This is a genomic window from Citrobacter sp. MGH106 (genome assembly GCF_001037495.1).
GTDB lineage: Bacteria > Pseudomonadota > Gammaproteobacteria > Enterobacterales > Enterobacteriaceae > Citrobacter > Citrobacter murliniae.
This window is the reverse complement of the sequence record NZ_KQ089822.1, coordinates 2,929,609-2,987,279: the sequence shown is the minus strand read 5'-3', so window position 1 is coordinate 2,987,279 and position 57,671 is coordinate 2,929,609. Positions and strand designations below refer to the sequence as shown.

The window sequence follows — 57,671 nt, the reverse complement described above, 5'->3', positions numbered from 1 at the left end:
TTGCGGCGTTCAACTGCGGGTGGTTGTAACCGTGGATTGCTGACCACCAGGATGACATGCCGTCAATCAGTCTCTCACCGCTGGATAAAATCAGTTCGCAACCTTCGGCACGCGCTACCGGATACACCGGTAACGGGGAGGTCATGGAGGTGTAAGGGTGCCAAATATGGCGTTGGTCAAAGGCAATATCGTCAGTTGTCATAATCGACTTGTAAACCAAATTAAAAAGATTTAGGTTTACAAGTCTACACCAAACTAACAACGAAACGTACACCAATATGGCTCACTCTTCTCGCTGGACAATGTCGCAAGTCACCGAATTATTTGAAAAACCCCTGCTGGATCTGCTGTTCGAGGCGCAACAGATCCACCGTCAGCATTTTGACCCGCGGCAGGTACAGGTGAGTACACTGCTGTCGATTAAAACCGGTGCCTGCCCGGAAGACTGTAAATACTGCCCACAAAGTTCCCGCTATAAAACCGGTCTGGAAACAGAACGATTGATGGAAGTTGAGCAGGTACTGGACTCTGCGCGTAAAGCCAAGCAAGGGGGTTCAACACGTTTCTGCATGGGGGCGGCATGGAAGAATCCGCACGAGCGCGATATGCCTTATCTGGAGCAGATGGTACAGGGCGTGAAAGAACTGGGACTGGAAGCCTGTATGACGCTGGGAACGCTGGATGAAACGCAGGCCCAACGTCTTGCCCGTGCGGGGCTGGATTACTACAACCACAACCTCGACACTTCGCCAGAATTCTACGGCAATATCATCACGACTCGCTCCTATCAGGAACGTCTTGATACGCTGGATAAAGTGCGTGAGGCCGGGATCAAAGTCTGCTCAGGCGGTATCGTCGGGTTAGGTGAAACGGTCACCGATCGTGCCGGGTTGTTGCTGCAACTGGCGAATCTTCCCACGCCGCCGGAAAGCGTGCCCATCAACATGCTGGTGAAGGTAAAAGGTACTCCACTGGCGGATAACGACGATGTGGATGCATTTGATTTTATCCGCACTATCGCTGTAGCGCGGATCATGATGCCGACCTCGTACGTGCGTCTTTCCGCTGGCCGCGAGCAGATGAATGAGCAAACTCAGGCGATGTGTTTTATGGCCGGGGCCAACTCTATTTTCTACGGCTGCAAACTGTTGACCACGCCGAACCCGAACGAAGATAAAGATCTGCTGCTGTTCCGCAAGCTGGGGCTTAACCCGCAGCAAACGGCGATACTGGCGGGCGATAACGAACAGCAACAGCGTCTGGAGCAGGCTCTGCGTACGCCGGACACTGATGATTACTACAATGCGGCGACAGTATGACCTGGCAGCAAAAAATAGACGATGCGCTGGCGGTGCGTCGTTCTGCCGATGCCCTGCGCCGCCGTTATGCGGTGACGCAGGGGGCAGGACGCTGGCTACAGGCCGATGGTCGCCAGTATCTGAATTTCTCCAGTAATGATTATCTCGGTTTAAGCCACCATCCGCAGATTGTGTGCGCGTGGCAGCAGGGAGCAGAACGCTTTGGCGTTGGCAGCGGTGGCTCAGGTCACGTAAGCGGCTATTCCATCGCGCATCAGGCACTGGAAGAGGAGCTGGCGCAGTGGCTGGGCTATTCACGTGCGCTGTTATTTATCTCCGGTTTTGCCGCCAATCAGGCGGTCATTACCGCACTGATGGAAAAAAACGATCGTATCGTCGCCGATCGCCTCAGTCATGCTTCACTGTTGGAGGCCGCAAGCCTGAGCCCGGCAGTGTTGCGCCGTTTTAGCCATAACGATCCGCAGCATCTGGCCCGCCTGCTGGCTACCCCCTGTCCGGGGCAGCAACTGGTGGTGACTGAAGGTGTGTTCAGCATGGATGGTGACAGTGCACCACTGGCGGAAATCCACGCGGCGGCGCAACAGCATAATGGCTGGCTGTTGGTGGATGATGCGCACGGCATTGGCGTGACCGGTGAAGAAGGGCGCGGTTCGTGCTGGCGGCATCAGGTTAAGCCTGAGCTGTTGGTGGTGACGTTCGGGAAAGGGTTTGGCGTCGGCGGTGCGGCAATCCTCTGCTCTGACAGTGTAGCCGATTATCTGCTGCAGTTTGCCCGTCACTTGATCTACAGCACCAGTATGCCTCCGGCTCAAGCTCAGGCGTTGCGTGCTGCGCTGGCAGTGATCCGCAGTCGTGAAGGTGATGAGCGGAGAGCAAAGCTGGCGATGCTAATTCAACGTTTTCGGGCAGGTGTGGATACCCCAGATTTAAAACTGGTGAATTCAGACAGCGCCATTCAGCCGCTGATCGTTGGTGATAACCATAAAGCCTTACGGCTGGCCGATGCCCTGCGCCAGCAGGGATGTTGGGTGACAGCAATCCGTCCTCCCACCGTACCCGCCGGTACAGCCAGACTGCGACTGACGCTGACGCAGGCACATGAAATCCAGGATATCGATCGTTTGCTGGAGGTATTGCATGACGCTGGTTAATAAGCAAGCCATTGCGGCTGCGTTCGGACGTGCTGCTACCTATTATGAACAACACGCCGGGTTACAGCGCCAGAGCGCTGATGCGTTACTGGCGCTACTGGCGGGTCGTGAATATGCACATGTACTGGACGCCGGTTGTGGACCCGGACGCATGAGTCTTTACTGGCGGGAGCGGGGGTGTGATGTCACCGCCCTGGATCTTTCGCCTCAGATGCTGGCGGAGGCGCAACGACAAAATGTTGCCCATCACTATCTGATGGCGGATATCGAAGCCATTCCGCAGGATACAGCGACCTTCGACCTGGCCTGGAGCAACCTGGCCGTGCAGTGGTGTGGTGATTTACGCAGCGCGTTAAGCGAGCTTTACCGGGTTGTACGCCCTGGCGGGACGGTGGCTTTTAGTACGCTGGTACACGGCTCCATGCCGGAGTTGCGTCAGGCATGGCAGGCTGTAGATAACCGGGCGCATGCCAATAATTTTTTGTCTGTGGAGCAACTTAAAAATGCCCTGCATGGTTGGGATGCTGGCTACCACACCCATGCCGTGACGTTATGGTTTGACGACGCGCTGAGCGCGATGCGTTCGCTCAAAGGTATCGGAGCAACGCATTTGCATGAAGGTCGTGAACAGCGTGTGCTGACCCGCTCACAGCTACACCAGTTACAGTTAGCCTGGCCCTGTCAGCAGGGGAGATACCCGCTGACGTATCATCTTTTTTTGGGAGTGATTCAACGTGACTAAAACGTATTTTGTCACCGGGACGGACACCGAGGTAGGTAAAACCGTCGCCAGCTGCGCACTGTTACAGGCAGCCGCAGAGAGGGGGTACCGGGCAGTCGGGTATAAGCCAGTGGCTTCGGGGAGTGAAATGACCGCTGATGGCCTGCGTAACAGTGATGCTCTGGCGCTGCAGCGCAACAGTACGCTGGAGATAGAATATGTGGATATTAATCCGTATACCTTCGCTGAACCCACTTCGCCACATATTATCAGCGCTGACGAAGGAAGACCGATTTTGGCCCCGGTGATGTCTGCCGGTTTACGTGCGCTTGAAGAGCAGGCTGACTGGGTGCTGGTGGAAGGGGCTGGTGGATGGTTTACACCGCTTTCGCCGACGCTGAGTTTTGCTGACTGGGTTCAAACGGAGCAATTGCCGGTCATTCTGGTCGTTGGCGTGAAGCTTGGTTGTATCAACCACGCCATCCTGACCGCGCAGGCGGTGCTGCAGGCTGGCCTGACGCTTGCCGGATGGGTCGCTAATGACGTGATGCCGCCGGGTAAACGTCACGCTGAATATATAGCGATGCTGACGCGTTCTCTCCCGGCACCGTTGCTGGGAGAGATCCCATGGCTGGCGGAAGATCCGCTGCGGGTATCGACAGGGCAATATATCGATCTTAGCGTTTTATCTCTGGCGTCCCCCAGTCGTTGAGAAGCGGATCGTTGAGTTGTGTCATCGCTCCCTGTGCGACATTGCGCCCGCGATGCAACAGGCAATAGCAGTCGGCGACCCGGCGAATGAATGGCAAGCTTTGCTCCGCAAGCATAATCGCGATGCCCAGCTCCTGGCTCAGCCGCACGATCAAATTTCCCAGCTTGTGGATATACGCCTGACCCGTCCCCCGCGTCGGTTCATCGAGGATCAGTAGACGTGGGCGCGTGACCAGAGCGCTGGCGAGTGCCAGCTGGTACTGATTGTCATCTGACAATATCGCCCCTTTGCTGCGACGCAGAACGTACAACTGTGGGAAGAGGCGGTAAATATCGCTGCTGCTCATTGCCTCGCTTTCGCCAACCGCCTTACGCGCAATATGCAGATTCTCTTCTACCGTCAACTGCGAAAAAATACGCCGCTCTTGTGAAACGTAGCCAATACCCAGCGCGATGCGACTGGCCGCGGGGATTGGACGCAGATCGCGCGGTGGCGCACCGGCCTGATGCCAGAACATGGTGCCACTTTCGATAGGTAAATTACCGGTGATGCAATTCACCAGTGTGGTTTTTCCCATACCTGGCAGTCCCAGCACGCCAGTACACTTACCGGGCATCAAGTCGAGATCCACATCCCATAGCGTGTGCTGATTACCGTAATAGTGATTCACTGCGCGAAGACTTAGCATAGATTTTCTCCATCATGATGTTATCCGCCCCACGAGCAGGGAGTGGGAAGAAAAGTGCAAATCTCTTGCCAGAAGAGGAGCCAGGGAGATAAACAGCGTGATAAGCGATTTGCGTACATTAAATGACAAAGCACAGAGATGATTTCCGGCACCAGGGTGCACATTGCCAGTGCTTGTGAGCGTCATGGTGGTGCAGATAGCAAAATGATGAAAATGCGAGCAAGATCTCGGCTGCTGCAGGTCGCTTCGTTAGCTGATAAATATCAAAAATTAGCGATAATTTTTTTTTATTACCCCAGAAAAGACCATAGATGTGTTTTCGCCAGGCGGCAGTCAGTACGGGCTGGAGGCAGTTATCCACTATTCCTGTGGATAACCTTGTGCATTAGAGTTAGAAAACACAATGTAAGCGAGAGAAGACGCGGCTTGCGACTAAATTGGTGCGAAAGACGTCTCGAGAGAATAGTCATTTAAATACAAATTGTTAGATAAAATCAATGGCTGTCGCAGAAGTGTCATGCGTTGCCACAAAACTTTCATCCGGTAGCTTGACAAATGTTAAAAAAGTCATTGGTCTGGGGATAACACATTTTTACTGGTGTTTTATCTCGTCAGCGCCAAAATTTTCGTCCACAGTGACGGGCTTTCTGATGGCGTAACAGATATATTCTGGCGCGTTACTGTTTTTTCATCCAGTATATTTTACTGGCAAAATGTACGACTGCGAGTAAAATTACACACCTGCCCGCCCATTGCTTCAGGTAGCTGCTCATGAGTAAACCGTTCAAACTGAATTCCGCTTTTAAACCCTCTGGCGATCAGCCTGAGGCGATTCGTCGCCTGGAAGAAGGGCTGGAGGATGGGCTTGCGCATCAAACGCTGCTGGGCGTAACGGGGTCGGGAAAAACATTCACCATTGCCAACGTGATAGCTGACTTACAGCGTCCCACAATGGTGCTGGCGCCTAACAAGACGCTGGCAGCCCAGCTATATGGTGAGATGAAAGAGTTCTTTCCGGATAATGCGGTTGAGTATTTTGTCTCCTACTACGACTATTATCAGCCGGAAGCGTATGTGCCGAGTTCTGATACGTTTATCGAGAAAGATGCGTCGGTAAACGAGCATATTGAGCAGATGCGACTGTCGGCGACCAAGGCGCTGCTGGAGCGTCGGGATGTGGTGGTCGTGGCCTCGGTTTCCGCGATCTATGGTTTGGGTGACCCGGACTTGTATCTGAAAATGATGCTGCACCTGACGGTGGGGATGATTATCGATCAGCGGGCCATTCTGCGCCGTCTGGCGGAGTTGCAATATACCCGTAACGATCAGGCATTCCAGCGCGGTACTTTCCGTGTGCGCGGTGAAGTGATCGACATCTTCCCGGCTGAGTCTGACGATATTGCGCTGCGCGTGGAGCTGTTTGATGAAGAAGTTGAGCGTCTGTCACTGTTTGACCCGCTGACCGGGCAGGTTGAATCAACCATCCCGCGCTACACCATCTATCCTAAAACACACTACGTGACGCCTCGCGAACGCATTGTGCAGGCCATGGAAGACATTAAAGTCGAGCTGGCCGAAAGACGTAAAAACCTGCTGGCGAACAACAAACTACTGGAAGAACAGCGCTTAAGCCAGCGTACGCAGTTCGATCTGGAAATGATGAACGAACTGGGATACTGCTCTGGCATTGAAAACTATTCCCGTTATTTGTCCGGGCGAGGGCCAGGCGAGCCGCCGCCGACGTTGTTTGATTACCTGCCAGCCGACGGTCTGTTGGTAGTGGATGAGTCCCACGTCACCATTCCGCAAATTGGCGGGATGTATCGCGGCGACCGGGCGCGAAAAGAGACGCTGGTCGAGTACGGGTTCCGTCTGCCGTCTGCGCTGGATAACCGCCCGCTGAAGTTTGAAGAGTTTGAAGCACTGGCGCCGCAAACCATCTATGTGTCTGCGACACCAGGTAATTATGAACTGGAGAAATCCGGTGATGAAGTGGTCGATCAGGTCGTACGACCAACCGGTCTGTTGGATCCGGTTATTGAGGTGCGTCCGGTAGCGACGCAGGTCGACGATCTGCTCTCTGAAATTCGTATCCGCGCGGCGATTAATGAGCGCGTACTGGTCACGACGCTGACCAAACGGATGGCGGAAGATCTCACGGAATACCTCGAAGAGCACGGCGAGCGAGTGCGCTATCTGCACTCGGACATCGACACCGTGGAGCGGATGGAAATCATCCGTGACCTGCGCCTGGGCGAGTTTGACGTGTTAGTCGGCATCAACCTGTTACGTGAGGGCCTGGACATGCCTGAGGTCTCTCTGGTGGCGATTCTGGACGCAGATAAAGAAGGGTTCCTGCGTTCTGAGCGATCGCTTATCCAGACCATTGGTCGTGCGGCACGTAACATCAACGGAAAAGCGATCCTCTACGGCGATAAAATTACCGCCTCGATGGCGAAGGCGATTAGTGAAACCGAACGTCGTCGCGAGAAGCAGCAGCAGTACAACGAAGAGCACGGTATTACTCCTCAGGGACTGAACAAGAAAGTGGTCGATATTCTGGCGTTGGGTCAGAATATTGCCAAAACAAAAGCCAAAGGCAGAGGGAAGTCTCGCGCCGGGGCGAAGTCTGAAGTGGTTGAGCTGGATATGACGCCGAAGGCGCTGCAGCAGAAAATCCATGAGCTGGAAGGGCTGATGATGCAGCATGCGCAGAACCTGGAGTTCGAAGAGGCAGCACAGATCCGTGACCAGTTGCATCAGCTTCGCGAGCTGTTTATTGCGGCGTCTTAACGCGTTGCCGGATGGCGGGGTAAACCCCTTATCCGGCCTACAAACGTCAAGGTCGGTGTAGGCCTGATAAGCGTCATCAGGCAAATTAGCTCAGCCTAAAGCCTGTACCACTTTTTCCAGCGCGGTGTGCAATAGCTGGCGGTCGTGGCGATAAGGAATATCGCTGGCTTCCAGCACGTCCTGAATCACAATGCGGTCAGTAACGGCTGAAACATCCACCTTCGGCCCCACAATTACCGCATCAATGACCTTCTTCCCGACGTACTGTTCGATGATTGCCAGCTTATCTCTGAGCGTCAGGCTGGCGGCTGGCAGGCTTAATTCACGCCCCAGATTGCCAATATAAACCATCGGTGCCGGAGTGCGACGCAATGCCTGCGCCAGTTCATCGAGCAGCAGGATCGGCATCAGGCTGGTGTAAAAGCTGCCCGGTCCTATCAGAATCAAATCCGCTTCCGCGATAGCTTCAATCGCTTCCCGCGTGGCCGGGACCTTTGGCGAAAGCATCAACTCCTGAGGGGGAATAGTGAGCTGATCAATATTCACTTCGCCATAGACCTCATGTCCCTGATCGTCGATAGCCATAAGATCCACCGGCAGCTCTGACATCGGAATTAAATGCGCATCCACTTTCAGTAGACTGCGAATTAAATTGATGGCTTCCAGAGGCCGCACGCTCAGGTGATCCAGCGCCTTTAACATCAGATTTCCGAGGTTATGCCCGGAAAGCTCGCCATTACCGCCAAAACGGTACTCAAACATGGCGGATGCGACGCTTGGCTGGGTAATTAACTGGTTCAGGCAGTTACGCATGTCTCCCCAGGCAATACCCCCTTCGGAGCGCCGAATGCGGCCTGTGGAACCGCCATTATCGGTGGTGGTAACAATGCCCGTCAGGCGTGAGCCTAAAGGGGAAAGTGAAGAGAGAACGCGTCCTAATCCATGCCCTCCGCCGAGAGCGACAACGCGATCCAGATCTGCCAGCGTGCGAGTACGCATATATTTTCCTGATATCAATTTATCAGCGTACAGTAGCGTAAATTGCGTGTTTTCAGCAATTAGCCAGCGGGTTTCAGAGAAAAAATTTTCTGTGATCTACCTCTTTCTGACGAGGCTCACCTTACGACAAGATGATGTATATCAATGCAAAAGTGTGGTTTTTACTTATTCTGTAGCGAAAATGCACGATCATGTCGTTATATACATGTTTATACAGCGAAAGTGTACATGGCAAAACTACCATTTACACGCTAGTATCGGCATAACCACAATAAACACTCTAGCCACTGCACCTGGGTCAAATGATACGGTGCTTTGGCCGTGACAATGCTTATATGAGATTGTCACCAGGGCGCAGGAAGAAATGACTTCGCCTCCCGTATTTGGAAAGGTGTACATGGGCTCTCAACTTACTGATGCTTTCGCTCGTAAGTTTTACTACTTACGTTTGTCGATTACCGATGTGTGTAACTTTCGTTGCACCTACTGTCTGCCGGATGGCTATAAGCCCGGCGGCGTTACCAATAACGGCTTTCTGACCGTTGATGAAATTCGTCGTGTCACACGTGCGTTCGCCAGCCTGGGAACGGAAAAAGTGCGTCTGACGGGAGGCGAACCGTCCTTGCGTCGCGACTTTACCGACATCATCGCCGCCGTGCGTGAAAATGACGCTATCCGTCAGATTGCGGTAACCACCAACGGGTACCGTCTGGCGCGGGATGCCGCTACCTGGCGCGAAGCGGGACTCACGGCGCTGAACGTCAGCGTCGACAGCCTTGATGCTCGCCAGTTTCACGCCATTACCGGACAGGACAAATTTCAGCAGGTAATGGCTGGTATTGATGCCGCATTTGATGCCGGTTTTGAAAAAGTGAAAGTGAACACCGTGCTGATGCGCGACGTGAACCATCATCAACTGGACACCTTCCTTGCCTGGATCCAGCCGCGTCCAATTCAGTTGCGCTTTATTGAACTGATGGAAACCGGCGAAGGCAGTTCTCTCTTTCGTAAACACCATATCTCCGGGCAGGTTCTGCGCGATGAACTGCTGCGTCGCGGCTGGATCCACCAGCTACGTCAACGCAGCGACGGTCCGGCGCAGGTTTTCTGTCATCCTGATTATGCCGGCGAGATCGGCCTGATCATGCCTTATGAAAAAGACTTCTGCGCCACCTGTAACCGTCTGCGCGTTTCATCAGTCGGCAAACTTCATTTGTGTTTATTTGGTGAAGGCGGCGTTAGCCTGCGTGATTTGCTGGAGGATGATGCGCAGCAGCAAGCGCTGGAAGAGCGTATCTCTGCCGCTCTGCTAGAGAAAAAGCAAACCCACTTCCTGCATCAGAACAATACCGGCATAACCCAGAACCTCTCATATATCGGTGGATAATCTACAAAAAGGAGATTAAAGATGAGTCAGGTAAGCGCTGAATTTATCCCGACACGCATTGCTATTCTTACTGTTTCCAGCCGTCGTGGTGAAGAAGACGACACTTCAGGTCATTATTTGCGTGACTCTGCACTGGAAGCAGGTCATCAGATTGTTGATAAGGCAATTGTCAAAGAGAACCGTTACGCTATTCGCGCCCAGGTGTCTGCCTGGATTGCCAGCGACGACGTGCAGGTAGTGCTCATTACTGGTGGCACGGGGTTGACTGAAGGAGACCAGGCGCCGGAAGCGCTGCAGCCGTTGTTTGACAGAGAAGTCGAAGGTTTTGGCGAAGTGTTCCGTATGCTCTCTTTTGAAGAGATTGGTACTGCGACGCTGCAATCCCGTGCGATTGCCGGGGTCGCCAATAAAACGCTGATTTTCGCTATGCCGGGTTCGACTAAAGCGTGTCGTACCGCCTGGGAAAACATTATTGCGCCGCAGCTTGATGCCCGTACACGTCCGTGTAATTTCCACCCACATTTGAAGAAATAAGTATGTCGCAACTGACTCATATTAACGCCGCTGGCGAAGCGCACATGGTGGATGTCTCCGCCAAAGCGGAAACCGTACGTGAAGCGCGTGCTGAAGCATTCGTCACCATGCGCAGCGAAACTCTGGCAATGATTATCGACGGTAGCCACCATAAAGGCGACGTTTTCGCTACGGCCCGAATTGCCGGTATCCAGGCGGCCAAACGCACCTGGGATCTTATCCCGTTGTGTCACCCACTGATGCTCAGCAAGGTTGAAGTTAATCTGCGCGCCGAGCCGGAGCACAACCGTGTGCGCATTGAGTCGCTGTGTCGTCTGACCGGTAAAACCGGTGTCGAAATGGAAGCTTTAACGGCGGCATCGGTGGCTGCGTTGACCATCTACGACATGTGCAAAGCGGTACAAAAGGATATGGTGATTGGTCCGGTGCGGCTGTTGGCGAAAAGCGGCGGCAAGTCGGGAGATTTTAAGGTGGATGCGCATGATTAAAGTTCTTTTCTTTGCCCAGGTACGTGAACTGGTGGACACGGATGCGTTAGACGTCACAGCAGAATTTCCTACGGTAGAGGCGCTGCGCCAGCATCTGGCCGCCAAAAGCGATCGTTGGGCGCTGGCTCTCGAAGACGGCAAACTGCTGGCTGCGGTTAACCAGACGCTGGTCAGCTTTGATTATCCCGTTAAAGCGGGAGATGAAGTCGCCTTCTTCCCGCCGGTAACCGGAGGCTGAGATGGCTGAAACGCGAATTGTTGTTGGACATGCTCCGTTTAGCGTCGGGGAAGAGTATCCCTGGCTGGCAGAGCGCGACGAAGATGGCGCGGTGGTCACTTTCACCGGTAAAGTCCGGAACCACAACCTCGGCGACAGCGTAAAGGCGTTAACGCTGGAACACTATCCTGGCATGACCGAGAAAGCGCTGGCAGAAATCGTTGAAGAGGCGCGCGAACGCTGGCCGTTAGGTCGCGTAACGGTTATACATCGCATCGGCGAACTGTGGCCTGGGGATGAAATCGTCTTCGTCGGCGTAACCAGCGCACATCGCAGCAGCGCGTTTGATGCCGGCCAGTTCATTATGGATTATCTGAAGACTCGCGCGCCGTTCTGGAAGCGTGAAGCAACGCCGGAAGGCGAACGTTGGGTGGACGCCCGTGACAGCGATAAACAAGCAGCAAAACGCTGGTAGAGTACAATTGTTGTAGGCTCATACTGATTCAGGAGATTGTCATGGACCGATTCCCACGATCCGATTCTATTGTACAGGCCCGTTCCGGTCTGCAAACGTATATGGCGCAGGTGTACGGCTGGATGACCTGTGGGTTGTTACTGACGGCCTTTATTGCGTGGTATGCGGCGAATACGCCAGCGGTAATGATGTTTGTCTTCTCAAGCAAAATTACCTTCTTTGGGCTGATTATTGCCCAGCTTGCGCTGGTGTTTGTTCTTTCGGGCATGGTGCAAAAGCTCAGTGCCGGAATGGCGACCACGCTGTTCATGCTCTACTCGGCATTAACCGGCCTAACGCTGTCGAGTATCTTTATCGTTTATACCTACTCGTCTATCGCCAGCACCTTTGTGGTTACCGGCGGAATGTTCGGCATCATGAGTCTGTATGGTTACACCACCAAACGCGATCTCAGTGGTTTCGGCAATATGTTGTTTATGGCGTTGATCGGCATAGTGCTGGCTTCGTTGGTTAACTTCTGGCTGAAGAGTGAAGCGCTGATGTGGGCGGTGACCTACATTGGAGTGATCGTGTTTGTCGGCCTGACTGCCTATGACACGCAAAAGCTGAAAAATATCGGCGAGCAGATCGACTTGCGTGACAGCTCTAACCTGCGTAAATACGCGATTCTCGGGGCGTTAACGCTGTATCTGGACTTCATCAACCTGTTCCTGATGCTGCTGCGTATTTTCGGCAATCGTCGTTAAATATCTGTTGCCGGATGGCGGTGTTAACAATGCTATCCGGCAATAAATCTCACGGCTATTTTGCCATCGCCTTCTCGTTCTTTACCCGCAGCTTTTTCGCCCGACTCTCCAGTACCAGATAACACACCAGCGCCAGCAGCAACGGAATAAAATAGTAGAGCACCCGGTACGCGAGCAGGGCGGCGATGATCAAGCCTTGCGAGGTCTCTTCTCCTGCCAGCAAGGCGATAAATACGGCTTCAAGTACACCGATCCCCGCAGGAATGTGCACGATCACCCCGGCAATACTGCTCACCAGTAGCACCCCGAGTACAAAGAAATAATCCACGCCCTGGCCTAACAGCAGCCAGATAATTGCCCCCATGACCATCCAGTTGGTACTGGATATTGCCATCTGAACAAGGGCGAATTTCCATGATGGAAGTACCAGTTTTTGACCTTTAATCGTGATGTGGCGATGTTTGGCAAATGCGCAAAACCACAGATACACGACAATAATCAGCAGCAGCGACACGCCCAGAATGCGTAGCGTAAGCTCATCGATATACCAATGCGCGGGTAACTGAACGACGCCGAAGGTAAAAATAAAACCGCCCAGCAGGATGTAGCCCAGCCAGTTGGTGGTAATACTGAGCGAGAAAATGCGCGTGATAGTACTTCCCGGCAATCCAAGGCGCGAGTAGAGCCGATAGCGCATCCCAATACCACCGACCCAGGTACTTAATGTCAGGTTGAAGGCGTAACAGATAAACGATACCAGCATTACCTGGCGTTTTGACAGTTTATGCCCGCAATAATACCGTCCGAGCAGGTCATAAAAGCCATAGAACAAATAGCTGACGATCACGAGTCCAATCGCGCTGAGCAGGGCGAGCCGATTGTAATCACGGATAACCGTCCATACCTCTTCCCAGTTCACCTTGCTGGCATAAATAACCAGTAACACGATGACTGCTATAAAAAATAGCCAGGTGAGGATTTTTTTCGCTAACCGCCAACGCGGATGAGATTTTGCCATCAGGGTTTCCCTCCGGCATCTTCTGCCTGAATGCGATCCTGTGTTTCCATAGTGGGCTGGGCAGGCGGCTCAACCTGGGCAAGGCGCGGAGTGTGTGCGGGTAACCAGCCGACCAGCGCCGGAAAATGGCGCAAAAAGTGGAATGCCATCACGCTCTTGGTCAGATTCCACCAGGTGCGTTTTGGAAGCATGGATTCATCAACGCGTTTGCAGTCTTGCGCAATAATAGGGTCCAGATTGTCACGCAGGGTCTGGTTAAAGGCGCGGTCATGAATAATGATATTTGCTTCCAGGTTGAGCGACAGGCTGAGTGGGTCGAGATTGCTGGAGCCAACCGTTGCCCAGTGATCGTCCATCAGTGCCACTTTGCCATGAAGAGGTTTGCGTCGGTATTCATAAACGTGGACGCCGCCCTTCACCAGATAGTTGTACAGCAGGCGAGCACCAACCTTTACAATCGGCATATCCGGCTCCCCCTGGACGATAAGCTTCACCCGTACCCCGCGTCGTGCAGCTTTGCGCAGCGCATGCAGCAGTCGATAACCTGGGAAGAAATAGGCATTGGCAATGATCACTTCCCGTCTGGCCTGAGTCAGCATTTTCAGATAATGACGTTCAATATCATCGCGATGTTCTTCGTTATCGCGCCAGACAAACAGCGCCTGCGCTTCGCCAGGTTGACGATTCTCAATCGCCCGATGATGGCGCCGCCACCAGCGGCGTACGGCGCTTTGTCCTGGCAGGTTTTCCAGTACAAATGTCAGGATATCGACCACGATAGGACCCTCAACCCGCACGGCATAATCCTGCTTGGCTTCAGGGCCATAATCAGACATATGTTCGGCGGAATAATTAATTCCGCCGACGAAGGCGACGCGATCGTCAATCACGACTATTTTGCGATGCATCCTCCGAAACAGGTTAGTGCGCATGCCCAGCAGGCGAGGGCGCGGATCGTAATAACGAAAAACAATTCCGGCGGCGGTCAATTCGTCGACAAAACGATCGCTGAGATCTGGTGAACCGTAGCCGTCCAGTAGCACTTCTGCTTTGATCCCGCGTTGAGCGGCTCTCAGCAGCGCAGCATGCAGCCGTATTCCGACTTCATCTTCAAACCAGATAAAGGTCTCAAGGATTATCTTTTGTTGTGCCTGCTCAATAGCTTCAAAGACGGCGGGATAGTATTGGTCGCCATTTTCCAGTAGCTGAATTTGATTGCCTTCACGCCAGCCATTTTTCATAAATGAATCTCCGCGCTGAGGGGGGCATGGTCAGACAAATGTCGCCAGTTGTGGAGAGCCAGCGCAGTTGGCGTACTGGCGTTGGCATTTTTTACGTAGATCCTGTCGAGGCGTAGTAGCGGCAGATGCACCGGAAAGGTTCGCGCCGGGCGTCCGTGGGCCCGGGTAAAAATCTCTTCAAGACCGGCCTGGGCTTTCAACGGATGATTAGCCTTTTGCCGCCAGTCGTTGAAATCCCCGGCGACGACGACAGGTTCGTCATCGGGCAGGGCATTTACCCAATCGGCCAGCATTGACAACTGTGCCTGGCGATGAGCTTCACGTAACCCAAGATGTACGCACATCACATGGATAGGGCGAGGTAACATTGGCGGCACGATGCGACAGTAAAGCACGCCGCGTTTTTCACTTCCCCCGACTGAAACATCGCGATTTTCATCATGTTCGATGGGATAACGTGACAATACCGCATTGCCGTGATGCCCTTGTGGATAAACGGCATTACGCCCGTAGGCAAAGTCGCTCCACATCGTATCAGCCAGAAATTCGTAGTGTGTGGTATCCGGCCAGTTCTCCACATGCAGCGGGTGAATGTCGTGCGCTCCCATCACTTCCTGCAGACACACAATATCCGCACCGACCGTCCTGACGGCATCACGTAGCTCAGGCAAAATAAAGCGTCTGTTAAAGGCGGTAAAACCTTTATGCGTATTAATAGTGAGCACATTGAATGAAAATTGATCGGTTGGTTCGGTCATGGGTCTCCTGTCGGCGTCATTTTTCTTTTAAATAGTGTAGTCGGCGTCACAAAAGGATGCGGTGTTACGGAATTTTCCGTAAAGTCCGGTACTCTGAATAATTAGTTAAAAATCCTTCAGGAGAAAAGCCATGAGGTGGCAACAACGTGTTCGTGTCGCAACGGGTCTTAGTTGCTGGCAGATTGTGTTGCATTTACTGGTAGTGGCGTTGCTGGTAATGGGCTGGATGAGTGGCACGCTGGTGCGCGTCGGTCTGGGATTATGCGTCATTTATGGCGTAACAGTTTTACTGATGCTGGCGTTACAGCGTCATCATGAGCAGCGCTGGCGCGATGTGGCCGATGTGCTGGAAGAGCTCACGACCACGTGGTATTTCGGTGCGGCGATGATCGTACTGTGGCTGCTGTCCCGCGTGCTGCAAAATAACGTGTTACTGGCACTGGCGGGACTGGTTATCCTTGCCGGCCCCGCAGTGGTCTCACTGCTGGCGAAAGACAAGAAACTACATCACTTTGCGTCTAAACATCGCATACGCCGCTGAACCGGTTGTGGCCGCAATAACCAAAAGCGGCCACAAACTTCCCCAGACAATCTTCAGACTCGCATCCTTCAGGTAAATCTGTTTCGTGATGTCCGTGAAATGGCGGATAGGATTTATCCACGTCAGGTTCTGCAACCATACCGGCATATTTTCGACCGGAGAGACGTACCCTGAGAGTAAAATTGCGGGCATCATAAAGACAAAAACGCCGATAAATGCCTGTTGCTGTGTTGAGCACAGCGATGAAATCAGTAAACCAAAGCCCACCAACGACAACCCATAAATCACCATCGTAAAGTAGAACAACCCCAGCGAGCCGGCAAAGGGGATGTGATACGCCCAGATGCCAATTGCCAGCACGATGGTGGCCTGAAAAGTGGCAACGATCAGCGCAGGCACCGCTTTACCGATGAAAATCTGCCAGGTGGTGAGCGGGGAAACCAGCAGTTGGTCCAGCGTACCTTGTTCGCGCTCGCGGGCAACCGACAGCGAGGTGACGATCATTACGCCGATAGTGGTGATCATGGCGATCAGTGACGGCACCACGAACCATTTATAATCCAGATTCGGGTTATACCAGTTACGCACCACCAGTTCACTGTTGTTCGGTTTAGCTTTACCCTCCATCAGCTCCTGCTGGTATTCTTTGACGATCTGCTGCAGATAATTTGCGGCGATCTGCGCGCTGTTAGAGTTACGCCCGTCGAGGATTAGCTGCATGGGCGCCTGCTGGAAGGTATCCAGATTGCGCGAAAAATCGGCCGGAAAACGCACCAGCAGTAGTGCTTTTTGCGTGTCGATGGTGGGCTGGATCTCCTGCGGATTTTTCAGCAGCAGGATATGAGTAAAGGCGCTGGCGCGGGAAAAACGCTGGGTTAACTCCACCGAATGTTTGCCGTTGTCTTCGTTATAGATGGCGATAGTGGCGTTGGTCACTTCCAGTGTTGCAGCGAAAGGAAACAGGATGACCTGAATCAGCACCGGTAAAATCAGGATTGCGCGTGTCTGCGGCTCGCGCAGTAGCGATTGCAGCTCTTTGCGAATTAATGTCCATAAGCGATGAAACATGCCTGTCCCCTTAATCCAGCCGACGTTTGGTTTTAAGCCACGTCAGACCAATAAACATCACCGCCGAAGCGATTAAAAACAGCACGTTGATAATCAACACTACCGGAATATTTCCCGCCAGAAACAGACTTTGCAAGGTACTGACAAAATAACGGGCGGGGATAATGTAGGTCACCGCGCGGATAATTGCCGGCATGCTGTCTATCTGGAAGATAAATCCCGACAGCATAATCGACGGCAGGAAAGCGGCGTTCAGTGCCACCTGTGCGGCGTTAAACTGATTGCGGGTGATGGTGGAGATCAGCAATCCCATCCCTAACGTGCTGAGCAAGAACAGGCTGGTGATAAAAAACAGGATCAGCAGCGAACCGCGGTAGGGAACACCAAGAATAAACACCGACACCAGCATGCAGAGCAGCATCGCCAGCATGCCAAGAAAGTAATAGGGGATCAGTTTGCACAGCAGTAATTCGACGCGGGTCACTTCAGTAGAGAGCAGTGCTTCCATCGTCCCGCGTTCCCATTCTCGCGCAACCACTAATGAGGTGAGGATCGCGCCAATCACCGTCATAATGATGGTGACTGCGCCAGGAATAATAAAGTGCTGGCTGATGGCCGCCGGGTTAAACCAGTAGCGCGTTTGCACGTCAATCAGCGGCTCGAATGATTCTCCCCGATCTTCCGCCCGTTGTTTTTGCCAAATCTGCCAGATGCCTTCCACATAGCCCTGCACAAAGTTAGCTGTGTTGGGTTCGCTGCCATCGGTGATCACCTGGATCGGGGCGATGTCGTTTGGCCGCGCCATCTGCTGAGCAAAATCTACCGGGATAACCACCAGTCCGCGAATTCGCCCGGCCTGCATCTTCTCAATCAATTCCTTGCGGCTATCGCTAATGGTGGCGTCAATATATGGCGAGCCGGTCATGGCGTGGGTAAAGTCCAGTGCCTCTTCGCTCTGTTGTTCGAGCAGAATCCCCACCCGAAGCTTGCTGGAGTCGAGGTTAATGCCGTAGCCGAAGATAAACAACAGCAGTAGCGGGATCACCACGGCAATCAGCCAGCTACTGGGGTCGCGAACGATCTGGCGCGTTTCTTTCACACACAGCGCACGCACGCGTCGCCAGGAAAGAGTATGGTTACTCATGCGCATGCTCCTTATCCCAGTCATTGATAAGCGTGATAAACGCCTGCTCCATGGTCGGGTCCGGCGTATCATTATCAGCGGCTTGCGCTTTCAGGTCATCCGGTGTGCCGCTGGCAATCAGCTTACCGCGATACACCAGTCCGATACGGTCACAATATTCCGCCTCGTCCATAAAATGGGTGGTAACCATCACCGTAACGCCTTTTTCCACCATGCTGTTGATATGCAGCCAGAACTCCCGGCGGGTGAGGGGATCGACCCCGGAGGTCGGTTCATCAAGGAACAGGATATCGGGTTCATGCATCAGTGAGCAGGCCAGCGCCAGACGCTGCTTAAACCCCAGAGGCAACTCGTCAGTGGCATGGGAGGCGATGCTTTTCAGGCCGAACGCCTCGCTCATACGATCAATTTTTTCTTTCTGCGCACGACCGCGCAGGCCGTAAACGCCAGAGAAAAAGCGCAGATTCTGTTCAACCGTCAGGTTGCCATACAGGGAGAATTTCTGCGCCATATAGCCTAAATGTTGGCGCGCTTTCCCTGAACTGACTTTCAGGTCCATATCCAGCACCAGTGCTTTACCGGAAGTGGGGACCAGCAGGCCACACATCATTTTAAAGGTGGTGGATTTGCCAGCCCCGTTTGGCCCTAACAGGCCAAAAATTTCACCGCGCTGTACGGCGAAATCCACATGGTCGGTGGCGGCAAAGTCGCCAAATTTTTTGGTCAGCGCTTTGGCCTCAATGACCGTTTCACCCGCTTTTCCTTCCACGGTGTGCAGGATGGCGCCCAGCGGAGATTCAGAGGTTCCCGCTCCGCCGAGCAAATCGATAAAGGCGTCTTCGAAGCGTGGGGCAGTCCCGGTGATATTAATCTCCGGCATGCCATCGGCATGACGAATATCATCCGCTGTCGCCTCTTTTTTCAGGATCAGTCGAACAGATTTGCCCTGAATCATCCCGTCGCTGACCTGCGGCAGTTTTAACGCCCGTTGCAGCAGCTTCCGGTTGTTTTCCTGCGGACTGCTCATTAAAAAGCTACGTCCCGCCATGGTTTGCGTAAGTCGGGTCGGTTCGCCCTGATACAGCAGTTCACCTTCGTTCATCAGCAGCACATCACGACACTGCTCGGCTTCATCAAGATAGGAAGTGCTCCAGAGGATCAGCATGCCGTCCCCGGCCAGTTCGTGCACCATTTGCCACAGTTCGCGACGAGAAATGGGGTCCACACCAACGCCTGGTTCATCCAACAACAGAACTTTTGGCTCACCAACCAGGGTACAGGCAAGACCCAGCTTCTGTTTCATCCCGCCGGAGAGCTTTCCTGCCAGACGCCCGGTAAATGGCTCCAGTGAGGTAAACTCCAGCAGACGGGCAAAGGTCTCTTTGCGTTTTTCACCGGTCACGCTACGTAAATCGGCATAGAGATTGAGATTCTCCATGACGGTCAAGTCTTCATACAGGCCAAATTTTTGCGGCATGTAGCCCAGCACTGCATGCAGCGCGCTATCGTCTTTTATCGGGTCAAAACCGATCACTGTCGCGCTACCGTCATCTGGCTTCAACAGGCCCGCCAGCATACGCATTAAGGTCGTTTTCCCTGCGCCGTCTGGCCCTACAAGACCGGTGACATAGCCAGCGTGAATGGTACAGTCGAGCGGTGCAACCGCCGGCTTTTCCAGGCCTTTGAAGCGTTTGACCAGTCCACTAAGCGTAATGACGGCGTCATTCATGCCGCGCCTCGTCACTGAGTTTCACCGTGACAGGCATCCCCTGGCGTAATGCATCATCCGCATCTGTCACAACAATACGCAGGCGATAAACCAGGTCGGTACGCAGGTCCGGGGTTTCAACCGTTTTGGGCGTAAACTCTGCGGTAGGAGATACAAAGCCTATTTTACCGTGATACGGTTTATCCGGACGGCCATCGGTATAGAGCAGAATTTCTCGTCCTGGCTGTGCCTGGCTCAGATTACGTTCGTCAACATAGGCGCGAACCCAGACCGGGCGGGTAAGCGATAGTGTCAGCACGGTGCCGCCCGCGTTCAGCATGCTGCCGGGTTCGACCGCTCGGGTTAGCAACGTGCCGTCAGACGGTGAAGTGAGAGTTGTATCATGCAAATCAAGTTCAGCCTGCGCCAGCTGGGCCTGAGCTTGTTCGAGTGTTGCTTTCGCCTGGGCGATATCCTGTGGGCGGTTACCGCTGCGATATTGCGAAAGTTTATCCTGGGCAGATTTCAGTGTGGCCAGCGCCTGGTCGCGTGCAGAACGGGCGTTTTCCAGGTCATTGGCGGAAATCGTGCGACTTTTCCACAATCCTGACTGGCGGTTGTAGAAGTTTTGCGCGTAATCGTATGCCGCCTGAGCCTGTTTCACGGCTGCTGCGGTTTGTGCGATCTCTTCCTCACGATACCCTGCCAGCATCAGGTCGTATTGCGCCTGTGCAGCGGCAACATTGGCTTTTGCCTGCATCAGTGCGTTTTCGTATGGGGCATGGTCCAGCTCGCCCAGCACCTGACCGGCGGTAATGGCATCACCTTCGTCAACGGCCAGCGAGGCCAGTCTGCCACCAACACGAAAACTTAAGTTGACGCTACGGATGTCGACATTGCCGTACAGGGTCAGGCCGTTATCTTGTCGGCTTTGATACCACCACGTTCCACCGGCAATCACGGCCACGAGTGTCGCGATAACCAGCCCAAGAACGACAGGTTTTTTCATGAGTCCAGACTCCTTTGCGTTAAACCTTGCAGAATAAGATCGATGTGAAAGATGACCGTTTGGGAAATCAGCGCGGCTTTATCTTCATCAAATTGTGACCAGCCAGTGCGTAACAGTATGGTTTCTTTACCCAGCCGGAAGGCCAGTACCTCGCCGAGTATGGCGTGGGTGTGCAGGATCATTTGGGTATCGTTGGCATCGCAGCCAGTATAGGCAGCAATCAGGCGTGTCAGGTGTGTATGTAGAGGATTGAGTACCTGATCGTGCACCAGTTGATAAGCGGCGGTGGGCGAAAGCTGCTCACGCGAAATAAATTTACTCAGATTAACGGTGTCGTCCTGGGTTAACAGCATGATCATATTTTTGCAGGCGCGCAGAATAAGTTCGCGCATTGCCGCCCGATCCGGCTCTGGCTGGGCAAACAGGCGCTCAGCTTCCTCTGCGTGGGGACGAAACTGTGAACCGATAAAATCAGCAATCCACTGGGCGCAGGAAAGATATAAATCTTCTTTTGAACCAAAATAGTAGGTAATTGCGGCAATGTTCTGCCCGGCCAGGGCGGCAATATCGCGCGTCGTCGCGTGCAGGCCATACTCACCAAATTGTGCCAGCGCGGCGGCAATGAGCTGGTTCTTTGCCTGTTCACCTTTTGTTGTCATGGTTGGTGTATTCATTGCACGGTCATAATCTTAATCAATCGATTGATTAAGATTATGACTGATGTTCGATATTGTCCAGTGTGGTGGTTTATTTTGTTTTTTCGGCTGGCGGGATAATTTATGCGGTACATCACAAAAACTGCTACACTCCGCCCCTTCATGACATTGTGGTTTTTGTCATCTCTTTTGCGAGTATCTCCCTGAAAACGACACCGGTAACGGTCGGGGCGGTTCGGAGTAGTTATGTCTTTTGATTCCCTTGGTTTAAATCCTGATATTTTGCGCGCCGTTGCCGAGCAGGGTTACCGTGAACCAACCCCTATTCAGCAGCAGGCAATTCCCGCAGTGCTGGAAGGCCGTGACCTGATGGCCAGCGCCCAGACTGGTACAGGTAAAACAGCAGGCTTTACCCTGCCGCTGCTACAACATCTTATTACCCATCAGCCGCATGGCAAAAGCCGTCGCCCGGTGCGTGCGCTGATTCTGACACCAACGCGTGAACTGGCTGCGCAGATTGGTGAAAACGTCCGCGATTACAGTAAGTATCTGAATATCCGCTCACTGGTGGTTTTTGGCGGTGTGAGTATCAACCCGCAAATGATGAAACTGCGTGGCGGCGTTGACGTGCTGGTGGCGACTCCCGGTCGTTTGCTCGATCTGGAACATCAGAACGCGGTCAAACTGGATCAGATTGAGATCCTGGTGCTGGATGAAGCGGACCGTATGCTGGATATGGGCTTTATCCATGATATTCGTCGCGTACTGGCAAAATTGCCGGCAAAACGTCAGAACCTGCTGTTCTCTGCAACGTTCTCTGACGATATCAAAGCGCTTGCTGAAAAGCTGCTGCATAACCCGCTGGAAATTGAAGTGGCCCGTCGTAATACCGCTTCTGAGCAGGTTACTCAACACGTTCATTTCGTTGATAAAAAACGCAAGCGCGAATTGTTGTCGCAGATGATTGGCCAGGGTAACTGGCAGCAGGTACTGGTCTTTACCCGTACCAAACATGGCGCTAACCACCTGGCAGAACAGCTGAATAAAGACGGCATTCGCAGTGCAGCCATTCACGGTAACAAATCTCAGGGTGCGCGTACGCGTGCGTTGGCCGATTTTAAATCCGGTGATATTCGGGTTCTGGTGGCGACCGATATCGCCGCGCGCGGACTGGATATTGAAGAACTGCCGCACGTAGTGAACTACGAGCTGCCGAACGTGCCGGAAGATTATGTACACCGTATTGGTCGTACCGGCCGTGCGGCGGCAACGGGTGAAGCGTTATCTCTGGTGTGCGTCGATGAGCACAAACTGTTGCGTGATATCGAGAAGCTACTGAAAAAAGAGATCCCACGTATTGCTATCCCGGGCTACGAGCCGGACCCGTCCATCAAAGCTGAGCCGATCCAGAACGGACGCCAACAGCGTGGCGGTGGTGGTGGCCGCGGACAGGGTGGTGCAGGGCGTGGTCAGCAACCGCGTCGTCAGGATGGCGGAGCGCCAAAAGCGAAGCCGCGCATCAGTGAAGGCAAACCGGCAGGCGATAAGCCTCGTCCGCCACGTCGTCCTCGCAGACCGTCTTCAGCACAGTAATCGAATGAAAAACCTGCCATGTCGGCAGGTTTTTTTACTCACCTGAACTCTGCGGTTTCAGCACGATTGAGCAGGTATACCGTCCTGCCGGGTGAATCGAAATCGTCGTTTCAAATACCTTTCCTTCCCTGTCCATATAGCGACGCACAATTCTCATCGCCGGTGAATCAGGTTCTACGTTGAGGATTTTCGCCACCTTTTTAGGCACGCCCACGGCTGTAATCGTCTGATGTACCTCATGGCTTTTAATACCGTAATGGGTTTCGATCAAATCGCTAATTAACGAGTGTGGATCGTTGCGGATGTAAGCGCGCAGCTTGGCGTAATCCGTACTGGCATAACTGTCGGTCCAGCAGATTGGCGCGTCCGGGTTTTGCGCATCTTCGCGGGTGCTGGCAATGTGCAGCCAGCGGGAGCCCGGCGGACAACCAATCATCTGGGAAAGCTCAATATCCGCGACAATTTCATCGATTTTTTTAATCACGCGCAGATTGTTTTTCGCCAGCAGTAACAGATCTTCAAGATGCGATAATGGGTGGTTGACGCCGTTTGCCTGTGGTTCGCAAACGCGGGTTCCTGCGCCTTTACGGCGTGAAATCAACCCCTGTTCCGTTAATTCCCTCAATGCCTCTCGTATGGTGTGGCGGCTGACCTGCCATGTTTCACACAGCTCCATTTCTGTGGGAAACAGCGAGCCTGGGGCAAAAGTACCCACCGATATTTGCTGCGCCAGTTCACGTGCTATTCGCTTGTACAGAGATTCTTTCATCGCAGTTTCATCAAAAAATTAATGATCTTCATCACAAAAATATGTACGGACTATTCCATACATTCCTCGTGAATACTATAAATGTCCGTACATTTAAATGTACGGACATTGTTGTATGTCTGGACATTGTGGCGGTCTTTGTTCTTCCAACAAACGGCCTGAAACACGCATCTTATCATTATCAGATTTTCCAGGGGGATTTATGGCTTCGAATGTGCTTGATTCTGTTCTGTTCAGGGATTCTTTCGGTACACCTGCAATGCGCGCGGTGTTTGACGATCGCGAACTGGTGCGCAAATACGTGGAAGTGGAAGTGGCATTAGCTAAAGCCCAGGCACGCTGTGGCGTGATACCCGAAGCTGCGGCGCAGGAAATTGCTGAGAAATGCAATGCCGATACGCTTGATTTTGATTTGCTGCGTCATGAAACCGAAATTGTGGGTTATCCGATCCTGCCGCTGGTGCATCAGATTTCAAAACAGGCCGGAGAGTCCGGCGGTTACGTGCACTGGGGGGCGACCACCCAGGACATTATGGACACTGCGGTAGTGCTGCAAATTCGTGATGCTTTTGCATTAATCGAATCCGATATGGACAAACTTCGTGCGGCGCTGGCCGATCTTGCTCGTCGGTACCGCGATACGCCAATGGCGGGGAGAACTCATCTGCAGCAGGCGCTGCCAGTGACCTTCGGTTATAAAGCTGCCATTTGGCTGGATATGTTCGAACGCCATGCCGAGCGTCTTGCTCAGGCGCGTCCACGTGTGCTGGTCGGTGAATTTGCTGGCGCAGCCGGTACGCTGGCATCGTTGGGCGATATAGGGCTGGCGGTACAAAAAGCCATGATGGAAGAGCTGGGACTCAATGTACCTACATCTACCTGGCACGTCGCGCGCGATGGTTTTGCTGAAGCCGTAAACCTGCTGGCGGTTATGACTGGTTCTCTGGGCAAGATCGCTTATGACGTGATGCTGATGGCATCAAACGAGTTTGGCGAACTGTACGAGCCGTTTGTTAAAGGACGCGGCGCCAGCAGCACCATGCCGCAGAAACGAAACCCTATCTCCAGTGAGCTGATGCTGGCCTGTGCCAAAGGCGTACGTCAGCAAGCAGGGCTCATGCTGGATGCGATGGTACAGGACCTGGAACGGGCAACCGGGCCGTGGCATGCCGAGTGGATTGCTATCCCGGAAAGTTTCGTCCTCAGCGCGGGGGCGTTGCATCAGGCCAACTTTATGCTGGGGGGGCTGGTGGTTGATGAAGCGGCGATGAAACGTAACCTCGGTATGACCAATGGTTTGATTGTGGCCGAAGCGGTCATGATGGGTTTGGCGCCATATATTGGCCGTCAGGATGCGCATGACGTAGTGTACGACGCCTGCCGTATCGTTAATGAACAGGGGGGACGACTGGCCGATGTACTGAATGCGATGCCGTCAGTCTCAGAACGTCTGGATCCGCAGTTGATTGAGGAGCTGACCGACCCGGCAAATTACCTGGGGATGGCACCCGCGATGGTCGATCAGGTGCTGGCCAAATATATGTCGCGGAAATGAATTATCTCGGGCTAACGGAATAAGGATATTTTTATGTCAACGAATTCTGTCACGGGAAAATCCATTCTGTCATTCCTGATACCGCTGGCGATTGGCGGAATCATTTGGTTTTATCCCGTACCTGAGGGGCTGACGCCTCAGGCCTGGCATATGTTTGCTATTTTTGCCGCCACTATTGCCGCCATTTTGACCCAACCGCTCCCTTCGGGGGCGGTCATGTTGATTGCGCTTTGCGTGGTGATTTTTACCAAAACATTGCCAGAGGCGAAAGCGCTTTCCGGGTTCGCTTCCGGCACGGTATGGCTCATCTTCTGCGCCTATGTCCTTTCTCTGGGGTTTGTCACCTCGGGTCTGGGGAAACGTATTGCGTATAAGATGCTGTCGCTTTTTGGCGGTAGCAGTCTGGGTATCGCCTACTCGCTGGGGGTTTCCGATCTGATTATGGCCCCGGCAATGCCGTCGGTGACCGCGCGTTCCGGGGGGATTATTTTCCCTATCACGCGTTCAATTAATGATGTGCTGGGTTCGGCTCCTGGGGTAACGGGCAAACGTATTGGCGATTTCTTAACCATGGTGTGCTTTCAGTTTACGCCGATTACCGGGGCGATATTTCTCACCGGGATGGCGGCGAATCCGCTGGTGGCGAGCCTGGCGAAATCCTCATTAGGCGTTGAGATAACCTGGGGCGGGTGGTTTGTTTCCGCAGTGGTCCCGGCGATGGTTTGTTTTTGCCTGATGCCGCTATTGGTTTATAAGTTGCTGGATCCTGAGCTTAAGCGTACGCCAGAGGCAAAAGCGATGGGTAAGCAGGCGCTGGGGGAACTCGGCGCGATGAGCAGCAACGAGAAAAAAGTCGCTTTCGGCTTTGTGCTGGCGTTGGTTGGCTGGGGCACCAGTTTGATCACAGGATTGTCTGCGACGTCAGTCGGACTGGGATTGGCTGCTTATCTGTTCGCCTCGGGCGCCGTGAGCTGGAAAAGCCTGCTCAATGACCATGCGGCCTGGGATACGGTGATCTGGTTTAGCGTCATTATCAGCCTCGCGACCGGGCTTGCCGATCTGGGCTTCATTAAATGGATGACGATCAAACTGGGTAGCGGTATTCAGGGATTTGGCGCGATAGAGTCCTTTATTATGTTGGGGATCCTCTATATTTACGTCCATTATCTCTTTGCAACCGCGACCGGACATGTAGCGGCGCTGTACGCACCTTTTGCGGCCACCGCGATCGCTGCAGGCGCACCGCCGATGATGGTGGCTATTTGCTTCGGTATTTTCAGCAATCTGATGTGGGGTAATACGGAGTATGGCGGCGGACCTGGCCCAATCTATTTTGCGCAAGGTTATTTTGAACGACCGCGCTTTTACAAAATCAACCTCTGCGTGGTGACGGTGAATGTGATTATCATTTTTGCCGTGGGTATGCTGTGGTGGAAGCTACTGGGATACTATTAACCGATACGCTTATTCGGCCTGCAATATGTATAAATGCAGGCCGGATAAGGCGTAAGCCGACATCCGGCAAAGTGAACCCGAGTTGCGAAGCGCTTTCCAGTTTGGGGGAAAAAGGTACATCCAGCGCCTGAAATGTGCCACAATAGTGGCTGTTTATACAGTATTTCAGGTTTTCTCATGGCATTAACTGCTGCGCTAAAAGCGCAAATTGCCGCCTGGTATAAGGCGCTTCAGGAACAGATCCCCGACTTTATTCCCCGAGCACCACAGCGGCAGATGATTGCTGATGTCGCTAAAACGCTGACTGGAGAAGAAGGGCGGCATCTGGCGATTGAAGCACCGACTGGCGTAGGGAAAACGTTATCGTACCTGATCCCCGGTATTGCCATTGCGCGTGAAGAACAAAAAACGCTGGTGGTCAGCACCGCCAACGTTGCGTTGCAGGATCAAATCTACAGTAAAGATCTGCCGCTGCTGCGAAAAATTATCCCTGATCTGCGTTTTACCGCTGCCTTTGGTCGCGGACGCTATGTCTGTCCACGAAATTTAGCTGCATTAGCCAGTACCGAACCTAATCAGCAGGATCTGCTGGCGTTCCTCGACGATGAACTGACGCCAAATAACCAGGAAGAACAAAAGCGCTGTGCCAGGCTGAAAGGCGATCTCGACAGCTACAAGTGGGACGGGCTTCGCGACCATACGGATATCGCCATTGACGACGGACTCTGGCAGCGTCTGAGCACCGATAAAGCCAGTTGTCTGAACCGTAACTGTCACTACTATCGTGAATGTCCATTTTTTGTTGCCCGCCGGGAAATTCAGGAAGCTGAAGTGGTGGTGGCGAACCACGCACTGGTGATGGCGGCTATGGAAAGCGAGGCCGTTTTACCGGAACCGAAAAACCTGTTGTTGGTTCTTGATGAAGGTCACCACTTGCCAGATGTTGCACGCGATGCGCTGGAAATGAGTGCGGAAATTACGGCACCCTGGTATCGACTCCAGTTGGATCTGTTCAGCAAATTAGTCGCTACCTGCCTGGAGCAGTTCCGTCCGAAAACCATGCCACCGCTGGCTAATCCTGAGCGGCTGAACGCCCACTGCGAAGAACTGTACGAACTGATCGCTTCATTAAACAACATTCTCAATCTGTATCTGCCCGCCACGCAGGAGGCCGAACACCGCTTTGCAATGGGCGAGTTGCCTGCGGAAGTGATGGAAATTTGTCAGCGTCTGGCGAAGTTGACGGAAATGTTGCGCGGTCTGGCGGAACTGTTCCTCAACGATCTCAGCGAAAAAACCGGCAGCCACGATATCGTGCGTCTGCACCGGGTCATTTTGCAGATGAACCGGGCGCTGGGCATGTTTGAAGCGCAAAGCAAACTGTGGCGGCTGGCGTCGCTTGCGCAATCATCAGGTGCGCCGGTGACTAAATGGGTGACGCGCGATGTGCGTGACGGACAGATCCATGTCTGGTTCCACTGCGTGGGGATCCGCGTCAGCGATCAGCTTGAACGGCTGCTGTGGCGCAGCGTACCGCATATTATTGTCACTTCAGCTACCTTACGCTCGCTCAACAGTTTCTCGCGCCTGCAGGAAATGAGCGGCCTGAAAGAAAAAGCAGGAGACAGGTTTGTCGCGCTCGATTCACCGTTTAATCATGTCGAGCAAGGCAAGATCGTTATTCCTCAGATGCGCTATGAGCCATTGATTGATAATGAAGAGCAGCATATAGCGGAAATGGCAGCCTATTTTCGCGAGCAACTGGAAAGCAAAAAACATCAGGGCATGCTGGTGCTGTTTGCCAGCGGGCGCGCTATGCAGCGTTTTCTTGAGCATGTGACCGATCTGCGCCTGTTGTTGCTGGTACAGGGCGATCAACCGCGTTATCGTCTGGTGGAGCTGCACCGTAAGCGAGTGGAAAGCGGTGAACGTAGCGTGCTGGTTGGCTTACAGTCTTTCGCCGAAGGCTTAGATTTGAAAGGCGAGTTGCTGACTCAGGTGCATATCCACAAAATTGCGTTTCCACCTATCGACAGCCCGGTGGTGATTACCGAAGGCGAGTGGCTGAAAAGCCTGAATCGTTATCCCTTTGAGGTGCAGAGTTTACCTGCGGCGTCGTTCAATTTGATCCAGCAGGTCGGGCGACTCATTCGTAGCCACGGCTGCTGGGGTGAAGTGGTTATTTATGACAAGCGTTTATTGACCAAAAACTATGGTAAGCGTTTACTGAATGCGTTACCCATTTTTCCTATAGAGCAACCTGCTGTGCCAGACGTTATAGTAAAACCAAAAGAAAAAGCGAAACCCACGCGCCGTCGGCGGCGTTAACGATGTGAGCAACAGGCAAGGAGTTTTCGATGGATTACCGCAAAATCATTAAAGAGATTGGGCGAGGAAAAAATCACGCGCGTGACCTGGACCAGGATACCGCTCGCGGACTGTATACCCACATGTTGAATGGCGACGTGCCCGATCTTGAGATGGGCGGCGTATTAATTGCGCTGCGTATCAAAGGGGAAGGGGAAGCGGAGATGCTCGGTTTTTATGAGGCGATGCAAAACCATACTATTCGTCTGACACCGCCTGTCGCCAAACCCATGCCAATTGTTATTCCTTCCTACAACGGGGCGCGTAAGCAGGCGAACCTGACCCCGCTGCTGGCCATTTTGCTGCATAAGCTGGGCTTCCCGGTGGTGGTACACGGTGTCAGTGAGGATCCGACTCGCGTACTGACGGAAACCATTTTTGAACTGCTGGGCATTGCGCCAACGCTGCATGCCGGGCAGGCACAGGCAAAATTGGATGGACATGAGCCGGTGTTTATCCCGGTGAGTGCCTTATGCCCTCCACTGGAGAAACAGCTGGCGATGCGCTGGCGGATGGGCGTACGCAACAGTGCGCATACGCTGGCGAAATTAGCCACGCCGTTTGCTGAGGACGTTGCGCTGCGCCTTTCCAGTGTTTCGCACCCGGAATATGTGTCGCGGGTGGCGAAATTCTTTGGCGATATCGGGGGGCGTGGCCTGCTGATGCATGGTACGGAAGGTGAAGTGTATGCCAACCCTCAGCGTTGCCCACAGATAAGCTTGATAGACTATTCCGGCGTTCGGGTATTGCAGGACAGGCAGAGTGATATGCCGGACGAGCCGGTGCCATTGCCAGTGGCAAAAGATCCTGAAACAACGGCTCGCTGGATTGAGCGTTGTCTTGCCGGAAGCGAGCCGATACCGGCCTCGTTGAAAATTCAGATGGCGTGCTGCCTGGTGGCAACCGGCGAAGTCGGGACGCTGGCTGAAGGGGTTACCCGCGTCGAACAATGCTTCTGATTATCTGACTCTTCCGACGGGTCGTTGCCTGACCCGTCGGCTCTTCCCCCTTCCTGTAACGTGAAATTTCTGCACGTTTATTGATCTCCTGGTCATCGTGGCGCAGCATAGTTTGTTGAAAAATAAGAAACACAACAAACACGCAACATAACAGGAGATAACAATGAACAGTGGACATCGCTTCCATGTGCCAACGTTGCACGCTTTTATTCAGGCCGTTTTCCGCCAAATGGGAAGCGTTGAGCAAGAAGCGCGACTGGTTGCCGATCATCTGATTGCCGCGAACCTGGCCGGACATGACTCTCACGGTATTGGGATGATCCCAAGCTATATCCGCTCGTTCTCTCAGGGGCATTTGCAGATCAACCGTCATGCGAAAGTGGTGAAAGATGCGGGGGCAGTGATCACGCTTGATGGCGATTGTGCATTTGGTCAGGTGGCAGCGCATGAAGCCATCACGCTGGGTATTGAAAAAGCACGCCAGTACGGTATTGCAGCTGTGGCGCTACATAACTCTCATCATATCGGGCGAATTGGCTACTGGGCGGAGCAATGTGCGGAAGCGGGTTTTGTCTCTGTTCACTTTGTGAATGTGGTGGGGATTCCGATGGTCGCACCATTTAATGGTCGTGATAGTCGTTTTGGCACCAACCCCTTCTGCGTTGTTTTTCCGCGTAAAAATGCCTTCCCGCTGCTGCTGGACTACGCTACCAGCGCCATTGCCTTCGGAAAAACGCGCGTGGCATGGCATAAAGGGGAGCCGGTTGCAGCGGGATGCCTGATCGATGCTGATGGTGTACCGACCACCGATCCGGCTGTCATGCAGGTTTCGCCGCTTGGGTCGCTACTGACTTTCGCCCAGCACAAGGGCTATGCGCTGGCAGCAATGTGCGAAATCATGGGTGGTGCACTTTCTGGTGGTAAAACAACGCACAAAGAAAGTTTACAGGATAGCGCTGACGCCATTATTAACTGCATGACGACTATCATTATTAACCCGGAATTATTTGGCGCACCGGACTGCGATAATCAGGTTTCGGCCTTTGCTGAATGGGTAAAAGCGTCGCCGCATGCTGAGGATGCGCCCATTCTGTTACCGGGTGAGTGGGAGGTGAATACCCGTCAGGAGCGACTGGCTCAGGGGATCCCGCTTGACGCCGGAAGCTGGCAGGCTATTTGCGAAGCGGCACAGCAAATAGGCATGTCGGATGCCGTGTTGCAGGAATTCCGTCAACAACTGGAACAGTAGGCAAAAAAAAGCCCGTCCAGTGACGGACGGGCAAACAAAGGGTAACAAACAGGGTCAATGAGGGTTGGAGCATTGGGTACTACAAAAATTCTGTTGGTTATTTGTAGATAACCGCGGTGCCGCTCATTTTGTCTTTGCCGACAGCGGACGTGATGCTGTAACCACTAGCGCCTGCGGCAGCAGCTTTTTCAGCCAGTTTTGCTTCCAGGCCATCCAGCGTACTGGCACCATCAGCGGATACCACACCAATTTTATTCATGCTTTGTGCCTGGGTTGAAGTAACCGGCTCGGCAGCAAAAGCGCCAAATGACAGGGTAGAGAGGGCGATGGCGGCAACAGCATATTTGATATTTTTCATGATTAATCTCTCGCAGGTTGTTCTGTTAGTCAGTTGTTTTGTTAAGTAGACGTTGTTCTGTCGATGTGAGAAGTATCACGCTTTTTTATGTGAGAGAAAATCGAATAGAATTGACGGCATCCATCAAATAAATTGAATGACAAATAACTTATTGAATATTAATAAATTAGAAGGGGAGATTTACAGTTCTTGCCATTGCACTTTACAGAGAAAGTCTGGACGGCACATTTTGCTACACAGTGTGTGAAAAACCGTGCTCGTAAAGTAAATCGTATGCGCTGAAACTTTCGGTAAAGATAGGTCAACGTAGCTGGCTGTCTTTCGAACCTCTGCGATTATATCCTGAGAAAGCCGAATTATGTGAATCTTTGTCCTGCTGGCAGGTGATGCATAAGCGCACGCCAGGAACGGCCTCACGTCTGGCCTGAGGGATAGGATCACCACATTCCTCACACTCATAAAGACTTTCTCCCGTGGGTAATTCACCCCGGGCGCGGGCAACAGCATCTTCAATAGTATTGTTGATCTGTTCGTTTACCGCGTCGTCATTTGCCCATCCGGATGCCATATATGCCTCCCCATAGTCGGTATACAAATAAGTATAGCGAATGCTATGGGTGAAAAACGACCATCAGGGAGACGTATCAGATTTCGGACCATTCACGCAGCAGGTTATGGTAGAGATTGAGCAAGGAAAGGATCTCTGTGTTTTCTCCATGGCGTGACTTCAGGGACTGGATGTTTTTATCCAGTTCAAAGAGCATTGCGCGTTTTTTATCATCACGGATCATAGACTGGATCCACATAAATGAAGCGACGCGAATGCCGCGAGTGACCGGCGTTACACAATGCAGGCTGCTGGAGGGGTAGAGAACCAGATCGCCTGCCGGGAGCTTCACCGCGTGTTGACCGTAGGTGTCATTCACCAGCAGTTCTCCACCTTCGTAACTGTCGGGATCGCTTAAGAATAAGGTGGCAGACAGATCTGTACGCATCCAGCCGTTTTCCGGGTGACTGCGTACCGCACCATCGACGTGAAAACCGTAAGTTTCGTTGTTCTGATAGCGATTGAACAGCGGAGTTGAAAGTGTTTTTGGCAGTGCAGCGGCAAAGAAAAGCGCGTTGTTGTTAACGGCGTTCTGCACTGCTTGTTGCAATGCTGCATAGCGTTCGTCGCGTGTATCAACCTGTTGGTTATTCTTAACCTGCGCCCCCTGAGCGCCCGTGGTTACGCGGCCATCAACCCACCCTGTGGTGCTCAGTTGTTCGCGAAACCAGGTTACATCCTGCGCCGACAGGATGCCGGGAATGTGGTACATCATTAGTGTCTCTCCTGAGAGTGGGGCTTGCGCCCCACGTAATGGATCAGAAATGCATGTTGGCGGTGAGCAGGAAGGTTCTTGGTTCACCTGGATGGTAACGGTATCCGCTCTTGTTGATTGAGGATACGTAATCGGTATCGAACAGGTTGTAGACGTTCAACTGGAAGTCGAGATTGCGGTTCACTCGGTAACCCAGCTTGGCGTCGGCTACCCAGTACCCTTCGGTATAGGATGGTGTACCCACCGCACCGTCAGAGCCGCGATGCATGCTGCCAACGTAGCGTGCGCCTGCGCCTACGGAAACATCATCAGTGGCCTGATACTGGCTCCACAGCGTGAACGCATGTTCCGGAGTATACGGCAGCGAGGATGAGCCATCCTGGGCAACATCTTTACCGTTGTGCACCGTAGCACGCTGCTGGGTATAACCCCCAATCACCTGCCATGCAGGAGTGATATTACCTGCGACAGAGAGTTCGTACCCTTCAACACGTTTCTTTCCGTACTGGGACCAGGTCCCGTCGTCATTCTGTTCAACTTCGTTCTCAATATCCGTGCGGAAAATCGCTGCGGTTAACAGCAGACGTTTATCCAGTACTTCCCACTTGGTGCCGATCTCGCTGGTTTTCGCTTTTTGCGGTTTGAAGTCGGTACGGTTTGCGCTGTTACCTGTTCCGCTCTGGGCAAGGGCAAAGTTGCTGCCGCCCGGCGGTTGCTGAGAAACGGCGTAGTTAATGTAAACGTTGCCGTTATCGGTCAGATGATAAAGCGCACCGGCTTTCCAGTTCACCAGATTATCTGACTTTGCGGTATCAATGGTGGTGACTGGTGACCCTTTAGCTACCCCTGCCGGGCACGCAACTGCGCCACGACCAGAAGCGCCGCATGCAGTCGCGCTGTCATACTCGGTACGATAATTATCCAGTCGGATACCGCCGTTCAGTTCGATATCACGGGTAATTTGCAGGGTGTCGAAGGCGTAAATGCCGAAGGTGTCAGTCTGACCGTTGGCGTTTGCGCCATTGCGGGACAATCCGCCCAGGTTCACGTTGCTGTTGGGATGGTAAATATTAACCGGTGGAGGCGTGAGTGGAACCAGGCCGTAGTTGGTCTGTGTTTCGCGCGTCAACTCTACGCCAGTGCTGATGTCATGCCCGACAGAGCCGGTATAAAATTTTGAGGTCAGGTTAGTCTGGTTAGTCAGGATCTTATTGCTGACATCTTTGGTATTCGACAGGCGTGACCAGGTCCATGTATCGACGCTGCTGGTCGGTTGCGTAATGTTTGACGCACCACCCATTACCGCAGTCATCAGGTAATCCTGTTTAATACGTGACCAGCGCGTGGTGTTACGAATGGTTGTGCTGTCGTTCAGATCATGCTCAAACCGCATAGTCGCGGTGTCGGTCGTCGAGTCGTCGTAATCTGAGTCGGTACCGTAGAAATTATTTGTATCCACTTTCCCGGAATGGTTCAGGGCGGAAGTCCCTGCAGAAGGCGCAGAGTAGCCCGGCAGACCAATTGTGGGAATGCCTCCGTCTGGTGTGTTGTGCTGGGTGACATGCAGATAGTTCAGGTAAAGTCGATTTTCGGTGCCTAGCCCAAAGGCGATAGATGGGGCAACGCCATAGCGCTCGTTTTTAATGTTATCGCGTCCGGCATCGTGCGTTTTTTCGCCCATCAGATTTAAACGTGCCGCAGTGGTGTCACCGATGACCTGGTTAATGTCAAGCGTACCCCGACGGAACCAGGCGCTGCCTACGCTGGCAGACGCATCAATTCCAGAGTCGGTGCGCGGCTGTTTGCTGATCATATTGATAGAGCCGGTTGGCGCGCTGCGACCATAATCGGTACCGGAAGGGCCCTTAATCACTTCAACTTGTTCGGTGTTAAAAGTATCGCGTGTGACGCTACCGATATCACGAACACCGTCAATATAAATGCTGTTTGACGTATCAGCTCCGCGCATATAAACAGCGTCACCGGTGGTGGAGTTTCCGTTTTCACCGGCGAAAAATGCGCCCACACCCGGTACGTTTTTCAGCGCATCGGTCAGATTTGTTGCCCCTTGATCCTTGATAACCTGCTCAGAAATTACCGTCATGGTGCGTGTGGTATCCGCAATCGGACGAGAAAATTTCGGATCGGCAGACTGCGTAGGGGCATACAGCGATGGCTTAGCCGCTTCTACAACCAGCGTATCTTCCTGTTTCTTATCTTGATCACCCGCGGCGACAGCCTGAGCTACCGGAGTCAGGCTAATGCACAACCCGGCAAAAAAGGTGAGGGAGTGAAAACTACTGGACGGCAAATTGCGATTTTTATCCATATTAATGAGTAACTTATTATTTTTTGAGTAGAAGGTTTCACTCATGCGAAGGGACATCTCTGTGGATGTTGTGCCCTGCAGGTCTCGCCGGAATGAAAGATGTAATTGATAATGATTTTGATTAGCATTGCTAATCAGTGCAGCTTTTTAGCATTCATTAATTCAAAAATAAATACATTTATTTACATTGGATTCAAAATTCCAACATGATGGTCACATTTTGTGCGGGTAGTGGTGAGAACATCAAAAAGAAAACTGCATTCAGGGCGAATGCAGTTGAGCTGAGGGTGAGTTACTTATAGATAGTTGCTGTACCATACATCTGGTTTTTGCCGCCAGCAGAATTAACCACAAAGCCTTTTGCGCCTTGCTCCTTCGCTTTTTCCGCTAACTTATCTTCAAGATCGCTCAGGTTGGACGCCCCTGTAGCGGATACTGTGCCGGAAGCCTGTAGTGGACCGGTGGCAGGACTGGTGATGGGCTGTGCAGCAAAAGAAGCAAATGTCATGCCGGTGAGTACGGTAGCGGCAAGTAATGTGAGGCATTTTTTCATGATGATATCCTCTGAGAAACAACAGGTAGTACCTGATAAGTTTAGGACGTCATCACATGACAATTAACGCAAAAAATTGATGTTGAACTGCGCATTTTTTGAACAACTCATTTTGTGTTAATCAGCGCTATACCCTAATTAATTCGAGATTCCCTGTTGTGTGTGTTTACCACTTAGCGTTATGCGGGTATCTTACGCCGCTGTTAAAAGGAGAAAGCTATGCCCCCCCAGAAACCGGGATTACACCCACGAAACCGCCACAATGGCCGTTATGATCTTGCGACTTTATGCCAGGTTACGCCCGAACTGACGCAATTTCTCACCCTTACACCGGGTGGTGAGCAGAGCGTTGATTTCGCGAATCCCCAGGCTGTGAAGGCGCTGAACAAAGCATTGCTGGCACATTATTATGCGGTGGCAAACTGGGATATTCCGCAAGGTTTCCTGTGTCCGCCAGTGCCGGGGCGTGCGGATTACATTCATCATCTGGCCGATCTACTGGGGGAAACGACGGGAACTATTCCTGCCAATGCGAGCGTGCTGGATGTCGGGGTGGGGGCAAACTGTATTTATCCGCTTATCGGCGTGCATGAATATGGCTGGCGATTTACCGGTAGTGAGACCAGTGACGAAGCGTTTAGTAGCGCACAGGCGATCATCAACGCTAACCCTGGGTTAACCCGGGCTATCCGTTTGCGTCGTCAGAAAGATGCGTCGGCTATCTTCACCGGTATTATTCATAAAAATGAACAGTACGAAGCCACGCTTTGCAATCCGCCATTCCACGATTCTGCAGCCTCCGCCCGTGCAGGAAGCGAGCGCAAACGCCGCAATCTGGGGCAGGACAAAGATGATGCGCTGAACTTTGGCGGACAGCAGCAGGAGCTGTGGTGTGAAGGCGGTGAAGTGGCATTCATCAAGAAAATGATCGCTGAAAGCCAGACCTTTGGTCGGCAGGTCATGTGGTTCACAACGCTGGTATCGCGCGGTGAAAATTTGCCACCGCTGTATCATGCGTTAACGGACGCAGGTGCGGTGAAAGTGGTTAAAAAAGAGATGGCCCAGGGGCAAAAGCAGAGTCGCTTTATTGCCTGGACCTTTATGGATAACGATCAGCGCCGACGTTTTATGACGCGTAAACGCTAAATCGTAGGCTCAGTTGGCGGCAGTTGCCCACCGGACTGCGTTGAGCTATTTCCCGGTGCAGGCAGTACCTGATAGGTCTGCACCGGCGCGCGAACATTGGCCAGATCAAAATATTTTTTCACCTGACTGTCGAGCGCGAAACGCACGGTCCATTGCTTCAGCGGTAGTGTGGTAAAGGAGACCCGTAGCGTAAACGCCGTATTCGTTAAGCCGACAATTCCGGCGAATGACGGCTCACCGATGATGAGTCCCCGGATATCCTCCATGCCCATCACAGCGGCGACTGCATCTTTTAGCGCCTGATTGGCTTTATCAGCATCCTCATGCCGGTCAACGTCGTAATTGGCGACTACTGACCCAATCCCCCGCACGAAGTTGGCGAAGGTCGTTATCGAAGACCAGGGGATGATATGGTACGCCCCGGTGTCCTGCCGCACGCCTACCGAGCGAATAGACATGCGCTCAACCGTACCGGTTAACGGACCGATGGTAACTAAATCACCGGTGTTCATACCGTTTTCGAACTGGATAAAAATCCCGGTAATAATGTCTTTCACCAGCGTCTGTGAGCCGAAAGAAATCGCCAGACCCAGTGCACCTGCGCCCGCCAGTAACGGAGCGATATTGACGCCAATTTCTGACAGTACGATCATAATGGTGATAGTGCTGATAATCACCGCCAGCGCGTTGCGAAACAGTGTGAGCAGAGTTCGGGTTCGTGCGCTGGGTAACGGGCGGCCATGAATATCCGATGCCAGTCGGTTTTCAATCAGGCTGGCGAGGATCGTCCAGCCGATGGCGGAGAAGAATAATATCAGCGCGATGCGGATCAGGATATCAACCGTTTTTTCTCCCGCGCCGTAATGCAGCCAGTTCCAGAAATCGAACAGACCCCAGGCATTAAGTAGCAGCATTACCGCAACGCAGACGGTCAGGATCCGCGCAACGCTTAACGCCGTCGACAACCAGCCATTGAGTCGTTTTTGTAGTTCCGGATAGCTGCGTTGGGTGTGTGGCGATAGCGTAATCGTTTTGGCTATCCAGCGGGAGAACATACCGGATACAAACGCCGCAATACCGATAATCACCAGGCTGCGTAGCGTCGCGCCCATCATAAATTTCAGGCTGTTGCCTGGATCAAACAGTGAAAAGAAAAACAGCACAATAAAATAAGCACTGGCCAGCCAGTGCCAGACAAGCGCAAAGGCGCGGATAAACAGGCTAAAAAAAGCCAGCGAGCGCTCCGCCAGATTCTGCAAATGCTGTGTTATCTCTTTCTTGTTCCTGAAAATCAGATACAGCGCCCACAGCGTGATACATAACATGATGATAACGTTAGCCATGGCGCCGACCTGCACATTGACCTGATTAGAAATGATGGGAACCGCCACGATAAGTCCATAGCCAATCAGACTGCTTAATGAACTCAGACGCCGATTCCAGTAGCGTGCGCCCGCATCCTGAATGTTGAAGGGGCGTAGTTCTGCCACTGTCGGGCAAAATATCAGGCGCAGAATAGCCTTGAAAAACTCAATCAGCGCGAAAGCATTGAGAAACAAGCTTTGCTGGAAAGCGATGGTACGGCTACCGGCGTTCATTCTGTCACTCAGTATCTGTCCGATAAACAGCGTGAGCGCCAGCAGTAGTAAATCAATGATAAACGCGCCGATGATCATTGCGGGAAGTTGTAGCCAATTGCTGCGTTCGCGGTTTTTCCGCCGCGCCCATTGCCCCATTTTTCGATATAACGGCAACGCACACAGGCGTATCAGCCAGTAAAATCCGAATACCGAAACAGCCAGCATTAAAAAATGGGTCAGGGCATTGGTGAACGTTTGCGAATTAAAGGTTTTATGCGGCGCATCAGTGATGTTGCGATAAAGCTGAGCAAAGCGGCCGGAGAGAGCTTCACCGTAATGACGGCTGATATCAGTAACGTTTTCCAGAACTGTTTTTTCTTCAGTCAGTGTGGGTGGGACGATAGTTGGTACGGGATCGGGAGGAGGAGTTGCCGCGACTTTTCGCAACTGGCCAATCAACTCCTGACGGGAAGCTTCATTCTCCAGAACGTCTGCCAGCGCACCGTAGGCGGCTTTCTTTTGTTCAACGTCAGGTTCAGGCGCTGGTTCTGTTTGTGGGCTGGTGGACGCTGTTGACGTCACACCGGGTATTGTCACCGCCTGAGCCGGGACGCTCAGCAGACAAAAGAAGATGAACAGGATCCACCGCATGACTCCTCCCATGAGAAAAGAAATTCAAAAGGATAAGTATAGATGTCAGTGCGGGAGAAAATTGAAATGAGAGGATTCTGGTGTAGAACCTCCCTTCGGGGAAGGGAGGTATTTGTATCAGGAAACGTGCTGTAAAAATTCCTGCAAACGCTGGCTTGGCGGATTTTCAATCAGAGCTTGCGGATTACCATCTTCAGCAATACGGCCCTTATCAATGAAAATCAGACGTGAGGCCACTTTTTCGGCAAAGCCGATTTCGTGGGTCACAATCACCATCGTCATACCTTCTTCCGCCAGATCCTGCATGACCTTCAATACTTCGTGACGCAGTTCCGGGTCAAGTGCTGAAGTCGGCTCATCGAACAGCATCATTTTCGGCTTCACCGCCAGTGCGCGGGCGATAGCTACGCGCTGCTGCTGACCGCCGGAAAGCTCAGAAGGATAGTGATGAGCACGCTCGGCCAGACCAACTTTCGCTAATAATTCTTTGGCCTGTTTCTCTGCCTGCTCTTTCGTCGCTCCACGTACGCGCAGTGGACCAAACATGACGTTTTCCAGTGCCGTCAGGTGTGGGAAAAGGTAGAACTGCTGGAACACCATTCCCGCTTCCTGGCGGATCAATCGTTCGTCTACCTTCGGGTCATTTACCTTCAGGCCATCGACGATCAGTTCACCCGAGGTGATTTCTTCCAGCTTGTTAATGCAGCGTAGTAGCGTGGATTTACCAGAGCCGGAAGGCCCGATAATCACCACCACTTCACCCTGACCAATATTCAGATCAATGTTATGCAGCACCTGGGTTGGGCCAAAATGCTTAGAGACGTTTTTAAATTCAATCACAGGATTTTCATCCTTCTTTCCAGACGACGCAGAATGAAGCTCAGCACCAGCGTAATGATCAGATAGAACACCGCGACGGCGCTCCAGATTTCCAGTGCGCGGAAGTTACCGGCAATGATTTCCTGACCCTGACGGGTAAGTTCAGCGACACCAATGACAATAAACAACGAAGTATCTTTGATACTGATGATCCACTGGTTGCCCAACGGTGGCAGCATACGACGCAGTGCGAGAGGTAAAATAACGTGGCGAATGGTCTCAGTACGTGAGAGGCCAAGCGCCAGTCCAGCTTCGCTGAAGCCTTTATGGATTGAGAGTACCGCGCCGCGCGTGATTTCCGCGATGTAGGCCCCTGAGTTAATCATGATGGTGACAACGGCGGCGCTGAAGGGATCAATACGCAAGTCGTTAAACGCCATTGGCAGGGCGAAGTAGATAAACATCACCTGTACGACGATCGGCGTACCGCGGATGACTTCGATAAAGACCAGCGCAACGTGGTTGGCAATCCAACCTCCGAAGGTACGCGCAAATCCCGCTGCTAGTCCGATGATCAGACCGCCTGCCAGACCGAGGACCGAAATCCACAGGGTCATTTTGGCGCCTTCTATCAAAAGCGGAATGGCGGGCCAGATGGCACTCCAGTCAAACTGCATATGTCGTTCCTGTTACCGTGGTGAAAATATTCAAACAGCCAGCAGTGTCGGATTATCCGACCTGGGGCCAAAACGTAGGCCCGGTATGCGTAAGTGCTACCGGGCTCGACGAGCCGATGTTCAGGCTGTTTTATTTAGGTTCAGTACCGAACCATTTTTTGTAGATTTCGTTATAGGTGCCGTTTTCACGCAGTGTTTTCAGCGCACCGTTTACCTTCTCACGCAGTTCGTCGCTGCCTTTCGGGAAGGCGATACCGTACTGTTGGGCTTCCAGAGAGTCGCCTACAGCTTTGAACTGGCCATTACCCGCGGTTTTGATAAAGTAAAGAATGTTTGGTGTATCGTGCAGTACTGCATCTGCGCGATTTGTACCCAGTTCCATATATGCGTTATCGATGTTCGGGAACTGACGCAGATCTTTGGTTTTAATGTTCGCTTTCGCGTAATCCACTGAACCGGTGCCGCTCTTCACTGCAACGACTTTACCATCCAGATCTTTCACGCTTTTCACGTCGTTATTGTTTGCTTTAACCATCACTAACAGACCGCTTTTGTAGTAGCCGTCAGAGAAGTCGATCGCTTTTTTACGTTCTTCGGTGATGGTGATACCAGCCAGAGCCAAATCGATATTTTTGGTTTGCAGCGCCGGGATGATGCCGCTGAAATCCATAGGTTTCAGTTCATAATCCAGCTTCAGTTCTTTAGCTACGGCAGCCCACAGATCCACATCAAAACCAACGTATTTATCACCTTGTTTAAACTCAAATGGAACAAAGGCGGTGTCGGTTGCGACAACGAGTTTCTTATCCGCGGCATGAGATGACACCGCAAAAGCCAGGGTAAGTGCAGCCAGTGAAACTTTAAATACAGACTTCATAGCATTTCCTTTTATATCCACGGGGCGATCCCCTGCGAGAGCTTAAAACGTAATGAAAAAATCGTGCCAGTTTTGCAACTTATTGTTTTAAAAAGGAGACCTTTCGTTTTACTGCACAATAAGTAAGGCAATGCTGGTGATTTGCACCGTTTCGGGGCACTGATTTGGTGCATGAATAGTGCAGTACAAACGGTATGACTATTTAGCGTAAAAATTGTAGATAAAACAATCTTTCGTTAACGATTGTGTGAGGTGATTATTACAAATATTTTACTTTGAAGTGACGAACGATCAATGTTGTGCACCATAAAAGTGCAAAACCCCCGCGGGAGCGAGGGTGTTATAGGGAATACTTATGACAGTTATTATTCGATGTTAGCTTCGATAAACCACAGGAATTTGTCGAGATCGCGTGATGCTGCTGTAAAGATATCGGCAGTATCTTCGTCTTTTGCTTCGTTAATGGCTTTACGCACGCTGTTAGCGACCACGGCATAACGTTCGGCCAGCTCTTTTAAGTGATCCTGAACGCTGTGGATGTCCAGCGGATAGCTTTTCAGTGACGTTTTGCTGTTAATTACCTGCGTTGTACCCAGTGCAACACCGCCCAGCTGTACGGCGCGCTCAGCCATGGTATCAAGGTGATCGGTTAGCGCAGTACGGAAGCCATCGAGCATTTCATGTACGGCAATAAAATTGGCACCGCGCATATTCCAGTGAGCCTGTTTAGTGATGAGTGACAGGTCGATGAACTGGATCACCTGCTGATTCAACAGCTCCACAGTAGCTTTTTTATCACTGTCGGATACATCGTTGCGGGTATAAAGGAGAGTGGATGCTTTTGTTTTTACCAGTTTTGCGGTAGTCATAATTTCATATCCTCTTGATATTTACGTCCCAGGTCATTCAACGGGAGTAAGTATAGACCTTATTTTGGATTTATTTTTCTGGCCTTACCTATCACTTTAATAGTGGAGAGCGAGGTGAATATAAAATGTTCAATAAAATCATTTGGATATATTGTTATTGTGTCAGTATCGGATATTTATTTTGCGTGCATCTGATGCAGATGAATATGATTATGAGAATGGATTAAGTGTAAGAATAATAATTACTGCGATAAACAGCAGGATATTCTGCATGGTTATGCAAACCATGCAGAATAATGGAAGGTTATTTAACGTCTAGTTCCTTAATTTGTGGCTCTCTGCGGATGGTAAGTGTCGACCCCATTGAGGCGGCAATGATTGCCCCTAAGGCCAGCGTCTGTACCATCGTCAGCGTTTCTCCAAGGAAAATCATCCCGGAAACGGCGGCCAGCGCGGGTTCCATGCTCATTAACGTACCAAAGGTACGCGTCGGTAATCGGGTCAACGCGATCATCTCCAGTGAGTAGGGAAGGGCCGTGGAGAGAACAGCCACCGCCAAACCTAGCGGGAGTATTGACCAGTGCCACAGCGCATCTCCAGCCTGCATCACGCCAATCGGAACAAAAATGAGTGCTGCTATCAATGAACCTACCGCCACGGTTGCAGGTCCATGTTCTTCGCCGGCCCGCTGCCCAGTCAGAATATAGACAGCCCAGCAGGCGCCAGCACCCAGAGCAAGCGCAGCACCGGTTAAGTCAACGTGTGATACGTCCTGGCCCAGCGGCAACAGGAACCAGAGTCCGAGTACGGCCAGCGCAACCCAAATAAAATCAACGGGACGTCGGGAAGAGAACAGCGCCACCGCGAGCGGTCCGGTAAATTCCAGTGCCACGGCAATACCCAACGGCACGGTCTGAATTGACAGGTAGAAAAGATAGTTCATCCCGCCTAGTGACAGGCCATAAAACAGCAGAGGAAGACGCTGTTCTTTTGCAAATCGTAAACGCCAGGGTTTAAAGAATGCGATGAGGATTATCGTTCCCAGTGCAAGACGCAGCGCGGTAACACCAGGCGCGCCGACAAGGGGGAACAGTGATTTCGCCAGCGATGCTCCGCTTTGAATGGAGGACATAGCAATAAGCAAAACCAAAATAGGCAACCATACTGGCGCTTTACGTGACGACCCCGGCATCCTTTCTCCTGTCAAATGATGTTAATACACCTGCTCCTGCGGGCCGCCTCTGTTGGACTGCGGCCTGGATGAGTTTGTGTATAGAAAAGTAAAAGAGCGAGTGTAATGGAAATACGCTCAGCTGGTTGAGTATTCGTTGAAAAAAAAATTACTGAGATCCGTACAATGGCATGAAAATGATGGATTAATAATCTGCGTGATTAGGAATCATCTGGATGAATGTGCCATGTTGTGCGCGCAATAATGGCATAATTCGTTGGAAAAGTGATGTTAATTGAAAGAGATAGCGGTGTTTTGAAACGTTCTGTTACATGAAAAGCCTCGTTAGACATCGCTAATCGCAAAGAGTTTCCCATCAATTTTTGGTATATTTAAAACTTAGGATTTACTTGAAGCACATTTGAGGTGGTTATGAAAAAAATTGCATGTCTTTCAGCACTGGCCGCTGTTCTGGCTTTCTCCGCAGGTACCGCTGTAGCTGCTACTTCTACCGTTACCGGTGGTTACGCTCAGAGCGATGCTCAGGGCGCAGCGAACAAAATGAACGGTTTTAACCTGAAGTATCGCTACGAGCAGGACAACAGCCCGCTGGGCGTAATCGGTTCCTTCACTTACACTGAAAAAGATCGTACCGACGCTTCTGGCGACTACAACAAAACTCAGTACTACGGCATCACTGCTGGTCCTGCGTACCGTCTGAATGACTGGGCGAGCATCTACGGTGTTGTAGGTGTTGGTTACGGTAAATTCCAGGATGCAGCAACTCCTGCTGACAACCACACCACCAGCGACTACGGTTTCTCTTACGGTGCCGGTGTGCAGTTCAACCCGATCGAAAACGTTGCTCTGGACTTCTCTTACGAGCAGAGCCGTATTCGTAGCGTTGACGTAGGTACCTGGATCGCGGGTGTTGGTTACCGCTTCTAATCACTTCGGTGATATAAAAAATCCGCCTCTTGGGGCGGATTTTTTTTGCGTGCGGTTCTGGATGCTAGCGTGATTTTGTCTCGAAAATGTCGGTACCCAGATGGTTGTAATCTACCTTCTGCAATTTGAAGTTGGTGATGTAAACCGGCCCGGCTTTTTTCTCTGAGATAAAACGGTAGCTGTTGGTAATTTCCTTCGCACTGATCCCTGTCCACTGAGAGAAGAAACTCAAGAAATCATTCGCGGAGCGACGGGCTTTAATCACCCGATGTGCTTTATCATCGCTGGACAGTACCATAAAAGGAACCTGGAAGTTCTGCTGGAACTGATCGTCATGTGCCAGATACTGCACCTCTTTTCCACGTTCTTTAAAGGCCAGTCCATGATCGGAGAAATAGACCATCGAGAAGCTACCCCCGCTGTTACGTAGCTGATCGTAAAGCTGGCGCAGCAGGTCATCCGTTTGCGTCATGGTGTACAGATAACAGGAGGTCTCTTTCGACTGGACGAATGTTTCGTACTTCCCTTGTGTACGATCGCAGGCCTGCGGATGTGAACCCATTAAATGCAGCACAATCAGTTGTGGCTGGGTGCGCTCGGTTGCCAATACCTGAGCGGTCATCTTCAACAGCGCTTCATCACGGGTGTTTTTATCGGCTTCGAAGTCACCGTTTTTGAGGAAATGTACTTCGTCGGCCCGCTTCGCGATGCTTGCTATCGCTGTATCATATTCTCCAATCTGCCCCTGATTAGAGAACCACCATGTCTGGAAGCCAGCGCGGTTAGCCAGGGTGACAAAGTTGTCCTGGAACTGAGGCTTATTATCGACCACCCGATTCAGTGTTAAGCCAAGTGACTTCTGCGTTGAACCGCTCGCGGCAATGTAATCGGCAAAGATATAGCCATTAACGCTACTGGCAAATGGGGTATTATCCCAGTGACCGCCAAACGCACCTAGCGCATCGCGTCGGGCGCTCTCACCAATCACCACGACATAGGTATGGTATTTGGGTTTTACCCCTGTCACTGTCCAGCTATCTTTGACGCTTGCCAGTTTCGCCATCCTCTCCTGCTCATCGAGCACTTCGTTGTTGTTAACGATGACGTCTTTAGCAAAACGAAATACCGGGTAGCCAGTGTCTTTCAGTTTAAATACACCACCCCAGGCCAGGTTTTGCACGGGAGTAACAAAGAACGCCACGATGCTAAACAGCAAGCACAGGCTATCGAGCTTATTCCAGCGTGGTCTGTTCATCTCTTTTTTACGGCGAACGGCGATAACGCCAAGCGCAAAAATAAATACCCCAACCAGGTAGTTGTACCAGGGGAAGATCGTCAGGATCTCGGTGGACTCTTCCATGTTGGTCGAGTGCAGCGCCAGCAAGGTATTAAAGTTTGGCGAGCCGTAAGCCTGGCCGAACGGAAAGTACATCGCCGCAATCAATGAGCAAATGCCAATCAGCACTTTCTGCGTGCGCGGCGCATAACGCCAAAGTAGCAGCAATATACAGGTAAAAGCGGCGCTATAGAGCAGGCTAAGCGGGTAGCCCAGTGCAAGGTTGATCAGCAGAGACTGTAAGAAATAAAGGCCAGTCCACGGGCTAATAGCCCGGCTACGAGCAATAAGTGAGTCTTTGAGGGTTAAATTCATATGCCACTGTTGCAAAAACGCCATGTGCTTACCCTGGCGCAAAGGGTCATTGCCTGCCTGAGAGAGCGAGAAGAGGGATGAGGTCCGCATCTGCGAGCCGCAATATACGCAGGGCTGCGAAAAGATAGAGTGTGCGCAGGAGAAGGTCAACTACTACAAAGAAATTGTTTTGGGATGGCAGTGGCAAAACGGACAAAAAGAAGGGTTATTGGGGCGTAATCTGTCACCGTAACTACGTTACAGCAGGAAAATGAAGCGGCGTACCGCGACGCCGCATTATTTACTTGAAGGTTTTTCCTGCTCTGGTTTGCTGTTAATCATGTCGCACAGCATAGAGATCAGCATCAACCGTACTTTAAAGGGAGAATGGCTAAACACGCGTATACACCTCTTGAATTCATTCATATGAACCTCCTGACTTCACGATCCCATCAGTCCTTGAGGGATGTCTTTATTATATACAGATATAGCACAGGCTATATTATATAGCTATTGCTAAAACGTTAATTTTTTGTGCCCACGCAACTCTGGTTTACAATGAGCGCTCTCTAATCAGATGCCGTTAACGCGTCACAGTAACGAGGAAGCAGAATGAGTCGTCGCGCAGGTACGCCAACAACAAAAAAAGTGACGCAATTGGTGAATGTTGAAGAACACGTTGAAGGGTTTCGCCAGGTCAGGGAGGCGCATCGACGCGAACTGATTGATGACTACGTTGAGCTGATTTCCGATCTCATTATCGAAGTCGGTGAAGCGCGCCAGGTGGATATGGCGGCACGTCTTGGGGTTTCCCAGCCCACCGTTGCCAAAATGCTGAAGCGCCTGGCGTCAGTAGGATTGATTGAAATGATCCCCTGGCGCGGTGTGTTTTTAACCGCAGAGGGCGAGAAACTGGCTCAGGAGAGTCGCGAGCGTCATCAGATTGTGGAAAATTTTCTGCTGATGTTAGGGATCAGTCCAGAAATTGCCCGTCGTGATGCGGAGGGCATGGAACACCACGTGAGCAAGGAAACGCTGGAGGCTTTTAGCCGGTTTACGCAACAACATGGAACAGGCTCTGAATGAGTTTTCCTTTACTACGCGCTTTGCAGCGTGATCGCTTTTTCCAGTTGCTAATCATCGTCGGGATTATTCTAAGTCTGTTGACGCCGTTTGCGCCCCGGAGCTGGCCGGGGGCAATTGACTGGCACACGATCATTACGCTCAGTGGTCTGATGCTACTCACCAAAGGCGTGGAGTTAAGCGGTTACTTTGACGTGTTAGGGCGAAAAATGACTCGCCGTTTCAACACGGAACGTCAGCTGGCAATATTTATGGTGCTGGCTGCGGCGTCACTGTCGACGTTTTTGACCAACGATGTTGCTTTATTTATTGTCGTTCCGCTGACGATTACCCTGAAAAAACTGTGCGCTATCCCGGTTAACCGCCTCATCATCTTTGAGGCGCTGGCGGTTAACGCCGGATCGTTGCTGACGCCGATAGGAAATCCGCAGAACATCCTGATGTGGGGACGCTCTGGCCTTTCATTTGCGGCGTTTACCTGGCAAATGGCACCGCTTGCTGGCGCCATGATGCTGACGCTGGTGGTGCTCTGCTGGTTCAGTTTTCCGCATAAAGCCTTGCATTATCATACCGGTACATCTGCGCCTGACTGGCAACCTCGGCTGGTGTGGAGTTGTCTGGTGTTCTATATCGTCTTTTTGACGGCTCTGGAATTGAAGCAGGAACTCTGGGGGCTGGCGATTGTGGCTGCGGGGTTCATGGTCCTGGCTCGTCGCGTGATACTCAGCGTGGACTGGACGTTATTGCTGGTGTTTATGGCGATGTTCATTGATGTACATTTGCTGACGCAATTACCCCTGTTGCAAGGGATAGCTAACCAGATTGGGGCGCTCTCAGCGCCGGGGCTATGGTTGACGGCAATCGGCTTGTCACAGTTTATCAGTAATGTTCCCGGTACGATTTTGCTGTTGAACTATGTGCAACCGACGCAGTTGCTGGCCTGGGCTGTTAATATTGGCGGTTTTGGCCTGTTGCAGGGATCGCTGGCGAATATTATTGCATTACGGATGGCAAACGACCGGCGTATCTGGTGGCGTTTTCATCTGTACTCGGTGCCGATGCTGATATGGGCGATGCTGGTAGGATATGGATTGTTGTTGCTGATGTGATAGCGGCAAAGAGGCAATAAAAAAGGCGGATGATTCATCCGCCTTTTTCGTTTCTGGTCTGCTTAGTTCAGACGAACCGGCATACCGGAACGGTTTTGTACTGCCTGCTCAACGACGGACTGATCAACATCAGACTGACCGGTGATGCTGGTAATGCTCTTGTTCAGGGTAATCGGAACAATTTCCCCGCCTTCGAACTGCGCTTCAGTGGTTGACAGTGGGTTATGCACCTCAATGTAACGGCTACCATCTGGTTCAGTGGTGGCTTTCACTGGTTCATCGATAAACTGTACGCGAGTGCCGACCGGAACATTTTCAAACAGGAATTTGATGTCTTCGTTACGCAGACGCACGCAGCCGTGGCTGACGCGTAGGCCGACGCCGAAGTTAGCGTTGGTCCCGTGGATAGCGTACAGACGACCGATATATAGTGCGTACAAGCCCATCGGGTTATCCGGGCCTGCAGGAACTACGGCTGGCAGCGGTTCACCCGCAGCGCGGTACTCAGCGTGCATTTTCGCCGTTGGCGTCCAGGTTGGACCCGCTTTCTTACGTTCCACTTTGGTGGTCCAGTTGATAGGCGTGTCTTTGCCTAACTGGCCGATACCAATTGGTAAAACGATCACGGTATTGGTGCCTTTTGGATAGTAGTACAGACGCATTTCAGCGCTGTTGATAACAATACCTTCATGTACGGTATCCGGCAGAATCAACTGCTGCGGAATGTTCAGTACGGTACCGCCTTTCGGCAGGAAGGTGTCCACGCCTGGGTTTGCTTCCAGCATGTTGGACAGACCCATCTGGTATTCAGCCGCATAATACTCCAGCGGTTGGGTATTACCTTCAGGGATGGTGATGACCTGGTTCTGGCCAATCAAGCGACTACCATCGGTAGGCAGCGGATACGTGACGGCTGAAGCGGTATTACAAAAACCAACTACCGCGAGCGCCGCCGCGAAAAGCGTTGTCAATTTCATATTCATTTTTGCGAGATTCTGAAGCCAAGCAGGCTAGTGGGTTGAGATTTATGTAGTGTTGGGCACGCATTATATGTGCATTCTGAGCAACAAGGAATTCGGATGTGTACTAAATCACATTTTTTTCCGTTTGCTTTCACTTTATCCCTTCAGCACGAAGGCGCGATCTTATTTTAGAGTTATGGCATAATAAGCGGTTTGTCACATATTTCTTTCAGGATACGCCAGTGTTAGTTTCCAGCAACGTCACCATGCAGTTCGGCAGTAAGCCGCTGTTTGAAAATATTTCCGTCAAATTTGGCGGCGGCAACCGTTACGGCCTGATTGGCGCGAACGGTAGCGGTAAATCCACTTTTATGAAAATTCTCGGCGGCGATCTTGAGCCGACGCTGGGTAACGTTTCACTCGATCCGAACGAACGCATCGGTAAGCTGCGTCAGGATCAGTTTGCTTTTGAAGAGTTCACTGTGCTGGACACCGTTATTATGGGGCACGCTGAACTGTGGGAAGTGAAGCAGGAACGCGATCGTATCTATGCGCTGCCAGAAATGAGCGAAGAAGACGGCTATAAAGTTGCCGACCTCGAAGTGAAATACGGCGAGATGGACGGTTACTCCGCAGAAGCACGTGCGGGCGAATTGCTGCTGGGTGTGGGTATTCCGGTAGAACAACATTACGGACCGATGAGCGAAGTCGCTCCTGGCTGGAAACTGCGTGTGCTTCTGGCACAGGCGCTGTTCTCTAACCCGGATATTCTGTTGCTCGACGAACCAACGAACAACCTGGATATCGATACCATCCGCTGGCTGGAGCAGACGCTGAACGAGCGTGACAGCACCATGATCATCATTTCGCACGACCGTCACTTCCTGAACATGGTCTGTACGCACATGGCGGATCTGGACTACGGCGAGCTGCGTGTTTACCCGGGCAACTACGACGAATATATGACGGCGGCAACGCAGGCTCGCGAGCGTCTGTTGGCAGATAACGCCAAGAAAAAAGCGCAGATTGCCGATCTGCAATCTTTCGTCAGCCGCTTCAGTGCTAACGCGTCGAAATCTCGTCAGGCGACCTCTCGTGCGCGCCAGATTGATAAGATCAAACTCGATGAAGTGAAGGCCTCCAGCCGCCAGAACCCATTCATCCGTTTCGAGCAGGATAAGAAACTGTTCCGTAACGCGCTGGAAGTGGAAGCGCTGGCTAAAGGCTTTGATGAAGGCCCACTGTTTAAAAACTTCAACCTGCTTTTGGAAGTGGGCGAGAAGATTGCCATCCTGGGCGCTAACGGCGTGGGTAAATCAACCATGCTGAAAACGCTGGTGGGTGAACTGCAGCCGGATAACGGTACGGTGAAGTGGTCTGAAAACGCGCAAGTAGGTTACTACGCGCAGGATCACGAATATGAGTTTGAAAACGATCTGACCGTATTCGAGTGGATGAGCCAGTGGAAACAGGAAGGGGACGATGAGCAAGTTGTACGTAGCTTCCTCGGTCGCCTGCTGTTCAGCCAGGACGATATCAAAAAGCCTGCGAAGGTGCTGTCCGGTGGTGAAAAAGGGCGCATGCTGTTCGGTAAGCTGATGATGCAGAAACCGAATATTCTGGTGATGGATGAACCAACCAACCACCTGGATATGGAATCGATTGAATCGCTGAACATGGCGCTGGAAATGTATCAGGGCACGCTGATCTTCGTTTCTCACGACCGCGAGTTCGTGAGTTCGCTGGCAACTCGCGTGATTGAAATTACGCCGGAACGCGTAATCGACTTCACCGGTAACTACGAAGATTATCTGCGTAGTAAAGGGATCGACGGCTAAACATTGTGGCCCGGTGGCGCTACGCTGACCGGGCCAATAGTCTGCCTTGTAAGCCGGGTAAGGCGAAGTTGCCACCCGGCATTCAATTACACTACCCACTCACTCCCGTCTTTACCATTCACCAACAGTTGGCGTTGTTCCCCTATCGGTAACGAAACTTTCAGCGCTTTCCACGCCGGACGATAATCGCCACGGGATTTAACCTTGAGGTTAATGGTTGAACTGTCACATATCATCTCCCATTCAACCCACAAGGCATTACCGTTCTGATAGCCCCAGCTTTCACCATCGTCTTCAAACAGCAGACCTGTTGCCGTTCCCACACCTTTGACTGGGAACAGCTTCAGCTCACGCTTATTGTCTTCCTCTACACTGACGTGACTGATACGTTCGCTGACTGGCAAACCGGCACCTGCACGCACCAGTAGCGGCAGTTTTTCCAGCGGGGCATCGCGGGTGATCCACTGACCGCCGGAGAACCATTCGTGGGTGTAGAAATCGTACCAGCCGGTTTCATTGTCCGGTAACCAGACGCGACGCTGGCGTTGGCCCGCCTCAACCACGCTGGCGACTAAAATATCGCGGCCAAGCAGAAAGTCATCGCACTCTTCGAATGTCTGCTCATCGTGTTCATGGTCGAGGAACGTAGGACGCAGCATTGGTTCGTCGTCGGCATGCGCCTGCCAGAGCAGCGTATAAAAGTAGGGCAGCAGACGGTAACGTAGTTCAATCGCGCTGCGAATGGCCGGGGTGACGCCTGGGTACATCCAGGGTTCATTGACTGTATGGTCATCATTCCAGGAATGGATGGTAAAGCGTGGGTGCATCACGCCGTTTTGTATCCAGCGTACAAACAGTTCGGCATCTGGTTTGTTGCCTGAAAAACCGCCAACGTCGTGACCGACGTTATACAGCCCGGAAAGACTCATCCCCAGCCCCATCCGCGTGTTATAGCGCAGTGTGTCCCAACTGGTACGGTTATCGCCGCTCCAGGTTTGCACGTAGCGTTGCATTCCGGCGCAGCCTGAACGCGAGATCAGATAGGGACGTTTTTCCGGGGCAAACCGCTGTTGTGCTTCCAGCGAGGCACGCATCATGAGCAGTGGCATCACTGGTCGAATGTGCTTGATAGCAATCTCCTGACCAAAGCCGTTGCAGCGTGCTTCACCGTCCCAGACTTCAAACTCGTTGTTGTCGTTCCAGGTCGAGTCGATGCCCATTTCCAGCAGTTGGGTAGTAACTCCTTCCTGCCACCACTGAATGGTTTGTGGGTTGGTAAAGTCGAGGTTAGACCCTTCGTCATCCCAGAAACTTGAGCGTTCCGGCGCATTCGTTTCTGAATCACGAATGAACAGGCCCTTTTCGGCGACTTCGTTATAGCGTGGGTGGTCTTGCAACAAGCACGGTTTGATGTTTGCCGCGAGTTTCAGTCCAGCTTCATGGAAGGCGCGGGACATCACTTTCGGCTGCGGCACTTTATCGTAGTTCCAGTTGAAGACGTAGCGCTTACCATTGATCGAGGTATAGCCGGAAGAGAGCTGGAATGAATCGCACGGTATTGCATGCTTATCGCACAGGCGAATGAAGTTCATTAGCTGATTCTGTGCATCCGGGGCGTCAGTGTAATGCATCGTCGAGCCGCTATACCCCAGGCTCCACTTAGGTCCGAACAGGGTTTTTCCGGTCAAACGTACAAACGCTTTGGTGACGTCCAGGACGCGTTTTCCGGTAAACATGTAGTAATCAATATCTCCAGCTTCTGCCTGCCAGCGGCGATACGCGGTGTGATAGTTGTCAATTTCATTTCCCAGATCCAGCCAGCAACTGCTCAGATTGTCATAAAACAGACCGTAGCTCACATCATCACGACGGGTAATAGTAAACGGAATATGTTTGTACAACGGATCGGTGCTGACAGCGTTATAACCCATTGCATCAAGATTACGCATTTCATAGCGTTTGCCATTGCGCTGCAAATTACCTGCTTTTTCACCTAAGCCATAAAAACGCTCATCTTTGCGACGACTCAGGTAGTGCGCCACGCCATCTCCGTGCGCATTTAGCAGGTAGGCACTGGTTGCGCGATCGCTGGCAAGAGGTTGCCATTCTCCGGCGTCATTACGATAGTGCCATTCCAGCCACAGGGGGTTATGTATAGTGACCCGTAGCTGTTCAGTGCTGATTGTCACCGTTTCATCCTGTTGTTCCAGAGTCCACGCAGGGCAGGTAAAACCGCTTAAATCATCGCGATGACGCCCCTCCCAGGGGACATCTTGCTGCGGGGCGATGCTCCAGGTTCTGTCCAGCGCCAGTTCACCTTTGCGTCTAATCAGTACGCGGAACAGATTGTCTTCCAGTACGTACAGGCACAGGTGGTGCTGGTTATCCACCAGAAGTTCCAGATGATGAGCCGACTGCTTATTAACGGTCCAGGTCTTCAGGGTTTTCATATGCAATACATCCACTATCAAGCGCGCTTGGCGCGACGTTCAGCAATAAATGCCACCAGGAAAATAGCGCCAATCAGGTCGAAGAAACCCATGGCGATGAATAGCGGGTTAAAGCCGATTTTGTCAGCGGTAACCCCAATTAAAAGGGAGAACAGGAAGCTGGCGATCCATGCCGCCGAACCACGCATGCCGTTCACGGTCGCCATCTGGCCTTTATCAAACGACTCTACGACCAGCGCACTTAACATGCAGGAGATGATCTGATGCCCGAAGCCGCCAATGGACATCAGGATCACGGCAATAATCGGATCCCGGGTGAGCGCTACCACGGCAAGTGAAATCATCAGGAATGCGCCGGTGACAGAACTGGCGATGGTTGAGTTAACTCGTGAACAGCCGAACAGGCGGGTATAGAGTTTGGTCAGATAACCACTTGCTACGCTACCCAAGTCGGCGGCGAGAAACGGTAGCCAGGCGAATAAGGCAATTTGCTTCAGATCCATATCGTATTCTTTGGCGAAGTAGAGCGGCATCCAAAAACTGAACACTGCCCAGGCCGGTTCGGCCATAAAAGCAGGGATGGCAATACCGTAAAAACGTTTGTTTTTAGCGACATCTTTCAGAGAGGTGAAAAAGGGCAGTTTTACCGGGGCGGCTTCATTATCCTGCTTGATCCAGGCCAGCTCGTCTTTGCTAAGATTCGGGTGCTGTTCCGGATTATGGTAGAACACCCACCACAGAATGACCCACAGCAGCGCCAGCACACCAGTGAACATGAATGCGCCCTGCCAGCCAAATGAGGCGTGCGCGAAATAAATAATTGGTGGAGCCAGCATTGCGCCAATCGAGAAACCCACACCAGCCCAACCGGCAGCAACAGGACGTTCAGCTTTCGGGAACCATTCGCCAAGGGTTTTGGCGTTGGCTGGGGTGGCGGCGGCTTCCGCACCGCCCATAAAGAAGCGCAGGATCGCCAAATGCAGCCAGCTACCAGCACCCGCGTGAGCGATACAAGCAATGGCCCACAAGCATGCGCAGACCATAAAGCCGAGCTTCAGACCGATTACATCAATTAACCAGCCGCACAGAGGTTGAAAAAGTGTATAGGCAAGCTGGAAGGCACCGACAATCCAGGAATATTGTTCGGTGGTAATACCCAGGCTCAGTTTTAGCTCCGGAGCCAGAATACCCAAAGAGTTTCGGGTGATGTAGTTAACCGTCACGCCAAGTAAAAAAAGCACCAGCACATACCAGCGCAAATTTTTAATCACCCGGCGAGTTTTATTTGCCGCAACCGTGTTGTTAATGTCCTGACTCATTTTTTCTCTCCACAAGACGGACGATGTAGGGGGAAATCCATTTCGATTGATATATATCTATCACTTTGATAGTTAATTATTTTTTTAATTAATACTGATATCAAACTAGTATGGAAGCGTTGTGCAAATTAACCTTAAGCGAGAAATTTGGTCGGTAATAGCAGAATTTGTGCAAGCTTTCTCATAACCATGCATATGAATTTGGCATCATGCTTTCGAGGTCAGTTACTGCTTAATCTGAACGCTGTGAAAATTTTTTCATTTACCTGGTGGACCGAGATCACAAAATGGATAAAAGGTTAAAAATCGCAGAAATTGCTGCCCGGACGCAGCTCTCTATCAGCACTGTTTCCCGCGTTCTCGCAGGGAAGGCCAACACCAGCGAAAAAGCACGGAGTAAGGTGCTGGCATGTGCGCGGGAACTGGGGGTGATGGAGGGAATGGCTGCGGGTCGACTGCTGCTGAATAATCTGTTGGTTTTTGCACCGCAACGGGCATTCGATGAGCGGTCTGATATCTTTTATTTCCGCGTTCTGCAAAGTTTAAGTAAAGGCTTGGCTTCCCATGAAGTACGGCTGCGTTACTGCGCGCTGGAGGAGTTGGATAGTGATGCACAGCTTTTTCTGACACGCATCAATGAGCCGGAAACGCAGGCGGTGATTTTGCTGGGCATTGACGATCCGCATATTCATGATCTTATGGTTGATGTCGGCAAACCGTGTGTGTTGATCAATTGTCGCGACAGGCATGTTCGTTTGCCTGCAATCGCTCCCGATCATCGCGCGGTTGGCGAACTGGCGGCCGAATACCTTTTTGAAATGGGACATCGGGAAATCATCAACGTGCTTTGTCTGCGTCGTTACACCATGGAGCTTCGGCTGGCAGGGATCCGCGATGCGTGGCAATCGCGAAATCTGAAATTTAATGACAAACGCGATCTACTGGTGGTGCCCAGTTTCAGTGCAAAAGAAACGGAGCTACAAATAAGCGAATGGCTGAAGCAGACGTCGGCGAAAACGCTACCGACCGCGTTTCTGGTTGGCGGGGATTTTATGGCGGCAGGGACGATAAGTGCCCTGCAAAAGCACGGGCTACGGGTACCACAGGATGTCTCGGTGATGAGTATTGATGGCTTTAATCTGGCGGCAGTTCAGGATGTTCTCTTAACTGCAGTACACGTTCCACGTGATGAGTTGGGCATTGAGGCGGTACATATGCTCCAGCAACGGCTGGTGCGACCCGATGCCCCGATTGGCACTCTGTTGCTTAATGGCGCGTTGACAATACGTGAATCAGTCCGGCGGATACGTCAGGGAAAACGACGCACCGCCGTAGAGAGAGAAGGCCTGTATGATGATTAAATCATTCCCAGTGCGCGTTTGCCGTGGATATTCAAATCCTCCAGCCTAAAGCGTCCTTCCCAGTCGGTTTCATAATCTTCACGCGGAAAATCGCCCGGTGATGCGCCTTTTTCCAGTGCCGCCTTCACCTTATGGGCGTAGGCGAGATTTTTCTCGCACATCGGTGCGGCGGGAATGTACATCACATTACCCCAGCCCTGTTGATTTTCTACAGGGGCTACGGAGTGGATCACATCGCAATGCCACCAGACGGAATCTCCGGCCTCCAGTTGTGGAATGCTGGTTAGCGCTTCGATCAGCAGCGGATGCCATTGTTCTGAAACTGGCAGCACTCTTCCTGGGGCTACGCCGCACAGTTCATCTTCCGGGACATCATCCAGAAGTGGCCGCAACAGGATATAGGCCATGGCTTCAGGAACAGGCACTACGTGCAACAGCCCCTGGCCTGGCAGCATATCGGACAACGCTGTCCAGCCCTGGAATGTACGAAACACCGAACATTTGGTCGTGTTATCCACCGTGTACTCTTCGACTTCAGTGCGGTGCGCCGCATGCCACGGATCGTATTTCGCCAGATTGCCATTAAAGACGTTGGCGAAAACGCGCTGATAGGCCGGAAGCAGCCAGCGTTCCAGTGCACCTGAGTCAGTATGTGCTCCAAGGCCTTTAGAGGTGGTTCCCGGTGGGCGGCGGCGAATACGGTCCGGATAGATGACGCTGACGTCCGGGTTAAACCACTGTTTACCCTCGCTTTCAAACGTCCACAGCCGGTTGAGAAGCGACTGCGCATTAGCCATCTCCTCGCTCTGGCGGGCCTGCATTTGCGCCTGTGACCAGTAAATCGGATAGATCTCAGGACGTGATGCACTCAGGGTACCGAAGAAATTGTCTCCCGGTCCTTTGTAGACCTCATCAAAGCGGTTGCGGTCCAGATAGTCCAACATTGACTGATCCCAGCCGAGAGCCTGTTCGCGGGGGAAATGGCCTTTGATAACCGCGCATCCGCGACGTTTAATCAGCTCACGCTGTTCTGATGTGACAGTACCCGCTTTGATATCGGCATAAGAGAGCATCGGCCAGACGGCATCACCCTGCGCTTTGAGGGCGTTGATCTCTGCCACCCTCGTGGCAATGGTATCGCTAAGCTGATTGAAGATCTGTTGGACATCACCAAGTTGCGCCCGCAGTTCCTGCTTCATCTGACGGATTGCTGCTTTATGATCAGCAGGCAATGTGTCGCTGGTAAAAGTAAAAGCCATAACCACCTCACATAAATCTTCATTCGAAACTAATGTAACT

Annotated in this window: 53 protein-coding genes and 1 riboswitch (1 of these 54 running past the window's edge); of the genes, 24 read left to right on the top strand and 29 right to left on the bottom strand. The window is 52.0% G+C overall.

Annotation, left to right across the window (positions count from 1 at the left end):
• Positions 1-202: the 5' end (the start) of an adenosylmethionine--8-amino-7-oxononanoate transaminase gene (gene bioA, locus SK36_RS14030; protein ID WP_045441151.1), read on the bottom strand. The gene continues 1,088 nt to the left of window position 1, outside the view; 202 of the gene's 1,290 nt are visible here — the first part of the coding sequence; it begins with the start codon at positions 200-202; its stop codon lies off the left edge, out of view.
• 76 nt (positions 203-278) lie between these two features.
• Here bioA and bioB point away from each other — a divergent pair, with 76 nt between their 5' ends.
• From bioB to bioD, 4 genes are read left to right on the top strand one after another with little or no spacing between them, the layout of a single operon-like run.
• Complete coding sequence (bioB, locus tag SK36_RS14025; protein WP_048221812.1) at positions 279-1,319, top strand: biotin synthase BioB; 1,041 nt, start codon at positions 279-281, stop codon at positions 1,317-1,319.
• Positions 1,316-2,470: an 8-amino-7-oxononanoate synthase gene (bioF, locus tag SK36_RS14020; protein WP_048221811.1), complete on the top strand. Its 1,155-nt coding sequence runs from the start codon at positions 1,316-1,318 to the stop codon at positions 2,468-2,470. The genes bioB and bioF overlap by 4 nt, the downstream gene beginning before the upstream one ends.
• Entirely contained in the window at positions 2,457-3,212 is a 756-nt protein-coding gene (gene bioC, locus SK36_RS14015; protein ID WP_048221810.1) for a malonyl-ACP O-methyltransferase BioC, read from the top strand. The genes bioF and bioC overlap by 14 nt, the downstream gene beginning before the upstream one ends.
• A complete protein-coding gene (gene bioD / locus SK36_RS14010) occupies positions 3,205-3,903 on the top strand; it encodes a dethiobiotin synthase (RefSeq protein ID WP_048221809.1) in 699 nt (232 codons plus the stop codon). The genes bioC and bioD overlap by 8 nt, the downstream gene beginning before the upstream one ends.
• Here the strand turns inward: bioD and SK36_RS14005 are convergent.
• The gene (locus SK36_RS14005) at positions 3,869-4,591 is read right to left on the bottom strand and encodes an ABC transporter ATP-binding protein (RefSeq protein ID WP_045441156.1); all 723 of its coding nucleotides are present in this window, start codon (positions 4,589-4,591) and stop codon (positions 3,869-3,871) included. The genes bioD and SK36_RS14005 overlap by 35 nt on opposite strands.
• A 771-nt stretch (positions 4,592-5,362) precedes the next feature.
• Between SK36_RS14005 and uvrB the strand changes: the two genes are divergently transcribed.
• The gene (gene uvrB, locus SK36_RS14000) at positions 5,363-7,384 is read left to right on the top strand and encodes an excinuclease ABC subunit UvrB (protein ID WP_045441157.1); all 2,022 of its coding nucleotides are present in this window, start codon (positions 5,363-5,365) and stop codon (positions 7,382-7,384) included.
• Between the two features lie 90 nt (positions 7,385-7,474).
• On the opposite strand, the gene yvcK is transcribed toward uvrB, so the two are convergent.
• The gene (yvcK, locus tag SK36_RS13995) at positions 7,475-8,383 is read right to left on the bottom strand and encodes a uridine diphosphate-N-acetylglucosamine-binding protein YvcK (protein WP_045441158.1); all 909 of its coding nucleotides are present in this window, start codon (positions 8,381-8,383) and stop codon (positions 7,475-7,477) included.
• A gap of 264 nt (positions 8,384-8,647) precedes the next feature.
• Positions 8,648-8,793: riboswitch (molybdenum cofactor riboswitch) on the top strand.
• Here yvcK and moaA point away from each other — a divergent pair.
• The 6 genes from moaA (at position 8,781) to SK36_RS13965 (ending at position 12,230) form a co-directional block, all read left to right on the top strand.
• Positions 8,781-9,770 carry a GTP 3',8-cyclase MoaA gene (gene moaA / locus SK36_RS13990; RefSeq protein WP_045441159.1) on the top strand — a complete coding sequence of 330 codons (990 nt, stop codon included), beginning with the start codon at positions 8,781-8,783 and terminating at the stop codon, positions 9,768-9,770. Its footprint overlaps the riboswitch before it by 13 nt.
• A 21-nt stretch (positions 9,771-9,791) precedes the next feature.
• On the top strand, positions 9,792-10,304 hold the full coding sequence (gene moaB, locus SK36_RS13985; protein WP_045441160.1) for a molybdenum cofactor biosynthesis protein B: 513 nt from the start codon (positions 9,792-9,794) through the stop codon (positions 10,302-10,304).
• Positions 10,305-10,306: 2 nt separating this feature from the next.
• Complete coding sequence (moaC, locus tag SK36_RS13980; RefSeq protein WP_045441161.1) at positions 10,307-10,792, top strand: cyclic pyranopterin monophosphate synthase MoaC; 486 nt, start codon at positions 10,307-10,309, stop codon at positions 10,790-10,792.
• Positions 10,785-11,030 carry a molybdopterin synthase sulfur carrier subunit gene (gene moaD / locus SK36_RS13975; RefSeq protein WP_045441162.1) on the top strand — a complete coding sequence of 82 codons (246 nt, stop codon included), beginning with the start codon at positions 10,785-10,787 and terminating at the stop codon, positions 11,028-11,030. Before moaC ends, moaD begins: the two co-directional genes overlap by 8 nt.
• A gap of 1 nt (position 11,031) precedes the next feature.
• Positions 11,032-11,484, top strand: coding sequence for a molybdopterin synthase catalytic subunit MoaE (gene moaE, locus SK36_RS13970; protein WP_048221808.1), 453 nt, complete (start codon positions 11,032-11,034; stop codon positions 11,482-11,484).
• 41 nt (positions 11,485-11,525) lie between these two features.
• Positions 11,526-12,230, top strand: coding sequence for a Bax inhibitor-1/YccA family protein (locus SK36_RS13965; RefSeq protein WP_040230421.1), 705 nt, complete (start codon positions 11,526-11,528; stop codon positions 12,228-12,230).
• A 55-nt stretch (positions 12,231-12,285) separates the two neighbouring features.
• Here SK36_RS13965 and SK36_RS13960 read toward each other — a convergent pair whose 3' ends face one another.
• From SK36_RS13960 to SK36_RS13950, 3 genes are read right to left on the bottom strand one after another with little or no spacing between them, the layout of a single operon-like run.
• Positions 12,286-13,248 (bottom strand): lysylphosphatidylglycerol synthase domain-containing protein, encoded by a 963-nt coding sequence (locus tag SK36_RS13960; protein ID WP_048221807.1) that lies wholly within the window; start codon positions 13,246-13,248, stop codon positions 12,286-12,288.
• Positions 13,248-14,489, bottom strand: coding sequence for a cardiolipin synthase ClsB (gene clsB, locus SK36_RS13955; RefSeq protein WP_045441165.1), 1,242 nt, complete (start codon positions 14,487-14,489; stop codon positions 13,248-13,250). Before clsB ends, SK36_RS13960 begins: the two co-directional genes overlap by 1 nt.
• A complete protein-coding gene (locus SK36_RS13950) occupies positions 14,486-15,247 on the bottom strand; it encodes an endonuclease/exonuclease/phosphatase family protein (protein ID WP_048221806.1) in 762 nt (253 codons plus the stop codon). The genes clsB and SK36_RS13950 overlap by 4 nt, the downstream gene beginning before the upstream one ends.
• A 130-nt stretch (positions 15,248-15,377) precedes the next feature.
• On the opposite strand from SK36_RS13950, the gene SK36_RS13945 reads away from it, so the two are divergent.
• A complete protein-coding gene (locus tag SK36_RS13945) occupies positions 15,378-15,788 on the top strand; it encodes a YbhQ family protein (RefSeq protein ID WP_045441167.1) in 411 nt (136 codons plus the stop codon).
• Here the strand turns inward: SK36_RS13945 and SK36_RS13940 are convergent.
• From SK36_RS13940 to cecR, 5 genes are read right to left on the bottom strand one after another with little or no spacing between them, the layout of a single operon-like run.
• Positions 15,750-16,856, bottom strand: a complete 1,107-nt coding sequence (locus tag SK36_RS13940) for an ABC transporter permease (protein ID WP_045441168.1) — start codon at positions 16,854-16,856, stop codon at positions 15,750-15,752. The two genes, SK36_RS13945 and SK36_RS13940, sit on opposite strands and share 39 nt — an antisense overlap.
• Before the next feature lie 10 nt (positions 16,857-16,866).
• Entirely contained in the window at positions 16,867-18,000 is a 1,134-nt protein-coding gene (locus tag SK36_RS13935; protein ID WP_048221805.1) for an ABC transporter permease, read from the bottom strand.
• The gene (locus SK36_RS13930) at positions 17,993-19,729 is read right to left on the bottom strand and encodes an ATP-binding cassette domain-containing protein (RefSeq protein ID WP_048221804.1); all 1,737 of its coding nucleotides are present in this window, start codon (positions 19,727-19,729) and stop codon (positions 17,993-17,995) included. Before SK36_RS13930 ends, SK36_RS13935 begins: the two co-directional genes overlap by 8 nt.
• Positions 19,722-20,717: a secretion protein HlyD gene (gene hlyD, locus SK36_RS13925; protein WP_048221803.1), complete on the bottom strand. Its 996-nt coding sequence runs from the start codon at positions 20,715-20,717 to the stop codon at positions 19,722-19,724. The genes SK36_RS13930 and hlyD overlap by 8 nt, the downstream gene beginning before the upstream one ends.
• A complete protein-coding gene (gene cecR, locus SK36_RS13920) occupies positions 20,714-21,391 on the bottom strand; it encodes a transcriptional regulator CecR (RefSeq protein ID WP_048221802.1) in 678 nt (225 codons plus the stop codon). Before cecR ends, hlyD begins: the two co-directional genes overlap by 4 nt.
• Before the next feature lie 228 nt (positions 21,392-21,619).
• Here cecR and rhlE point away from each other — a divergent pair, with 228 nt between their 5' ends.
• A complete protein-coding gene (gene rhlE, locus SK36_RS13915) occupies positions 21,620-22,966 on the top strand; it encodes an ATP-dependent RNA helicase RhlE (protein ID WP_048221801.1) in 1,347 nt (448 codons plus the stop codon).
• Between the two features lie 34 nt (positions 22,967-23,000).
• On the opposite strand, the gene SK36_RS13910 is transcribed toward rhlE, so the two are convergent.
• A complete protein-coding gene (locus tag SK36_RS13910; RefSeq protein ID WP_048221800.1) occupies positions 23,001-23,735 on the bottom strand; it encodes a GntR family transcriptional regulator in 735 nt (244 codons plus the stop codon).
• A 202-nt stretch (positions 23,736-23,937) separates the two neighbouring features.
• Between SK36_RS13910 and SK36_RS13905 the strand changes: the two genes are divergently transcribed.
• The 5 genes from SK36_RS13905 (at position 23,938) to SK36_RS13885 (ending at position 31,320) form a co-directional block, all read left to right on the top strand.
• Complete coding sequence (locus SK36_RS13905) at positions 23,938-25,290, top strand: class-II fumarase/aspartase family protein (protein WP_048221799.1); 1,353 nt, start codon at positions 23,938-23,940, stop codon at positions 25,288-25,290.
• A 33-nt stretch (positions 25,291-25,323) separates the two neighbouring features.
• Positions 25,324-26,745, top strand: coding sequence for a DASS family sodium-coupled anion symporter (locus tag SK36_RS13900; RefSeq protein ID WP_048221798.1), 1,422 nt, complete (start codon positions 25,324-25,326; stop codon positions 26,743-26,745).
• Between the two features lie 177 nt (positions 26,746-26,922).
• Entirely contained in the window at positions 26,923-29,073 is a 2,151-nt protein-coding gene (gene dinG / locus SK36_RS13895; protein WP_048221797.1) for an ATP-dependent DNA helicase DinG, read from the top strand.
• A 29-nt stretch (positions 29,074-29,102) separates the two neighbouring features.
• Positions 29,103-30,071: a DNA-binding protein YbiB gene (gene ybiB / locus SK36_RS13890; RefSeq protein WP_048221796.1), complete on the top strand. Its 969-nt coding sequence runs from the start codon at positions 29,103-29,105 to the stop codon at positions 30,069-30,071.
• 163 nt (positions 30,072-30,234) lie between these two features.
• Positions 30,235-31,320: a malate/lactate/ureidoglycolate dehydrogenase gene (locus SK36_RS13885; RefSeq protein ID WP_045441179.1), complete on the top strand. Its 1,086-nt coding sequence runs from the start codon at positions 30,235-30,237 to the stop codon at positions 31,318-31,320.
• Positions 31,321-31,417: 97 nt separating this feature from the next.
• Here the strand turns inward: SK36_RS13885 and ybiJ are convergent, their stop codons facing one another.
• The 5 genes from ybiJ to mcbA form a co-directional block, all read right to left on the bottom strand.
• On the bottom strand, positions 31,418-31,678 hold the full coding sequence (ybiJ, locus tag SK36_RS13880; protein WP_045441180.1) for a DUF1471 family protein YbiJ: 261 nt from the start codon (positions 31,676-31,678) through the stop codon (positions 31,418-31,420).
• 301 nt (positions 31,679-31,979) lie between these two features.
• The gene (locus SK36_RS13875; protein ID WP_048221795.1) at positions 31,980-32,246 is read right to left on the bottom strand and encodes a DksA/TraR family C4-type zinc finger protein; all 267 of its coding nucleotides are present in this window, start codon (positions 32,244-32,246) and stop codon (positions 31,980-31,982) included.
• A gap of 76 nt (positions 32,247-32,322) precedes the next feature.
• Positions 32,323-33,000 carry a PKHD-type hydroxylase YbiX gene (gene ybiX, locus SK36_RS13870; protein ID WP_045441182.1) on the bottom strand — a complete coding sequence of 226 codons (678 nt, stop codon included), beginning with the start codon at positions 32,998-33,000 and terminating at the stop codon, positions 32,323-32,325.
• Between the two features lie 43 nt (positions 33,001-33,043).
• The gene (locus SK36_RS13865) at positions 33,044-35,329 is read right to left on the bottom strand and encodes a catecholate siderophore receptor Fiu (protein ID WP_048222751.1); all 2,286 of its coding nucleotides are present in this window, start codon (positions 35,327-35,329) and stop codon (positions 33,044-33,046) included.
• A gap of 292 nt (positions 35,330-35,621) precedes the next feature.
• Positions 35,622-35,882, bottom strand: coding sequence for a DUF1471 family periplasmic protein McbA (gene mcbA / locus SK36_RS13860; RefSeq protein WP_045441183.1), 261 nt, complete (start codon positions 35,880-35,882; stop codon positions 35,622-35,624).
• Positions 35,883-36,101: 219 nt separating this feature from the next.
• On the opposite strand from mcbA, the gene rlmF reads away from it, so the two are divergent.
• Positions 36,102-37,028, top strand: a complete 927-nt coding sequence (gene rlmF, locus SK36_RS13855) for a 23S rRNA (adenine(1618)-N(6))-methyltransferase RlmF (protein WP_048221794.1) — start codon at positions 36,102-36,104, stop codon at positions 37,026-37,028.
• On the opposite strand, the gene ybiO is transcribed toward rlmF, so the two are convergent.
• The 6 genes from ybiO to rhtA all read right to left on the bottom strand — a co-directional run bounded on the left by ybiO (position 37,025) and on the right by rhtA (position 43,693).
• Positions 37,025-39,259: a mechanosensitive channel protein gene (gene ybiO / locus SK36_RS13850; RefSeq protein ID WP_045441185.1), complete on the bottom strand. Its 2,235-nt coding sequence runs from the start codon at positions 39,257-39,259 to the stop codon at positions 37,025-37,027. The two genes, rlmF and ybiO, sit on opposite strands and share 4 nt — an antisense overlap.
• A gap of 117 nt (positions 39,260-39,376) precedes the next feature.
• Positions 39,377-40,099, bottom strand: a complete 723-nt coding sequence (gene glnQ, locus SK36_RS13845) for a glutamine ABC transporter ATP-binding protein GlnQ (protein WP_045441186.1) — start codon at positions 40,097-40,099, stop codon at positions 39,377-39,379.
• Positions 40,096-40,755 carry a glutamine ABC transporter permease GlnP gene (glnP, locus tag SK36_RS13840; RefSeq protein ID WP_003035248.1) on the bottom strand — a complete coding sequence of 220 codons (660 nt, stop codon included), beginning with the start codon at positions 40,753-40,755 and terminating at the stop codon, positions 40,096-40,098. Before glnP ends, glnQ begins: the two co-directional genes overlap by 4 nt.
• Positions 40,756-40,885: 130 nt before the next feature.
• On the bottom strand, positions 40,886-41,632 hold the full coding sequence (gene glnH, locus SK36_RS13835; RefSeq protein ID WP_045441187.1) for a glutamine ABC transporter substrate-binding protein GlnH: 747 nt from the start codon (positions 41,630-41,632) through the stop codon (positions 40,886-40,888).
• Positions 41,633-41,997: 365 nt separating this feature from the next.
• Positions 41,998-42,501, bottom strand: a complete 504-nt coding sequence (gene dps / locus SK36_RS13830) for a DNA starvation/stationary phase protection protein Dps (RefSeq protein ID WP_045441188.1) — start codon at positions 42,499-42,501, stop codon at positions 41,998-42,000.
• A gap of 304 nt (positions 42,502-42,805) precedes the next feature.
• Entirely contained in the window at positions 42,806-43,693 is an 888-nt protein-coding gene (gene rhtA, locus SK36_RS13825; protein ID WP_045441189.1) for a threonine/homoserine exporter RhtA, read from the bottom strand.
• Between the two features lie 411 nt (positions 43,694-44,104).
• Between rhtA and ompX the strand changes: the two genes are divergently transcribed.
• On the top strand, positions 44,105-44,620 hold the full coding sequence (gene ompX, locus SK36_RS13820; RefSeq protein ID WP_048221793.1) for an outer membrane protein OmpX: 516 nt from the start codon (positions 44,105-44,107) through the stop codon (positions 44,618-44,620).
• 64 nt (positions 44,621-44,684) lie between these two features.
• Here the strand turns inward: ompX and SK36_RS13815 are convergent, their stop codons facing one another.
• Both SK36_RS13815 and mntS read right to left on the bottom strand, forming a co-directional pair.
• A complete protein-coding gene (locus tag SK36_RS13815) occupies positions 44,685-46,271 on the bottom strand; it encodes a phosphoethanolamine transferase (protein WP_048222749.1) in 1,587 nt (528 codons plus the stop codon).
• 276 nt (positions 46,272-46,547) lie between these two features.
• Complete coding sequence (gene mntS / locus SK36_RS13810) at positions 46,548-46,676, bottom strand: manganase accumulation protein MntS (protein WP_045441191.1); 129 nt, start codon at positions 46,674-46,676, stop codon at positions 46,548-46,550.
• 186 nt (positions 46,677-46,862) lie between these two features.
• Between mntS and mntR the strand changes: the two genes are divergently transcribed.
• A complete protein-coding gene (gene mntR, locus SK36_RS13805) occupies positions 46,863-47,336 on the top strand; it encodes a manganese-binding transcriptional regulator MntR (protein ID WP_045441192.1) in 474 nt (157 codons plus the stop codon).
• Entirely contained in the window at positions 47,333-48,442 is a 1,110-nt protein-coding gene (locus SK36_RS13800; RefSeq protein WP_048221792.1) for an anion transporter, read from the top strand. The genes mntR and SK36_RS13800 overlap by 4 nt, the downstream gene beginning before the upstream one ends.
• Positions 48,443-48,504: 62 nt before the next feature.
• Here SK36_RS13800 and ldtB read toward each other — a convergent pair whose 3' ends face one another.
• Positions 48,505-49,425 carry a L,D-transpeptidase gene (gene ldtB, locus SK36_RS13795; RefSeq protein WP_045441194.1) on the bottom strand — a complete coding sequence of 307 codons (921 nt, stop codon included), beginning with the start codon at positions 49,423-49,425 and terminating at the stop codon, positions 48,505-48,507.
• Positions 49,426-49,646: 221 nt separating this feature from the next.
• Between ldtB and SK36_RS13790 the strand changes: the two genes are divergently transcribed.
• Positions 49,647-51,242 (top strand): ABC-F family ATPase, encoded by a 1,596-nt coding sequence (locus tag SK36_RS13790; protein ID WP_048221791.1) that lies wholly within the window; start codon positions 49,647-49,649, stop codon positions 51,240-51,242.
• 86 nt (positions 51,243-51,328) lie between these two features.
• On the opposite strand, the gene SK36_RS13785 is transcribed toward SK36_RS13790, so the two are convergent.
• Both SK36_RS13785 and SK36_RS13780 read right to left on the bottom strand, forming a co-directional pair.
• Positions 51,329-53,692, bottom strand: a complete 2,364-nt coding sequence (locus SK36_RS13785; RefSeq protein ID WP_048221790.1) for a glycoside hydrolase family 31 protein — start codon at positions 53,690-53,692, stop codon at positions 51,329-51,331.
• Positions 53,693-53,709: 17 nt separating this feature from the next.
• Positions 53,710-55,011 (bottom strand): MFS transporter, encoded by a 1,302-nt coding sequence (locus tag SK36_RS13780; protein ID WP_045441197.1) that lies wholly within the window; start codon positions 55,009-55,011, stop codon positions 53,710-53,712.
• A gap of 287 nt (positions 55,012-55,298) precedes the next feature.
• Between SK36_RS13780 and SK36_RS13775 the strand changes: the two genes are divergently transcribed.
• Positions 55,299-56,372: a LacI family DNA-binding transcriptional regulator gene (locus tag SK36_RS13775; protein ID WP_045441198.1), complete on the top strand. Its 1,074-nt coding sequence runs from the start codon at positions 55,299-55,301 to the stop codon at positions 56,370-56,372.
• On the opposite strand, the gene SK36_RS13770 is transcribed toward SK36_RS13775, so the two are convergent.
• Complete coding sequence (locus SK36_RS13770; RefSeq protein ID WP_045441199.1) at positions 56,369-57,631, bottom strand: DUF1479 domain-containing protein; 1,263 nt, start codon at positions 57,629-57,631, stop codon at positions 56,369-56,371. The genes SK36_RS13775 and SK36_RS13770 overlap by 4 nt on opposite strands.
• Positions 57,632-57,671: the final 40 nt, after the last annotated feature.

Coding starts and splice junctions, on each gene's coding strand:
- bioB (WP_048221812.1), top strand. CDS start 279: ATGGCTCACTCTTCTCGCTGGACAATGTCGCAAGTCACCGAATTATTT.
- bioF (WP_048221811.1), top strand. CDS start 1,316: ATGACCTGGCAGCAAAAAATAGACGATGCGCTGGCGGTGCGTCGTTCT.
- bioC (WP_048221810.1), top strand. CDS start 2,457: ATGACGCTGGTTAATAAGCAAGCCATTGCGGCTGCGTTCGGACGTGCT.
- SK36_RS14005 (WP_045441156.1), bottom strand. CDS start 4,591: ATGCTAAGTCTTCGCGCAGTGAATCACTATTACGGTAATCAGCACACG.
- uvrB (WP_045441157.1), top strand. CDS start 5,363: ATGAGTAAACCGTTCAAACTGAATTCCGCTTTTAAACCCTCTGGCGAT.
- yvcK (WP_045441158.1), bottom strand. CDS start 8,383: ATGCGTACTCGCACGCTGGCAGATCTGGATCGCGTTGTCGCTCTCGGC.
- moaA (WP_045441159.1), top strand. CDS start 8,781: ATGGGCTCTCAACTTACTGATGCTTTCGCTCGTAAGTTTTACTACTTA.
- moaB (WP_045441160.1), top strand. CDS start 9,792: ATGAGTCAGGTAAGCGCTGAATTTATCCCGACACGCATTGCTATTCTT.
- moaC (WP_045441161.1), top strand. CDS start 10,307: ATGTCGCAACTGACTCATATTAACGCCGCTGGCGAAGCGCACATGGTG.
- moaD (WP_045441162.1), top strand. CDS start 10,785: ATGATTAAAGTTCTTTTCTTTGCCCAGGTACGTGAACTGGTGGACACG.
- moaE (WP_048221808.1), top strand. CDS start 11,032: ATGGCTGAAACGCGAATTGTTGTTGGACATGCTCCGTTTAGCGTCGGG.
- SK36_RS13965 (WP_040230421.1), top strand. CDS start 11,526: ATGGACCGATTCCCACGATCCGATTCTATTGTACAGGCCCGTTCCGGT.
- SK36_RS13960 (WP_048221807.1), bottom strand. CDS start 13,248: ATGGCAAAATCTCATCCGCGTTGGCGGTTAGCGAAAAAAATCCTCACC.
- clsB (WP_045441165.1), bottom strand. CDS start 14,489: ATGAAAAATGGCTGGCGTGAAGGCAATCAAATTCAGCTACTGGAAAAT.
- SK36_RS13950 (WP_048221806.1), bottom strand. CDS start 15,247: ATGACCGAACCAACCGATCAATTTTCATTCAATGTGCTCACTATTAAT.
- SK36_RS13945 (WP_045441167.1), top strand. CDS start 15,378: ATGAGGTGGCAACAACGTGTTCGTGTCGCAACGGGTCTTAGTTGCTGG.
- SK36_RS13940 (WP_045441168.1), bottom strand. CDS start 16,856: ATGTTTCATCGCTTATGGACATTAATTCGCAAAGAGCTGCAATCGCTA.
- SK36_RS13935 (WP_048221805.1), bottom strand. CDS start 18,000: ATGAGTAACCATACTCTTTCCTGGCGACGCGTGCGTGCGCTGTGTGTG.
- SK36_RS13930 (WP_048221804.1), bottom strand. CDS start 19,729: ATGAATGACGCCGTCATTACGCTTAGTGGACTGGTCAAACGCTTCAAA.
- hlyD (WP_048221803.1), bottom strand. CDS start 20,717: ATGAAAAAACCTGTCGTTCTTGGGCTGGTTATCGCGACACTCGTGGCC.
- cecR (WP_048221802.1), bottom strand. CDS start 21,391: ATGAATACACCAACCATGACAACAAAAGGTGAACAGGCAAAGAACCAG.
- rhlE (WP_048221801.1), top strand. CDS start 21,620: ATGTCTTTTGATTCCCTTGGTTTAAATCCTGATATTTTGCGCGCCGTT.
- SK36_RS13910 (WP_048221800.1), bottom strand. CDS start 23,735: ATGAAAGAATCTCTGTACAAGCGAATAGCACGTGAACTGGCGCAGCAA.
- SK36_RS13905 (WP_048221799.1), top strand. CDS start 23,938: ATGGCTTCGAATGTGCTTGATTCTGTTCTGTTCAGGGATTCTTTCGGT.
- SK36_RS13900 (WP_048221798.1), top strand. CDS start 25,324: ATGTCAACGAATTCTGTCACGGGAAAATCCATTCTGTCATTCCTGATA.
- dinG (WP_048221797.1), top strand. CDS start 26,923: ATGGCATTAACTGCTGCGCTAAAAGCGCAAATTGCCGCCTGGTATAAG.
- ybiB (WP_048221796.1), top strand. CDS start 29,103: ATGGATTACCGCAAAATCATTAAAGAGATTGGGCGAGGAAAAAATCAC.
- SK36_RS13885 (WP_045441179.1), top strand. CDS start 30,235: ATGAACAGTGGACATCGCTTCCATGTGCCAACGTTGCACGCTTTTATT.
- ybiJ (WP_045441180.1), bottom strand. CDS start 31,678: ATGAAAAATATCAAATATGCTGTTGCCGCCATCGCCCTCTCTACCCTG.
- SK36_RS13875 (WP_048221795.1), bottom strand. CDS start 32,246: ATGGCATCCGGATGGGCAAATGACGACGCGGTAAACGAACAGATCAAC.
- ybiX (WP_045441182.1), bottom strand. CDS start 33,000: ATGATGTACCACATTCCCGGCATCCTGTCGGCGCAGGATGTAACCTGG.
- SK36_RS13865 (WP_048222751.1), bottom strand. CDS start 35,329: ATGGATAAAAATCGCAATTTGCCGTCCAGTAGTTTTCACTCCCTCACC.
- mcbA (WP_045441183.1), bottom strand. CDS start 35,882: ATGAAAAAATGCCTCACATTACTTGCCGCTACCGTACTCACCGGCATG.
- rlmF (WP_048221794.1), top strand. CDS start 36,102: ATGCCCCCCCAGAAACCGGGATTACACCCACGAAACCGCCACAATGGC.
- ybiO (WP_045441185.1), bottom strand. CDS start 39,259: ATGCGGTGGATCCTGTTCATCTTCTTTTGTCTGCTGAGCGTCCCGGCT.
- glnP (WP_003035248.1), bottom strand. CDS start 40,755: ATGCAGTTTGACTGGAGTGCCATCTGGCCCGCCATTCCGCTTTTGATA.
- glnH (WP_045441187.1), bottom strand. CDS start 41,632: ATGAAGTCTGTATTTAAAGTTTCACTGGCTGCACTTACCCTGGCTTTT.
- dps (WP_045441188.1), bottom strand. CDS start 42,501: ATGACTACCGCAAAACTGGTAAAAACAAAAGCATCCACTCTCCTTTAT.
- rhtA (WP_045441189.1), bottom strand. CDS start 43,693: ATGCCGGGGTCGTCACGTAAAGCGCCAGTATGGTTGCCTATTTTGGTT.
- ompX (WP_048221793.1), top strand. CDS start 44,105: ATGAAAAAAATTGCATGTCTTTCAGCACTGGCCGCTGTTCTGGCTTTC.
- SK36_RS13815 (WP_048222749.1), bottom strand. CDS start 46,271: ATGAATTTAACCCTCAAAGACTCACTTATTGCTCGTAGCCGGGCTATT.
- mntS (WP_045441191.1), bottom strand. CDS start 46,676: ATGAATGAATTCAAGAGGTGTATACGCGTGTTTAGCCATTCTCCCTTT.
- mntR (WP_045441192.1), top strand. CDS start 46,863: ATGAGTCGTCGCGCAGGTACGCCAACAACAAAAAAAGTGACGCAATTG.
- SK36_RS13800 (WP_048221792.1), top strand. CDS start 47,333: ATGAGTTTTCCTTTACTACGCGCTTTGCAGCGTGATCGCTTTTTCCAG.
- ldtB (WP_045441194.1), bottom strand. CDS start 49,425: ATGAATATGAAATTGACAACGCTTTTCGCGGCGGCGCTCGCGGTAGTT.
- SK36_RS13785 (WP_048221790.1), bottom strand. CDS start 53,692: ATGAAAACCCTGAAGACCTGGACCGTTAATAAGCAGTCGGCTCATCAT.
- SK36_RS13780 (WP_045441197.1), bottom strand. CDS start 55,011: ATGAGTCAGGACATTAACAACACGGTTGCGGCAAATAAAACTCGCCGG.
- SK36_RS13775 (WP_045441198.1), top strand. CDS start 55,299: ATGGATAAAAGGTTAAAAATCGCAGAAATTGCTGCCCGGACGCAGCTC.
- SK36_RS13770 (WP_045441199.1), bottom strand. CDS start 57,631: ATGGCTTTTACTTTTACCAGCGACACATTGCCTGCTGATCATAAAGCA.